Annotated in this window: 45 protein-coding genes (2 of these 45 only partly in view); 27 read left to right on the forward strand and 18 right to left on the reverse strand. The window is 73.1% G+C overall.

Going from position 1 to position 57,671, the window contains the following annotated elements; all coding sequences use genetic code 11:
• From ABEA43_RS37515 to ABEA43_RS37530, 4 genes are all read right to left on the reverse strand, one after another.
• A protein-coding gene (locus ABEA43_RS37515) for a cytochrome P450 (protein ID WP_345569503.1) crosses the window boundary here: on the reverse strand, positions 1-661 show its 5' portion. The gene continues 551 nt to the left of window position 1, outside the view; 661 of the gene's 1,212 nt are visible here — the first part of the coding sequence; the start codon lies at positions 659-661; its stop codon lies off the left edge, out of view.
• 52 nt (positions 662-713) lie between these two features.
• The gene (locus tag ABEA43_RS37520; protein ID WP_345569505.1) at positions 714-2,303 is read right to left on the reverse strand and encodes an FAD-dependent oxidoreductase; all 1,590 of its coding nucleotides are present in this window, start codon (positions 2,301-2,303) and stop codon (positions 714-716) included.
• A 153-nt stretch (positions 2,304-2,456) separates the two neighbouring features.
• Complete coding sequence (locus tag ABEA43_RS37525; protein WP_345569506.1) at positions 2,457-2,846, reverse strand: ATP-binding protein; 390 nt, start codon at positions 2,844-2,846, stop codon at positions 2,457-2,459.
• 88 nt (positions 2,847-2,934) lie between these two features.
• Positions 2,935-4,317: a sensor histidine kinase gene (locus ABEA43_RS37530; RefSeq protein ID WP_345569507.1), complete on the reverse strand. Its 1,383-nt coding sequence runs from the start codon at positions 4,315-4,317 to the stop codon at positions 2,935-2,937.
• Positions 4,318-4,687: 370 nt separating this feature from the next.
• Between ABEA43_RS37530 and ABEA43_RS37535 the strand changes: the two genes are divergently transcribed.
• The 4 genes from ABEA43_RS37535 to ABEA43_RS37550 are packed head-to-tail and all read left to right on the forward strand — an operon-like array spanning position 4,688 to position 8,723.
• Positions 4,688-7,408 carry a sensor histidine kinase gene (locus tag ABEA43_RS37535; protein WP_345569509.1) on the forward strand — a complete coding sequence of 907 codons (2,721 nt, stop codon included), beginning with the start codon at positions 4,688-4,690 and terminating at the stop codon, positions 7,406-7,408.
• Positions 7,389-7,814 carry a roadblock/LC7 domain-containing protein gene (locus tag ABEA43_RS37540; protein ID WP_345569511.1) on the forward strand — a complete coding sequence of 142 codons (426 nt, stop codon included), beginning with the start codon at positions 7,389-7,391 and terminating at the stop codon, positions 7,812-7,814. The genes ABEA43_RS37535 and ABEA43_RS37540 overlap by 20 nt, the downstream gene beginning before the upstream one ends.
• A complete protein-coding gene (locus tag ABEA43_RS37545) occupies positions 7,811-8,161 on the forward strand; it encodes a DUF742 domain-containing protein (protein WP_345569513.1) in 351 nt (116 codons plus the stop codon). Before ABEA43_RS37540 ends, ABEA43_RS37545 begins: the two co-directional genes overlap by 4 nt.
• Positions 8,142-8,723, forward strand: a complete 582-nt coding sequence (locus ABEA43_RS37550) for a GTP-binding protein (protein ID WP_345569515.1) — start codon at positions 8,142-8,144, stop codon at positions 8,721-8,723. Before ABEA43_RS37545 ends, ABEA43_RS37550 begins: the two co-directional genes overlap by 20 nt.
• Before the next feature lie 10 nt (positions 8,724-8,733).
• Here ABEA43_RS37550 and ABEA43_RS37555 read toward each other — a convergent pair whose 3' ends face one another.
• On the reverse strand, positions 8,734-9,534 hold the full coding sequence (locus ABEA43_RS37555; protein WP_345569517.1) for a helix-turn-helix transcriptional regulator: 801 nt from the start codon (positions 9,532-9,534) through the stop codon (positions 8,734-8,736).
• A 105-nt stretch (positions 9,535-9,639) separates the two neighbouring features.
• Between ABEA43_RS37555 and ABEA43_RS37560 the strand changes: the two genes are divergently transcribed.
• Positions 9,640-10,401: an SDR family oxidoreductase gene (locus ABEA43_RS37560; RefSeq protein ID WP_345569519.1), complete on the forward strand. Its 762-nt coding sequence runs from the start codon at positions 9,640-9,642 to the stop codon at positions 10,399-10,401.
• A 112-nt stretch (positions 10,402-10,513) separates the two neighbouring features.
• Here ABEA43_RS37560 and ABEA43_RS37565 read toward each other — a convergent pair whose 3' ends face one another.
• Positions 10,514-11,230, reverse strand: coding sequence for an SDR family oxidoreductase (locus ABEA43_RS37565; RefSeq protein ID WP_345569520.1), 717 nt, complete (start codon positions 11,228-11,230; stop codon positions 10,514-10,516).
• A 75-nt stretch (positions 11,231-11,305) separates the two neighbouring features.
• Between ABEA43_RS37565 and ABEA43_RS37570 the strand changes: the two genes are divergently transcribed.
• On the forward strand, positions 11,306-12,112 hold the full coding sequence (locus ABEA43_RS37570; RefSeq protein WP_345569522.1) for a helix-turn-helix transcriptional regulator: 807 nt from the start codon (positions 11,306-11,308) through the stop codon (positions 12,110-12,112).
• Here the strand turns inward: ABEA43_RS37570 and ABEA43_RS37575 are convergent.
• Positions 12,086-12,751 carry a serine hydrolase domain-containing protein gene (locus ABEA43_RS37575; protein ID WP_345569524.1) on the reverse strand — a complete coding sequence of 222 codons (666 nt, stop codon included), beginning with the start codon at positions 12,749-12,751 and terminating at the stop codon, positions 12,086-12,088. The two genes, ABEA43_RS37570 and ABEA43_RS37575, sit on opposite strands and share 27 nt — an antisense overlap.
• A 44-nt stretch (positions 12,752-12,795) precedes the next feature.
• Positions 12,796-14,160 (reverse strand): sensor histidine kinase, encoded by a 1,365-nt coding sequence (locus ABEA43_RS37580; RefSeq protein WP_345569526.1) that lies wholly within the window; start codon positions 14,158-14,160, stop codon positions 12,796-12,798.
• A gap of 188 nt (positions 14,161-14,348) precedes the next feature.
• Between ABEA43_RS37580 and ABEA43_RS37585 the strand changes: the two genes are divergently transcribed.
• From ABEA43_RS37585 to ABEA43_RS37650, 14 genes are all read left to right on the forward strand, one after another.
• Entirely contained in the window at positions 14,349-15,923 is a 1,575-nt protein-coding gene (locus tag ABEA43_RS37585; protein WP_345569527.1) for an OmpA family protein, read from the forward strand.
• 76 nt (positions 15,924-15,999) lie between these two features.
• A complete protein-coding gene (locus tag ABEA43_RS37590; RefSeq protein WP_345569528.1) occupies positions 16,000-16,512 on the forward strand; it encodes an RNA polymerase sigma factor in 513 nt (170 codons plus the stop codon).
• Complete coding sequence (locus tag ABEA43_RS37595) at positions 16,509-17,561, forward strand: CU044_5270 family protein (protein WP_345569530.1); 1,053 nt, start codon at positions 16,509-16,511, stop codon at positions 17,559-17,561. The genes ABEA43_RS37590 and ABEA43_RS37595 overlap by 4 nt, the downstream gene beginning before the upstream one ends.
• Before the next feature lie 16 nt (positions 17,562-17,577).
• Positions 17,578-17,727 carry a hypothetical protein gene (locus ABEA43_RS37600; RefSeq protein ID WP_345569532.1) on the forward strand — a complete coding sequence of 50 codons (150 nt, stop codon included), beginning with the start codon at positions 17,578-17,580 and terminating at the stop codon, positions 17,725-17,727.
• Positions 17,728-17,830: 103 nt separating this feature from the next.
• Complete coding sequence (locus tag ABEA43_RS37605; protein ID WP_345569534.1) at positions 17,831-19,147, forward strand: sensor histidine kinase; 1,317 nt, start codon at positions 17,831-17,833, stop codon at positions 19,145-19,147.
• Positions 19,111-19,764, forward strand: coding sequence for a response regulator transcription factor (locus tag ABEA43_RS37610; protein WP_345569536.1), 654 nt, complete (start codon positions 19,111-19,113; stop codon positions 19,762-19,764). Before ABEA43_RS37605 ends, ABEA43_RS37610 begins: the two co-directional genes overlap by 37 nt.
• A 68-nt stretch (positions 19,765-19,832) precedes the next feature.
• The gene (locus ABEA43_RS37615) at positions 19,833-20,651 is read left to right on the forward strand and encodes an SAM-dependent methyltransferase (RefSeq protein ID WP_345569538.1); all 819 of its coding nucleotides are present in this window, start codon (positions 19,833-19,835) and stop codon (positions 20,649-20,651) included.
• A gap of 135 nt (positions 20,652-20,786) precedes the next feature.
• A complete protein-coding gene (locus ABEA43_RS37620; RefSeq protein WP_345569540.1) occupies positions 20,787-21,950 on the forward strand; it encodes an FAD-dependent monooxygenase in 1,164 nt (387 codons plus the stop codon).
• Between the two features lie 192 nt (positions 21,951-22,142).
• Positions 22,143-23,630 carry a class I adenylate-forming enzyme family protein gene (locus tag ABEA43_RS37625; protein ID WP_345569542.1) on the forward strand — a complete coding sequence of 496 codons (1,488 nt, stop codon included), beginning with the start codon at positions 22,143-22,145 and terminating at the stop codon, positions 23,628-23,630.
• 49 nt (positions 23,631-23,679) lie between these two features.
• Entirely contained in the window at positions 23,680-29,961 is a 6,282-nt protein-coding gene (locus ABEA43_RS37630; protein WP_345569544.1) for an amino acid adenylation domain-containing protein, read from the forward strand.
• Complete coding sequence (locus ABEA43_RS37635; protein ID WP_345569546.1) at positions 29,958-35,873, forward strand: non-ribosomal peptide synthetase/MFS transporter; 5,916 nt, start codon at positions 29,958-29,960, stop codon at positions 35,871-35,873. The genes ABEA43_RS37630 and ABEA43_RS37635 overlap by 4 nt, the downstream gene beginning before the upstream one ends.
• Position 35,874: 1 nt before the next feature.
• A complete protein-coding gene (locus tag ABEA43_RS37640; protein ID WP_345569548.1) occupies positions 35,875-36,075 on the forward strand; it encodes an MbtH family protein in 201 nt (66 codons plus the stop codon).
• Entirely contained in the window at positions 36,075-36,350 is a 276-nt protein-coding gene (locus ABEA43_RS37645; protein ID WP_345569549.1) for a phosphopantetheine-binding protein, read from the forward strand. The genes ABEA43_RS37640 and ABEA43_RS37645 overlap by 1 nt, the downstream gene beginning before the upstream one ends.
• Positions 36,347-37,675 (forward strand): condensation domain-containing protein, encoded by a 1,329-nt coding sequence (locus ABEA43_RS37650; protein ID WP_345569550.1) that lies wholly within the window; start codon positions 36,347-36,349, stop codon positions 37,673-37,675. The genes ABEA43_RS37645 and ABEA43_RS37650 overlap by 4 nt, the downstream gene beginning before the upstream one ends.
• A gap of 9 nt (positions 37,676-37,684) precedes the next feature.
• Here ABEA43_RS37650 and ABEA43_RS37655 read toward each other — a convergent pair whose 3' ends face one another.
• Entirely contained in the window at positions 37,685-38,185 is a 501-nt protein-coding gene (locus tag ABEA43_RS37655) for a hypothetical protein (protein WP_345569552.1), read from the reverse strand.
• A 149-nt stretch (positions 38,186-38,334) separates the two neighbouring features.
• Here ABEA43_RS37655 and ABEA43_RS37660 point away from each other — a divergent pair, with 149 nt between their 5' ends.
• Positions 38,335-39,984 carry a RecQ family ATP-dependent DNA helicase gene (locus ABEA43_RS37660; protein ID WP_345569554.1) on the forward strand — a complete coding sequence of 550 codons (1,650 nt, stop codon included), beginning with the start codon at positions 38,335-38,337 and terminating at the stop codon, positions 39,982-39,984.
• 9 nt (positions 39,985-39,993) lie between these two features.
• On the opposite strand, the gene ABEA43_RS37665 is transcribed toward ABEA43_RS37660, so the two are convergent.
• On the reverse strand, positions 39,994-41,448 hold the full coding sequence (locus tag ABEA43_RS37665; protein ID WP_345569556.1) for a PucR family transcriptional regulator: 1,455 nt from the start codon (positions 41,446-41,448) through the stop codon (positions 39,994-39,996).
• Between the two features lie 103 nt (positions 41,449-41,551).
• Between ABEA43_RS37665 and ABEA43_RS37670 the strand changes: the two genes are divergently transcribed.
• From ABEA43_RS37670 to ABEA43_RS37685, 4 genes are all read left to right on the forward strand, one after another.
• Positions 41,552-42,451, forward strand: coding sequence for an ABC transporter substrate-binding protein (locus ABEA43_RS37670; RefSeq protein WP_345569558.1), 900 nt, complete (start codon positions 41,552-41,554; stop codon positions 42,449-42,451).
• A complete protein-coding gene (locus ABEA43_RS37675; protein ID WP_345569560.1) occupies positions 42,448-43,308 on the forward strand; it encodes an amino acid ABC transporter permease in 861 nt (286 codons plus the stop codon). Before ABEA43_RS37670 ends, ABEA43_RS37675 begins: the two co-directional genes overlap by 4 nt.
• Positions 43,305-44,081, forward strand: coding sequence for an amino acid ABC transporter ATP-binding protein (locus ABEA43_RS37680; RefSeq protein WP_345569562.1), 777 nt, complete (start codon positions 43,305-43,307; stop codon positions 44,079-44,081). The genes ABEA43_RS37675 and ABEA43_RS37680 overlap by 4 nt, the downstream gene beginning before the upstream one ends.
• A gap of 178 nt (positions 44,082-44,259) precedes the next feature.
• Positions 44,260-45,909, forward strand: coding sequence for a thiamine pyrophosphate-binding protein (locus tag ABEA43_RS37685; RefSeq protein ID WP_345569564.1), 1,650 nt, complete (start codon positions 44,260-44,262; stop codon positions 45,907-45,909).
• Between the two features lie 41 nt (positions 45,910-45,950).
• Here ABEA43_RS37685 and ABEA43_RS37690 read toward each other — a convergent pair whose 3' ends face one another.
• The gene (locus ABEA43_RS37690; protein WP_345569566.1) at positions 45,951-46,958 is read right to left on the reverse strand and encodes an SDR family NAD(P)-dependent oxidoreductase; all 1,008 of its coding nucleotides are present in this window, start codon (positions 46,956-46,958) and stop codon (positions 45,951-45,953) included.
• A gap of 149 nt (positions 46,959-47,107) precedes the next feature.
• On the opposite strand from ABEA43_RS37690, the gene ABEA43_RS37695 reads away from it, so the two are divergent.
• Together ABEA43_RS37695 and ABEA43_RS37700 are read left to right on the forward strand one after the other, a co-directional pair.
• The gene (locus ABEA43_RS37695; protein WP_345569568.1) at positions 47,108-49,894 is read left to right on the forward strand and encodes a helix-turn-helix transcriptional regulator; all 2,787 of its coding nucleotides are present in this window, start codon (positions 47,108-47,110) and stop codon (positions 49,892-49,894) included.
• An 84-nt stretch (positions 49,895-49,978) separates the two neighbouring features.
• Positions 49,979-51,730, forward strand: a complete 1,752-nt coding sequence (locus ABEA43_RS37700; protein WP_345569570.1) for a DJ-1/PfpI family protein — start codon at positions 49,979-49,981, stop codon at positions 51,728-51,730.
• A gap of 22 nt (positions 51,731-51,752) precedes the next feature.
• Here ABEA43_RS37700 and ABEA43_RS37705 read toward each other — a convergent pair whose 3' ends face one another.
• The 7 genes from ABEA43_RS37705 to ABEA43_RS37735 form a co-directional block, all read right to left on the reverse strand.
• Positions 51,753-52,217, reverse strand: coding sequence for a DUF3237 domain-containing protein (locus ABEA43_RS37705; protein ID WP_345569572.1), 465 nt, complete (start codon positions 52,215-52,217; stop codon positions 51,753-51,755).
• A gap of 77 nt (positions 52,218-52,294) precedes the next feature.
• Complete coding sequence (locus ABEA43_RS37710; protein WP_345569574.1) at positions 52,295-54,016, reverse strand: CocE/NonD family hydrolase; 1,722 nt, start codon at positions 54,014-54,016, stop codon at positions 52,295-52,297.
• The gene (locus ABEA43_RS37715) at positions 54,010-54,831 is read right to left on the reverse strand and encodes an ABC transporter ATP-binding protein (RefSeq protein ID WP_345569575.1); all 822 of its coding nucleotides are present in this window, start codon (positions 54,829-54,831) and stop codon (positions 54,010-54,012) included. The genes ABEA43_RS37710 and ABEA43_RS37715 overlap by 7 nt, the downstream gene beginning before the upstream one ends.
• Entirely contained in the window at positions 54,828-55,793 is a 966-nt protein-coding gene (locus ABEA43_RS37720; RefSeq protein WP_345569576.1) for an ABC transporter ATP-binding protein, read from the reverse strand. Before ABEA43_RS37720 ends, ABEA43_RS37715 begins: the two co-directional genes overlap by 4 nt.
• Positions 55,790-56,656 (reverse strand): ABC transporter permease, encoded by an 867-nt coding sequence (locus tag ABEA43_RS37725; RefSeq protein WP_345569578.1) that lies wholly within the window; start codon positions 56,654-56,656, stop codon positions 55,790-55,792. The genes ABEA43_RS37720 and ABEA43_RS37725 overlap by 4 nt, the downstream gene beginning before the upstream one ends.
• Positions 56,653-57,600 (reverse strand): ABC transporter permease, encoded by a 948-nt coding sequence (locus ABEA43_RS37730; protein ID WP_345569580.1) that lies wholly within the window; start codon positions 57,598-57,600, stop codon positions 56,653-56,655. The genes ABEA43_RS37725 and ABEA43_RS37730 overlap by 4 nt, the downstream gene beginning before the upstream one ends.
• Position 57,601: 1 nt before the next feature.
• A protein-coding gene (locus tag ABEA43_RS37735; protein ID WP_345569581.1) for an ABC transporter substrate-binding protein crosses the window boundary here: on the reverse strand, positions 57,602-57,671 show its 3' end. Its footprint extends 1,553 nt past the window's final position; only the last 70 of its 1,623 coding nucleotides appear in the window; its start codon lies beyond the right edge, outside the window — the gene reads right to left on this strand; it ends in the stop codon at positions 57,602-57,604.

Genomic DNA, 57,671 nt, shown 5'->3' on the forward strand with positions numbered 1-57,671 from the left:
CCCCGTCGGGGCCGTGATAGGTGATCAGCCCGGACAGCAGGTCTTCGCCCGGCTGCCCGCGCCGGACCTCGGCCAGCCCGGCGAGATAGCGCTCCAGCTCCAGCCCGGTGGCCTGGCGCAGCCGCTCGCGTTCCGCCCGGTCCTCCTCGCCCGGGCCGAGCGTCTCGATGATCTGGTCGGCCCAGGCGTGGAACTGCGGCTCGTCCTCCTGGGGCACGCCGAGCAACCGGCAGATCACCGCGACGGGCAGCGGGTAGGCGACCTCGTCGACGACGTCGGCCTGCCGCTTGCCCGCGATGCCGTCGATCAGCCCCGTGGTGATGGCGAGCATCTCCGGGCGCAGCCCGTCGATGAGGCCGGGCGAGTGAGGGGGCCCGAAGTGGTGCATGGTCAGGCGGCGCAGCCGGTCGTGCTCGGGCGGGTCCAGCCCGATGAACGACACCGTGCGCTCCTCCTGCGGCGGCGCGGTCGCGAGGTTGCGGCGGTCGGAGCTGACCCGCGGGTCGTGCAGCAGCGCGACGATCTCCCGGTACGTGCTCACCACGTACGTGCCGTCCTCCTGCCGCGCCACCGGCGTCTTGCGGAGCTCGTCGAAGAGCGGATACGGGTCGGCGCGGCGCGCGGGGTCGAGGATCTGCTCGAAGACGCTGGGTGAGGTCATGACCTTCGGCTCTCGTCGATGTCGATGTCGGTACGGGTGGCTGGCGCGGCGGTCAGTGCCGCAGGGAGGCGCGGCGTTCCGCCGGGTCGTGGCCGGTCACCACGACGGTCGCCCCCGCGGTGGCGACCAGGCGCTCAGGCACCCCAGCGGGTACGGGAGCCGCCTCCTCGCGCTGGTCGACGTGCCGGAAGGCGGGCGGGAACGGCTCGGCCCGCTCGATCAGGCGCTGGTAGAACTCCAGCCAGATGCCCTGGTCGAAGGTGACCGCCGCGGTGACGCGCCCCTGATAGCCGTAGACGGCGACGAACCGGTGCTCGGACGTCGAGCCCTGGGTGATCATGATCTCGTCGGCGAAGGTGGGCACCCCGACCGACTTGATGTTCACCCCGAACTGGCTCGACCAGAACACCGGCACCGACAGGTGCGGCCAGCGGTGCGCCTGGTCGCTGACCATGTTGTGGGCGGCGATCTCGGCCTGCGCGACGGCGTTCCCCCAGTGCTCCAGCGTCATGAACTGGTACTGGTAGAGCGGATGCGGGAAACGGGCGATGTCGCCGGCGACGAAGACGTCGTCGGTGACCAGGCCGTTGGTGTCCACCGCGCGGCAGCCGGCGTCGCAGGCCACCCCCCACACGCCGGCGGCCAGCCCGGAGTCGTGCAGCCACTCGACGTTGCGGATCGAGCCGAGCGCGACGACGGCCACCTCGGCCTCCACCGTGCTCCCGTCCGACAGCCGCGCGCAGCGCAGCCGTCCTTCCGCGTCGCCTTCCAGGTCCGTGACCGTCGTGTCGCACCGCAGGTCCACGCCGTGCTCGCGCTGCAGCCGCGCGGCCACGTCGCCGATCATCGAGCCGAGCGCGTTCACCAGCGGGGCCGGGCCGCGCTCGACGACCGTCACCTCCAGGCCCATCGCGCGGCAGACCGAGGCGATCTCGCAGCCGGTGAACCCGGCGCCGAGGATCAGCACCCGGCTCGGGCGGGCGGCCAGCGCCTCGCGCAGCCCGGCCGCGTCCTCCAGGGTGCGCAGCGTGTGGACGCCCTTCAGCCGGGCCGCGGCCTCGTCCGGCCAGGGCCGGGCGCGGGTGCCCGTGGCCAGCAGGACGCGGTCGAAGCCGATCTCGCGCCCGTCGGCCAGGCGGACCTGCTTGCCCGCCACGTCCAGGCCCGTGGCCGGGGTGCCGCACAGCCACTCGGCCTCGACCTCGCGCAGGCGCGGCAGGAAGGTGTGGCCGACCGGCACCTGCCCGGTGAGCACCTGCTTGGACAGGGGCGGCCGGTCGTACGGCTCGCGTACCTCGTCGCCGATCAGGGTCAGCGAGCCGGTGAAGCCCTCTCTCCTGAGCACGCCCGCGGCTCTGGCGCCGGCCAGCGAGGCGCCGACGATGACGATGCGCCCGTCCTTCATGAAGCCGGGGTTCGCCGCCGCCCGGGGCCGCTCGACGGGCTGCGGCATCGCCGTCCAGTCGGGGTGGATGGCCTGGACCGGGCAGGCCGCCGCCGCCCGCAGCACGTGCTCGCGCCGCTCGTCGCCCGGGTCCAGGTCGTACAGGAGGGCCTCGTCGTGCATGGTGAAGACGTCCGGAGCGAGGAACGCGCACTGCCCGTACCCCTGGCAGCGCGTCAGATCGACGACGACTTTCACGAACCCACTCCCCCGTTGAGCGCGACGCCGCGCCGGCGTGCCCCCGCACGCGTCCGGGCGCGGGCCCGGCCAGGGCAGACCTACCCCGTGCGGGCCGCCCGGTAAGCCGGGTCCGCCCCGATCATTCCCCTGTCTTTGCAGGCCGGAGGGCTGTCAGGGCGCCGAGAAGCCCATGAACAGGCGCAGCCTGGACCGGCCGTCCGGATGGTCGAGCTGGATGCGGTCGCACACGCGGCGGATCACGAAGAGCCCCATGCCGCGGGTGGGATGCGGCCCCGGCGTGCGGTGGAGGTGCTCGGAGCGCAGGACGCCGGCGTTGTCCACCACTTCCACGGTGATGCCAGGACCGTCGACGCAGGCGTTGAGCGTCCCGCCTTCGCCGCCGTGGTCCAGGACGTTGGTGACGGCTTCGTTGACGGCCAGGGCGAGCAGGTCCGCGCGGTCGGCCGGCATGCCGGCGGCGGTGGCGTAGTCGCGTACGAGATTGCGCGCCGCGGCCAGGTCCGCGCTGATGGAGATGCTTAATCCGAGCGAGTCGCCCAACGTGTCCTGTCCCGTCTTGTCTTCGTGCCGTCTCGCGCGTAGGCCCGTCCAGTATGTCGAGGGTCTTCCGAATGCGCCCCGAAAGGGGTCAGGATCCCGCGAACGGCTCCCTCTGAAGCGGCAGCCACAGCACGAACCGGGCCCCGGCGTCGGAGTCCTCCAGCGTCAGCGTGCCGCTGTGGGCCGCCGCGATCTCGCGGGCGATGGCCAGGCCGAGCCCGGTGCCGCCGGCGTCGCGGTTGCGCGAGGCGTCCAGGCGGGTGAAGCGCTGGAAGACGATCTCACGCTGGTCGGGAGCGATGCCGGCGCCGTCGTCGAGCACTTCCATCACGGCGTCGTCGCCCTCCTGCCGCACCGACACGACGATGCGCGTCTCGGCGTGCCGCTCGGCGTTGTCCAGCAGGTTCGTCAGCAGGCGGGCCAGCTGCAGCCGGTCGCCCGTGACGATCACGCCCGGCTCCAGGAAGGTGACGACCCGCTTGTCACGCGGTCTGGCGGTCTCGGCGGCGGCCAGCTCGCCCAGGTCCAGGTCCTCGTAGTCGCCGGTGGCGCCGGCGTCCAGCCTGGTCAGTTCGAGCAGGTCGGTGACGATGGCCTGCAGCCGGTCCAGGCTGCTCAGCACCTCGTTGCCCACCTCCTGCCAGTCGGTGTCCTCGGGGTGCAGCATGGCGTCCTCGACCTGGGTGCGCATGGCGGTGATCGGGCTGCGCAGATCGTGCGAGGCGTCGCCGGCGAACCTGCGCTGCTGCTCCATGGCGGCCACCTGCCGCTCCATCGCCGCCTCCAGCCGCTCCAGCGTCTCGTTCCCGGTCTCGGCCAATGTCCTGATCTCGTCGTCCAGGTTGTCCGGCACGGGGAGGCGCATCCCGCCCCCGCCCGCGGTGATCTCGCCCAGCCGCCTCGTGATGCTCTCGACGGGCGCCAGCGTCCGCGCCACGATCCGCGACACGCCGAACCAGGTCAGGACGACGAGCAGCGCCGTCACGCTGACCTGGAACACGACCACCTGCGGGCTGACGTACCAGGGCACCGACGCGGTGAAGCCGTAGATGACCCACACGCCCTCCGGCTGGTACGCGCGCAGAGCCACCACGATCTCGCACCGGCCGGGGAACCCGGGCAGGTCGCAGAGCTCCTCGACGTCGTTGGCCCGGTCCCGGGTGGGCATGTCCTCGGTGAGCCGGGGCTGGCCGGCCAGGTTCGGCGTGGAGGACTTCACGCGCCCGCCCGGGTCGACCACCTGGACGCCGTCGAGCTCGGGCACGCTCAACGTCTTGGGCAACCGGTTCCGCTTGACCAGGAGCAGCACGCGCAGGGTCTTGCTGGACACTTCATGCGCCCGGGCCTCGGTCGCCTGGCTCCTGATCCCGTACAGCACGAAGGCGCTGACGACGATGTTCAGCAGCAACATGGCGATGCCTGCGAACAGTGCCAGCCGCACCCGCAACGACCGGCCCGACCATATGCTCACGCGCCTTCCCCCGGCGGTCAGAACATCACAGTCATCGCGTTCGCCGCTAATCCCGGGAGATTCCTCGACAAATCCGGATTAACAGCGCCGGAAAGCCAGAATCCCATTCGGTACGACTGCCCGCAGAGTCCGGAAATCGTCACACTCCGTGAGACACCAACCGTTACGGTCACGAACCGTGTGCTGACAAAGAGTCAACCCGCCATTCGTGACGTTTCTTCGCATCTGCACCTTGAAGTACATCTGCCCCGTCGGCATAGTGGACGGACCACAGGCGTACCAGTCGCGGCAGGCATCGCGGAGGCCGGCCGGAACCAGATGCCACGACTGCCCAGAGGCGTATGGCCCACGCGCAGAATGGACACCATGCATGAGCTCGCCCCTGCCGATCCGCACCAAGTTACTCAGGATCCTCCTGCTTCCGCTGGTCTCCATGGTCGTTCTGTGGGGGTTCATCGCGTACTCCAGCGTGGACGAGATCGCCACGGTCTCCCAGACCCAGGACCGGTGGGAGGCCATCGGCTCGCCGGTGCTCCAGCTCATCGTGGAGTTGCAGCGGGAGCGGCAGCTCTCGGCTGAGGCGGTGCGGGGCACGGCGGCGTACGCGCCGCTTGGCGAGCAGCGGCGGATCACCGACAGCAAGGCCGAGCGGCTGCGGGAGGTCATCGGCTCCGTCGACGTCGAGTCGGCGGGCGCGGAGACCCCGGCCCAGGTGCGGGCGCTGGTGCAGGCCCTCGACGGGCTGCGCTCGCTGCGTGCCTCGGCCGACGGAGGCGTGCTGGCCCCGCCGCTGACGATCATCGAGGCGTACAACAACCTGATCGCCACCGCGAACCGGCAGTTCAACGACCGCGACGCGCTGAGCGACGTCTCGGCCTACCGCGCGGTGCGCGGCATGGCCGCCTACAGCTCCACGGCCGAGTACCTGGGCCGCGAGCACGCGGTGCTCACCAGCACGATCGTGCAGCGCAAGATGACCCCCACCGACCGGGGCGCGTTCGTCGCCGCGATGGCCAGCCGCCGGCTCGTCTTCGCCAACGCCGAGCGCGACATGGGACCCGAGCTGCGGGCGAACTACGACAATCTGGTCGCGAGCGCCCCATACAAGCGGCTGGTCGAGGTCGAGGACGAGCTGTTCGGCTGGGACACCAACGGCGCGCCGCCGGTCGAGCCCGCGCAGTGGAAGAGCGACGCCGAGACCCTGCTCACCGCGCTCAACCACGACACGCAGGAGGAGCTCGCCCGCGCCGCGGTGGCGGCCGAGGAGCAGAAGAGCGGGGCGTACTGGCGGATCGGGCTGGTCCTCGCACTGGGCCTGGCCGTGGTGGTGGCGTCGCTGGCGCTGTCGTACCGGTTCGGCCGCTCGCTCATCGACGAGCTGCGGCGGCTGCAGGCCTCGGCGGTGGAGCTGGCCGAGCAGCGGCTGCCCTGGCTGGTCGAACGGCTGCGCCGCGGCGAGGACGTCGACCCGGCCACCGAGGCTCCCGGTTTGGACCGTGCCGAGACCGCCGAGGTCGATCGCGTGGTGCACGCGTTCTCGGCCGTACGCCGCACCGCGGTCGAGGCCGCCGTGGGCCAGGCGACCCTGCGCAAGGGCGTCGGCCAGGTCTTCCTCAACCTGGCCCGCCGCAACCAGGCGCTGCTGCACCGCCAGCTCGCGCTGCTCGACACCATGGAGCGCCGGGTCGACGAGCCGGAGGTCCTGGAGGACCTGTTCAAGCTCGACCACCTGACCACCCGCATGCGGCGGCACGCCGAGAACCTGATCATCCTGTCCGACTCCGCGCCCGCCCGCCGGTGGCGCGACCCGGTGCCGCTGTTCGACGTCGTGCGCGCGGCGGTGCTGGAGGTCGAGGACTACACCCGGATCACCGTCGCGCCGATGCCGCACGCGCCGCTGCTGGTCGGCGCCACCGTCACCGACGTCATCCACCTCGTCGCCGAGCTGGTCGAGAACGCCGCGGTCTTCTCACCGCCCGACACGAGCGTGCACGTCCGCAGCGTGAACGCGGCCAACGGCTTCGCGCTCGAAGTGGAGGACCGGGGGCTGGGGCTGAGTCAGACCACCCTCGACGACCTGAACGCCCGGCTGGCCGAGCCGCCGGAGTTCGACCTGGCCGACAGCGACCGGCTCGGCCTGTTCGTGGTGTCCAGGCTGGCCGGGCGGCACGGCATCAAGATCATGCTGCGCCGCTCGCCGTACGACGGGACCACCGCGATCGTGCTGCTGCCCTCGGCCATGCTCGTCTACGCCGACGCGCCGGCCACCGGGCCCGCCGACCGTGGGGCGCCGCTCACCAGCCGGCCGCTGCGCGCGATCGGCACGGCCCCCGCCGGGCCCCGGCACGGTGGCGGCACCGTCGTGAACGGCCACAGCGTCCCGGCCGGCTTCGGCGACCCGCCTGTCCCTGATGGCGCCTTCGACGGCTCGCCGATCGCCGGCGGCCTGCCGGGCTTCGGCGACCCGGCCGTTCCCGGCGGGCTGCCTGATCCGGCTGTGCACGCTCAGGAGACCGAGAGCGTGGCCTGGTTCGAGGCCCGCCAGACGCCGAAGCCGAACCCGGCGACCGCGCCTCCGCCCGGAGCCGAGCCGGCACCCCGGCCTGAGCCGACGACCAGACCAGTGACCGGACCTGCAACCGGCCCGCTGACCGGCGACCCGGCGACCGGGCCTGTGACCGGGCCGCTGACCGTACCGGCGCAGGGGCCGGTGACCGGCTCTGTGACCGGGCCTGAGGCGGCGGGTGCGCCGGTTTCCAGGCCTGTCGGTGAGCCGGTGGCCGAGCCGGCTCGCCGTCCGGCCATGCCGCCGCGCCCAGCCGTCGAGTGGAGCGTCACCGTCCCGGCTCACGAGGCGGACGAGGATCTCGACGGTTTGCCGATGCGCGTACCGCAGGCCAGCATGGCCCCCCAGCTACGGACCTCCGGCCGCGCCGAGCGGCGCGCGGTCTCGGCGCGCTCGCCGGAAGAGCTCGCGCAGCTCATGTCGTCGATGCAACGCGGGTGGCAGCAAGGCCGCCAGACCGCGGAGCAGGGACAAGATTTGTGGAACCGAAAGGACGACCATCCCGATGTCCGACCCCAGAAATGAACTGAGCTGGCTGCTCGACGATCTCACCCAGCGCGTCCCGGGCATCAAGCACGCCATCGTGCTGTCCGCCGACGGCCTGGCCATGGGCGGCTCCAGGGAGCTGACCAGGGAGGACTCCGAACACCTGTCCGCCATCTCCGCCGGCAGCCACAGCCTCGCCATGGGCGCGGGACGGCACTTCGGCCTGGGCGGTGTACGACAGACGATCATCGAGATGGAGGGCGGCTTCCTGTTCGTCACCGCGGCCGGCCAGGGCGCCCGGCTGGCCGTGCTCGCCGCGGGCGACGCCGAGCTGGGCATGGTCACGTACGAGATGGCGCTCATGGTCAAGAGGGTCGGCGAGCACCTCTCCTCGCAGCCGAGGGGAGCGGCACCGGCACCCGCCTGGAACGGCGCGAGACCGTGACAGGCGAAGATCCCGGGCCGCTGATCCGGCTGTACGGGCTGACCGGCGGCCGGGCGCGCCCGCAGGGCGAGACGTTCGACCTGGTCGCCATCGTCACGACGGTCGACGGCGCGTACCAGCCCGCGGACCTGATCCCGGAACATCGCGCCGTGCTGTCGGCGTGCCGCAGGCCCACGCCGGTGGCGGACGTCGCGGCGCACCTCCGGCTGCCGCTCAACATCACCCGGGTGATCCTGGGTGACCTGCGGCGCGAGGGTCTGATCACCATCGAGCGCCCACGTCCCATCGCGCAGACGTTCGACGAACGCATCTACAGGGAAGTGCTGCATGGACTACGCAGCCTCTGAGCCGGGGACGACCGCGGTCGCCTCGGCCTTGGCCATCAAGATCCTCATCGCGGGCGGCTTCGGCGTCGGCAAGACGACCATGGTCGGCACCATCAGCGAGATCCGGCCGTTGCACACCGAGGAGCTGCTGAGCGACCGTGGCATCGGGGTGGACGACACCTCGGGCGTGGAGTCCAAGAGCACCACCACCGTGGCGCTGGATTTCGGCCGCATCACCTTCCGTGAGGGGCTGTGGCTGTACCTGTTCGGCACCCCTGGGCAGGACCGGTTCTGGTTCATGTGGGACGAGCTGGCGCTCGGCGCGCTCGGCGCCGTCGTCCTGGCCGACACCCGCCGCCTGCAGGACAGCTTTCCCGCGGTGGACTATTTCGAGCAGCGCGGCATCCCGTTCGTGGTCGCCGTGAACTGCTTCGACGGCGCCCGCCGCCACGACCCGGTCAAGGTGCGCAGGGCGCTCGGCCTCGGCGAGAACATCCCCATCGTGCTGTGCGACGTGCGCGACCGCGACTCCGTCAAGAGGGTGCTCACCACGCTGGTCACGTACGCGGTGGAGGGCGCCTGAGCGGCACCCGTCAGGCGGGCCGCAGCCCGGCGAGCTTGCGGCCGGTCTCCGACGCCGGATCGGCGGTGTACATGACGGCCAGGAGCTCGGGCTCGCCGGGGGACGACAGCGTCTCGTAGCCGAAGTCGAGCCGCCCGAACTCGGGATGGTCCATCAGCTTGACGCCGAAGGTCTTCTCGGCGACGTGGTGCTCCTCCCACAGGCGGCGGAATCCGGGGTCGGCGGACAGGTCGGCGATCAGGGCCGCCAGCAGGGGATCACCCGGGTGCCTGCCCGCGTACAGCCGCAGGTACGCGATCGTCTCGGCGGCCACGGCCGGCCACTCCCGGTAGAGAGTGCGGGCCTGGGGGTTCAGGAACGTCTGGCGGGCCATGTTGCGCTCGCCCGGCGGCATGGCGGTGAACCCGGAGATCCGGTCGCCGAGCGCGTTCCAGGCGAGCACGTCCATCCGCCGGCCGAGGATGAACGCCGGTACGTGCGCCGCCATGTCCAGCAGCAACCGCATCCCGGGCCGCACCTCGCCGGCGACGGGCTCCCCGCGGGCCGGGCGGAGCAGGTCGGTCAGGTGCGACCGCTCGATGACGTCCATCCGGAGCACCCGGGCGATCGCGTCCAGGACGGCGTCGGAGACGTTCTGCACGCGGGCCTGTTCGAGCCGGATGTAGTAGTCGACGCTCACGCCGGCGAGCAGCGCGACCTCCTCGCGCCGCAGCCCGGCCACGCGCCGCCGGCCACCGGCCGACAGCCCGGCCTCCTCGGGACGGATCCGAGCCCGGCGGGAACGCAGGAACTTGCCCAGGTCACCTTCCACGTCAGCAAGGGTAGTACTGCGGTTACCAGGAAAACGCATGCTCTGGGTAGCTTCGTCCGATTCGGCCACTGTTGTTCCCGTCGAACGAAACGAAGGGAACCCCTGATGAGCTACCAGAATCTCGCCGGACGCGTCGCGATCGTCACCGGAGCGGCCAGCGGCATGGGCGAGTCGACGGCGCGGCTGCTGGCGGCGGGCGGGGCGAAGGTCGCCCTGCTGGCCAGGCGCGCCGACCGGCTGGCCGCGCTGGCGAAGGAGATCACCGCCGCGGGCGGCACCGCGCTGGCCGTCACGGTGGACGTGACCAGCGACGACGACGTCGCCGCGGCCGTGGAGCTGATCCACGCCGAGCTGGGCCGGGTGGATCTGGTCGTCAACGCGGCGGGCGTGATGCTGCCCAACCCCCTGGACGACGGCCGGCTGGACGAGTGGACACGGATGATCGACACCAACGTGACGGGCGCGCTGCGGATCATCCGGGCGTTCACCGCGGACCTGCTCGCGGCGGCGGCCGAGGGGCGCACGGCCGACCTGGTGAACATCTCCTCCATCGGCGCGCACGCGGTCTTCCCCGCCTACGCCGTCTACGCCGCCACGAAGGCGGCGCTGACCCACCTGTCCGCGTCGCTGCGCGCGGAGTTCGGGCCCCGGGGCGTCCGCGTCACCAACATCGAGCCCGGCCTGACGGACACCGAGCTGGGCGGGCACGTCTCCAACGATGAGCTGAGCGCGCAGCTGGACGGGATGTACGAGGCGTTCACCGCCATGACGGCGGACGACATCGCCGACCTCATCGGCTACACGGTCAGCCGGGACAGGCGCGTCAACCTGCGCCAGGTCATCGTCCTGCCCACCGGCCAGGCATGACAGGCACGGCTTCACCGGGCGCACAGGCAGCACGAGCCGCGCGTGCAGGCAGCACAAGCCGGGCGCACAGGCGGCACGAGCCGGGCGTCGTGACAGGCGGCACGAGGGAGGGTCACCAGGGCACGGTGGTGCCGTCCCAGGAGAAGAAGCCGCCGGTCGGGCCGTCGTCCGGCAGGAGGGCGAGCCGCACCGCCCCGGCCGCGCCCTCCGCCGGGTCCTCCCCCGCCGCGGCGGCCCGCGCGTTGAGCCCGGTCGCCCGCAGGCCCGGCGCCAGGGCGTTCACCTTGAACCCGTCGGCGGCCAGCGCCTGGGCGTAGTAGAGCGTCAACGCGTTGAGCGCCGACTTGGACGAGCGGTAGGCGGCCCCCGCTCCGGCCGCGACGGCGAACTCGCGCTCCGGGTCCGCGCTCCAGGCCAGCGAGCCGGTGCCGCTGGAGACGTTCACGATGCGGGGTCTGGAGGAGCGGCGCAACGCCGGCAGGAACGCGTTGGTGACCGCGAGGACCCCGAACAGGTTCGTCTCGTACGTACGGCGGAAGCTGTCGACGTCGGCCTCCGGAGCCGGACGGCCGTCCACCATGATGCCGGCGTTGTTGACCAGGGTGTCCAGGCCATCGACCTGCCGCGCGGCCGCGGCGATGCCGGCCGCGTCGGTGACGTCGAGGACCAGCGGACGCGCGCCGCCCCCGATCTCCTCGACGGCCCGCTCGCCCCGCCCCGCGTCCCGGGAGCCGACGTAGACGGTCATGCCCTCGGCGGAGAGCCGGCGGGCGATCTCCAGGCCGATGCCCGTGTTCGCACCGGTGACCAGTGCTGTGTAATCCTTCATGACATCGACGATTCCGCAGCCGCACGGCTCCAGCCAGGGACAACCGATCCCTGGCAGCCGGGAAGGAGGCGCCCGATGGCGAGGGTGGATCTGGCCAGGTTCCTGCGGGCGCGGCGGGAGTCCCTGCGCCCCGCCGACGTCGGGCTGCCCGCCGACCGGCGCCGCCGCACGCCCGGTCTGCGCCGCGAAGAGGTCGCCGAGCTGGCGCACATGTCCGTCGACTACTACGCCCGCCTCGAACAGGCCCGCGGTCCCCGCCCGTCGCCGCGGATCCTCGACGCCCTCACCGGCGCGCTCAGGCTCGGCCCCAGCGAGCGCACCCACCTCTTCACCCTGGCCGGCGCCGGCCCCGCGCCGCCCGCCGACCCGGCGCACCGGGTCCGCCCGCACGTGGCGAGCCTGCTGGACCGCATCCCCGGCACGGCGGCCATCGTCACCGACGCCACCTACGACGTCATCGCCTGGAACCCGCTCGCCCGCGCGCTGCTGGGCGGCGGCTTCGGCGGGCAGCCGAACCTGGCCCGCCGCCGCTTCCTGGGCCTCGACGACATGTACGACAGCTCCAGCGCGGAGGAGTTCGGCCACATCGTGGTCGCCAGGCTGCGCCGCGCCGCCGCCCGCTACCCGCACGACGAGGCGCTCACCCGCCTGCTGGCCGAGCTGCGCGCCGGGAGCGAGGAGTTCGTCCAGATCTGGGAGGACAACCCCGTGCACGCCCCCGGCCACCGCACCAAGGTCGTCGACCACCCGGCGGCCGGCCGGCTGCGGCTGAACTGCGACGTGCTGACCGTGCCCGACGACGACCAGGAGGTCGTCTTCATCACCGCGGACCCGGGCACCTCCCACGCCCGCGCGCTACGCCACCTGGCCGCCGCCGGCTGACCTCGCCGGACGTACGGCGTGGTAGAGCCGCGCGGCGGCCACCGCCGTGCCCGCCGTCGCCGCCGACACCAGCCAGATCATGAACGTCGGATAGAGATAGACCACCTGGATCCACATGATGTCGCCACCCCGGGCGAGCACGCGGAAGATCGGGGCGATCGCCGCGCACAGGGCGAGCGGCCGCGCCCGGTCGTGCCGATCGACCAGCCGAGGGCGTACCCGGGGTTCTGCTTGGACGGCGTGCGCAGCTCCTTTGACGCTCCGGGGCGAGAGTACGCCGGTGTCCTGGGCGATCAGCCAGCGCGCCATGTCGCCGGCGCTGCTGAGGACTCCCCCTGAGCCGTTGCCGAACCCGGCCGGCTCGGGCAGGGCGATGGCCCGGCCGAGGACGTACAGGTGGCCGCGGGCGCTGCCGGGCAGGTCGCGGTCGGTGTCGATGGTCCTGCTGCGCCGCATGCCGAGCGGCGCGAACACGTTCGCGTCCAGGTAGGCCGCGAACGGCCGGCCGCTCACCACTTCGACGAGCCGCGCGGCGATCTGGTAGTTGGTGTTGTGGTAGCTGAAGGCGGCGCCCGGCTCGGCGGCGAGCTCCGGCAGGTACGCCCGCACCGCCATCCGTCCGAGGAGGCGATACGGCATGGAACGCCTCAAGGAAGCCGGAGCCTCGACGCAGGACCGGGGAACTACACGGGGGCCGTGTCGTCCAGCAGCGGCAGCCGCAGGACGAAGTCGGCGCCCAGGGGCGAGTCCTCGACGGTCAGGCTGCCGTGGTGCGCCTGGGCGATGGCGCGGGAGATCGCCAGGCCCAGGCCGCTGCCCTGAGGGTCGCGGCGGCGTGCCTCGACCAGGCGGGCGAAGGGCTCGAACACCCGCTCGCGATCCTCCTCCTCGATGCCGATGCCGTCGTCGCGCACGCTGACCACCGCGTGCCCCTCCGACCGCGCCACCCGTGCCTCCACCCGGCTGCGAGCGTGCCGCTGGGCGTTGAGCAGCAGGTTCACCAGCACCTCCGCGAGCTGCACGGGGTTGCCGCAGACCTCCACGTGCTCGTCGGCGTAGACCTGGATCGGCACCTTCGTGCACCGCAGCACGGCCTCCGCCCGTACCAGAGCGGTCAGGTTCACCCGCTCCGGCCGGTGCGGGGACGTGCGGACGCGGGCCAGCATCAGCATCTCGTCGATGATCAGCTGGCAGCGCTCCACCGTCCCGAGCGCGTCCCTGATGGCCAGCCGCGGATCCACCTCGGGATACAGGGCCGACTCCTCCAGCTGGGCGCGCAGGCCGGTCAGCGGCGTACGCAGCTCGTGCGACACCATCGAGGCGAAATGGCGCTGGTGCTCGACCGCTTCCTGCAGGCGGGACAGCGTCTCGTTCGCGGTTCTGGCCAGCCGGGCGATCGCGTCCCTGCCGGGCGGCTCCGGCACGCGCAGCCCGAGATCCGTCACCGTGACCCTGGCGATCCGCCGCCGCATCTGCTCCACGGGCCGCAGCGCCTGCCCGATCAGCAGCCAGGCCGTCATCACCAGCAGCGCGCTGCCCGTCAGCACGCCCGCGGCCAGGTACAGCTCCAGGCGGTGCGTGCCCAGGATCGCCGGCTGGTCCCGCCCCGCGTAGACGACGTGCGACTCACCGCCCCACAGCAGTTGTTCCTCCTGCGGCGAGGGCCTGGTGGCGGTGAGCATGACGCATCCCGACCCGGAGCACTCGGTGAAGTCCTGGATCCGGTCGTCGGACTGGGGCCAGTGCTCGCTCAGCGCCGGGCGTCCGGCGGCCGCCCTGCTGGCCGAGACCACTTTCCCGGTCGGGTCGACGAGCTGCAGCAGGTCGACCTCGGACGTGGTGACGGGCGGCGGCGGCGTGGCCGTGTCCATCGACCCGATCCAATCGGTGGTCGCGCGCCGCGTGTCCGCGAAGACGCTGTGCTCGATGTTGCTGCGGATCACCATGTCCGCGGCCACGGCGATCGCGCTGAGGGCGATCAGCGACAGGACGCCGGTCGCCACCACCAGGATCGCCTGCACGGAAAGCCGATAGGAAGGAAATGACACGCGATACCCCTCTGGCCACCTCCTATCACTTCCCGCACCGATCGACGCGAATTACCCGCGGATGGTCAAAGCCCCTTGACCACGCCGAGGCATGGTCAAGGGGGGTCGGGCGGTCAGGCCGCGTCGCAGTGCACGACTCCATATACGGCAAATACGTCGAAATTACGCGACAGGTCGGAATTTGCGGCATGATCTCGCAGGTGCGTACCCGGATCGCTTCCTCCTTGATCGTCCTGGCCACGGCCACCGCCTGCGGTCTGCCCCAGCAGGCCGCGCCATCGACAGCCGCGCCACCGCCGACCGGCACCGCACCGGCCACCACTCCCCCGACCGCTTCCCCGGCCACTCCCGGTGCGCCGGGTCAGGACACCCGGCCGGCGCTGGCGCAGACGGTCAGCACGATGACGGAGAGCCTCAAGGTCGAGGTCGTCGGCCTGAACCGGATCAAGGGCAAGCACCTGGTCGCCCAGCTCAGGCTGACCAACACCGGCGACGGCAAGCACCTGCCGTGGACCGGCGAGATGGGCGACAACACCCGGCCGCTCGGCCAGATCCGCTGGGCCTCCGGCATCGGCGTGCTCGACGCGCAGGCGCGCTCCTGGATCCTGCCGTACCAGCCGGCCGACTTCCCATGCCTGTGCAGCGACCAGGACCGCGACGGGCTCGGCTACTTCATCGACGCCGGTGAGTCGATCACCGTGTACGCGGTCCTGCCCGCCCCCTCGGGCAACCCCGCGACCACCACCGTCGTCACCCCCGTGGGCCCGCCGATGCCGGACGTCCCGATCAGCGACGATCCGCCGGTGACCCTGCCCGGCATGACGATCCCCGACCCGGACGCCGAGCCCGTCACCACCGTCACCCGCCGGCTGGTCACCCCGTCGGAGTCGCCGGACAACGCGGAGGAGACCGCCGACGACGGTACGGACCTGCGGATCAGCCTCTCCTCGGACGTGCTGTTCGCGGTGGACAAGGCCACCCTCACGGCCAAGGCCCGCGCCGTGCTCGCGCGTACCGCCAAGCTCGTCGACGCCTCGCCCGGCTCCCGCGTACAGGTGGACGGGCACGCGGACTCCTCGGGCACCGACGCCATCAACGACCCGCTGTCCACCCGCCGCGCCCAGGCCGTGCGCAAGGCGCTGACCGCCCTGATCACCCGGCAGGGCGTGCGGCTCCAGGCCAAGGGGTACGGCTCCCACCGCCCCCTCTACGGCAACGACACCGACGAGGGCAAGCGGCGCAACCGCCGCGTCACCGTCACCTTCGCCAAGCCTCAGGAGCAGGCGAGCCCGGCCACCTCCGTACCGTCCGCGACCCAGGGGGACGGCGAGCTGACCGGCACCGGCAAGGCGGCGGGCCAGCCGATCGCCATGCGGGTCACCGGCCTGCGGCGGCTGCCGGGCGGGCTCGGCCTGCTGACCTACCGGGTCAAGAACGAGGGCGACGCCGAAGCCTGGTTCAACGAGCTGCACCAGGCACGGGACTGGATGTCGTTCAAGTATCAGGCCGCCTCCAACATCACCTTGACCGACGCGGCCACCCGCCGCCGATACCTGCCCGGCCGCCTCCAGGTGCCCGCGGACGACGGCGACACCGACTCCTACTGCGCCTGCACGGACGTGTCGGGCGTGCGGCTGAGCACCGAGAAGTTCGGTCCGGGCCAGGAGCGGGAGTTCTGGAGCCTGTTCGCGCTGCCCGATGCGGCCTCCACGCTCCAGGTGAAGATCGCGACGTTCCGCGAGCTGCGGGTGCCCGTCCAGTAGGCCGCGAAAACAGCCGGGAAGGAGCGCGTCCGGGCGGGCAAGAGCAGATGTGCCCTTCTCATTCCGGAGTTCTTGAGTGATCACCGCCCCAGACGCGTTCACGGCGGTCTTCGACGCCCACTACGCGGAGATCCGCCGCTATCTCGGCCGCCGGGTCGGCCTCGACGTGGCCGAGGACCTCGCGGCCGAGACCTTCCTGATCGCCTTCAGGCGGCGTGAACTGTTCGACGCCTCGTCCGGCGAGGTCAGGCCGTGGCTGTACGGCATCGCCACGAACCTCATCAGGCGGCACCGGCGGGCCGAGCTGCGCCACTATCGCGCGCTGGCCAGGACCGGGCCGCCGCCCGACGACGACGGGCACGACCAGCGGGTGGTGGACCGGCTCACCGCCGGGGTCACGGTCGGCCGGCTGGCCGGGCTGCTGGCCGGCCTCTCGACCGGCGAGCGGGACGTGGTGCTGCTCGTCGCGTACGGCGGGCTGAGCTACGCGGAGGTGGCCGGCGCGCTGAACGTCGCGGAAGGCACCGTCGCCTCACGGCTGAGCCGGGCCAGGACGAAAATGCGCGAGGCGCTGGGAGTGGACGCATGACGAGGGAATTCGAGTTCATCGACCGCGTGATGCCGGACGTGCCACCGCTCACGCCGGAGCAGCTCGCCGCGACGCGCGCCCGGCTCGCCGGAGCCGCCCGCGCCAAGCCCCCGGCGGCATCGGGCCGGCGCGTGATGATTCTGGCCGCGGCGGCCGTCGCGCTGGTGATCGGCGCGATCGCGCTCCTGCTGCCCCAGGCCGCACGGCCGCCCGCCGCCGCCACGCCCCAGCAGGTGCTCACCGAGGCGGCCGGCAGGCTGGCGGCCCGGCCGGCCGGCACGGGCCGCTACTGGCGGCTGGAGACCGAGGAACTGCTCAGGACGAAGGGCGAGGACGGCTACCTCGTCGAGGAACGCGGTCTCGACGTGCTGGCTTTCGGCCAGGACAACGACGTGTACAGCTGGTACGAGGCCGTCTCCGCCGTGCCGTACGGCGCGAAGAACACCGAGACCTGGCGGCGGGCGGGCTCCCCCAAGCTGTGCCCCGCCCGCGGCTGCGACAAGAACCCGCGCTCTTACCCGCGCCACACCCTCGCCGAGGCCCTGATCTTCGGAACGGACGCGAGAGCGACCAACAGGAAGGCCAATTGGGCGCCGACGCCGGCCGAGCTGCTCGCGCTGCCCCAGGAGGCGGGCGCGCTCAAGGCCGCGCTCTCGAAGAGGTATCCGGCCGGCAGCTCGGTGAGCCGCGCGGACTGGATGCTGCGCGCCGGCACCCGGCTGGTCCGGGACGTCCCGGCCACCTCGGGCACGCGCGCGGCGGCCTACCTCATGCTGGCCACGCTCCCCGGCGTCAGCGTGATCGACCAGGTGCGCGACCCGGAAGGCCGGCTCGGGGTGGCCCTCCAGCTGCCTGCCTCAGGCGGCGACCGGACCCAGCTCGTCATCGACAGGCAGAGCGGTGACCTGCTCGCGGTCCAGCACGTCGGGCCCGTCCCGGGGCTGGGCGCGGGCGTGCCGTGGATGGCCTCGATCATCAAGCAGGCGGGGTGGAGCGACACCCGCCCGGCTCCGCCGCCGGGCTGCAAGGGCTGCGTGGGCACGTACTGACTTAGGATTCCCTGTCATGACGAGCACCAGCACCTCCACCTGCACCACCCGAGCCGGAAGCCCGAGCTTGGGGGCCGGCGTCCTGGAGGAGGCCGCGCGGCCGGACTGCCCGCCGTGGATCCTGCCCACGCTCCGGCGTCTGGCGGCGGCTCACGTACGGGGCTGATCGCGCCGGGAGGCGTTCCATCGGCCTGAGGTGGCATTTTGCCCCCTGCCGGGGTGGGGCCGGCCCCACCGTCCCGGCGGCGCGGAGCGGGCAGACTGCTGTCATGAACAGAACGCGCCGTGCGCCGGAGCCGCCCGCCGGGCCTCCAGCGGGGCGGCCGGTTCGCCACGTGCTCGCCGCGCGGGCCGTCCTCCGGGTGCTCGAACCTGCGGCGGGGCTGGTGCTGAACGCCGTCACGGGCGTGGTGGCGGCGGTGCTGCTCGTTCTGGCAGGGGTGTGCGCGGCGCTGGTCCCCGTACGCGGGCTCGGGCGGCGGCCGCTGGCCCGCGTTCTTGGCGCGGTCCACGCGCTGGCCGCCTTCCACGGGGCGTGGGCGGCGTACACCCTCGGCCGGGACCCCGGCGAACCACCCCGCTGGGTCGCGGGCGGCGGGCCACGCCGGTGGGTCGCGGGCGGCGGGCCGGGCCGGGCGTTCGTGGGTGGTGAGGGGTCGGGGCGTGCGCTGGGGTGGCTGGCCGTGCACGCCGTCGCCGGGCCCGCGTGCCTGATCGCCGTCGGGACGTTGCTGTCGGCCGTGCGCCTGATCTGGCGGTTGCGCGTGGTGGAGAACACCCGGCCGCTGACGCTGGCGCTCTCACTGTCGGTCCTCGCCATCGTGGCCGTCGCGCTGGCGGTCGGCGTACTGCTGCACTGGTCGCAGGCTCGCCTGGCCGAGCGGCTGCTGCGGCCCGCACCCGGGCTGGACGCCCGGGTCAGGGAGCTGACCGAGTCCAGGGCCGCGGTCGTGCACGCGCAGGCGGCCGAGCTGCGCAGGATCGAGCGCGACCTGCACGACGGCGCGCAGGCCAGGCTGATCTCCGTACGCATGAGCCTCGGGCTGGCCAGGACCGTCACCGACCCCGAGCAGCTGCGCGGGCTGGTCAGGGAGGCGTGGGAGTCGGCCGGTCAGGCGCTCACGAACCTGCGCGACCTGGTCAACGGGATCCATCCCCCGGTGCTGGCCGACCGCGGGCTCGGCGGCGCGATCCAGGCCGCCGCGCTGCTCTGCCCCATCCCCGTGGACCTCGACATCGACCTGCCCGAACGCCCCGAGGCGCCCGTCGAGTCCGCGCTCTACTTCTCGGCCGCCGAGGCGCTGACCAACGTGACCAAGCACAGCGGCGCCACCCGCGCATGGGTGCGGCTGCGCCGCTCGGCCGGTGTGCTCCGGCTCGTCGTGGGCGACAACGGGCAGGGAGGCGCCACCCCGGCACCCGGCCGCAATCCTTCGGAGGGCGCTGGGAGCGGGCTTGACGGGATCCGGCGCCGGCTGTCGGCGTTCGACGGAGAGCTGATCGTCACAAGTCCCCCCGGGGGCCCCACCGAACTCACCATGGAGATACCGTGCGCGTCGTCATCGCCGAAGATCTCGCCCTCCTGAGGGACGGGCTCGTCCGCCTGCTGACCGCGCACGGCTTCGAGGTGGCCGAGGCGGTCGACAACGGCCCGATGCTGCTGAACGCCCTCATCCGGCACCGCCCCGACGTGGCCGTGATCGACGTGCGCCTGCCCCCGACCCTCACCGACGAAGGGCTGCGCATGGCGCTGGAGGCCCGCAGGAGGCACCCCGGCCTGCCCGTGCTGATCCTCTCCCAGTACGTCGAGCAGCTCTACGCCCGCGAGCTGCTGTCCGACCGGGCGGGCGCGGTCGGCTACCTGCTGAAGGACCGGATCGGCGACGTGGAGCAGTTCGTCGAGGCGGTCCGCCGGGTCGCGGCCGGCGGCACGGCCATGGACGCCGAGGTGATCTCCCAGCTCCTCACCCGCCGCACCCGCGACGAGCCGCTCGGCCGGCTCACCCCCAAGGAGCGCGAGGTGCTCGCGATGATGGCCGAGGGCCTGTCCAACGCCGCGATCGCCGCCCGGCTGCTCGTCACCGACAAGGCGATCGGCAAACACACGAACAACATCTTCGCCAAGCTCGGGCTGCCGCCCTCCGACGACCACAACCGGCGGGTGCTGGCCGTGCTGGCCTATCTTGAGGCCGAGCCCGGCTGACCGGCCAGCGAAGATCACAAAAGGCCCCTTTCCTCGTATGATCCGATAAAAGCGAGGAAGGCAGGCCAATGGCGGATGAGCAGGCTCCTCAAGGCGTAGACCCCACGATTCCCAGCGTCGCGCGGATGTACGACTACTACCTCGGCGGAACGGACAATTTCCACGCCGACCGTGAGGCGGCCGAGCAGATCGTCCGGCTCGCCAGGGAGAACGGGTCGGACGTGCGGGAGATGGCCCTGGCCAACCGCGGTTTCCTCATCCGCGCCGTGCAGCACATCGCCGAATCGGGCGTGCGGCAGTTCCTCGACGTCGGCGCCGGCCTGCCCACCCAGGACAACGTGCACCAGGTGGCCGGGCGGGTCGCGCCCGGTTCCGAGGTCGTGTACGTCGACAACGACCCCATCGTGCTCGCCCATGCCAGATCCCTGCTCGCCGGCGACCCCCTCACCCACGTGGCCGAAGGCGACCTGCACCGGCCGGACGCCATCCTGGAGGCCGCGGCCGCCCACCTCGACCTCGGACGGCCGGTCGCGATCATCGCGGCCGCCGTGCTGCACTTCTTCCACGACGACGCCGAGGTGGCCGCGATCGTCTCCACCCTCCGCGACGCCCTGGTGCCCGGCGGCCACCTGGTGATCTCGCACAGCTACATCGAGCCCGCCGCCGGCCAGGCGGACAAGATGGACGAGGCGCGTGGCGTCTACCAGCGCTCCGCCTCCGGCTCGATCGCGTGGCGGGACCGGGAGACCATCGCGGGCTACTTCACCGGGCTGGAGCTGCTCGATCCCGGGGTCGTGCCCGTACAGGACTGGCGCAACGACGACCCGTACCGGCCGTCCGGCCTGGCCAAGGGCGGCGTCCTGGCCGCGGTCGGCCGCCTGCGCTGAGCGGCCGCCCCGGGCAACCTGCCCAATACTTGGTCATTTCCTGACCCCGGTGCCCCGCCGGGCAACTCTGCCCGCCGTACACCATCCGATACTCTATGTGACAGATTGGATACCTTAAGTCACATAGGAGGTCGCGTGAAGGTCGCCTGCGTCGGCGGCGGGCCCGCCAACCTGTACTTCGCGATCATGATGAAGCGGGTGAACCCGTCCCATGACATCACCATCTACGAGCGGAACCCGGCCGGTTCGACGTACGGCTGGGGCGTGACCTTCTGGGACGAGCTGCTCAGCAACCTGCACGGCGCGGACCCCGAGTCCGCGCGCGCCATCAGCGAGCGCGCGGTGAGCTGGAACAGCTGGGTCACCGACATCCGCGACCGCACGACGGTGACGGTCCACCACGGGGACGCGAGCTTCGGCATCGGCCGGCGCGAGCTGCTCGGCATCCTCTCCCAGCGGGCGAGCGACCTCGGCGTGCGGGTGGAGTTCGAGCGCGAGATCGCCGACGAGGAAGAGGTGGCCGACGCCGACCTGGTCCTCGCCGGCGACGGGATCAACAGCGCGCTGCGCGAACGGCACGCCGACCACTTCCGCCCCAAGGTCGCGGTCGGGCGGAACCACTACATCTGGCTCGGCACCACCAAGGTCTTCGACGCGTTCGTCTTCTCGTTCGTGGAGACGCCGCACGGCTGGATCTGGTGCTACGGCTACAAGTACGGCCAGGACAACAGCACCTGCGTCGTCGAGTGCGCCCCCGAGACCTGGACCGGGCTCGGGCTCCACGAGGCGAACGAGGCCGACGGCCTGGCCGTGCTGGAGAAGCTCTTCGCCGACATCCTGGACGGGCACCCGCTGATCGGCCGGTCGCAGGCCGACGGCAGCGCGCAGTGGCTGAACTTCCGCACCCTGACCAACCGGACGTGGCACCGCGACAACCTCGTCCTCATCGGGGATGCCGCGCACACGACCCACTACTCCGTCGGCGCGGGCACCGCGCTCGCGCTCGGGGACGCCGCCTTCCTCGTCCACGCGCTGCACGAGGGCTCGCCGCTGCAGCCGGCCCTCGCCCTATACGAGCGCGAGCGCAAGTCCGCGATCCGCGCCGCCCAGAAGGCGGCCCACTACAGCGCCCGCTGGTACGAGAACCTGCCGCGCTACATGGACCTGCCGGCGGAGCAGATCGTCGCGCTGCTCGGCGACCGGCACTCCCCGGTGCTCCCGCACGTGCCGCCGAAGCTGTACTTCCGGGCCAGCCAGCTCCTCGACCGGCTCTACTCGCTGCCGGGGTTCCGCCGCTGACCGCCGGAGTCCCCGGCCATCAGTTCCGAAAGTTTCGATAACTTTTAAAAAATTTCACTGTTGCATCCGGCCTTCCGTTGCCTATTCTTCCGATACAAGAGCGTTCTGCGGCAACTCAACTGCGGGCGGACCCTGTGGGCTGCCCGTCACGGGGTGAGGCATGCGGTCGAAATATTTCGGAATGTTGGCGTGGTGAGCGGAGACCTTCGGCTCACGCTCCCCGATCTGCTCGCGCGCCGGGCCGGGGAGCAGCCCACGCGGGCCGCGCTCGTGGTGGCGGGCGTGGGCGAGCTCTCGTTCGGCGATTGGGACAGGCGGGCGAACGCGGTCGCGCACGCGCTGCTCGCCCGCGGCCTGCCGTCCGGTGCGCGGGTCGGGCTGCTGTTCGGCGAGCGTGACTGGATCGACTTCGCGGTCGCCTGGTGCGGCGTCATGCGGGCCGGCGGTGTGACCGTACCGCTGTCGGACCGGCTGGCTCCCGCCGAGGTGGCGCACGCGCTGACGGACTGCTCCGTGACCGCGGTCCTGCACGGCGCCGGCGTCGAACCGCCTGACGCGGGCGAATGGCGGGCGACGCCGGCCGGGCTGGACCCCGGCGACGACGGCCCGGTGGGCCACGCCACCCCCGAGCGGCTGGCGCAGATCATCTACACCTCCGGCACGACCGGCCGGGCCAAGGGCGTCGGCGCCACCCACGCGAACCTCGCCCACGGCGTCTCCGCCGGTCCGCGGCGTCGCAAGCTCGCGCACTCGCAGCACTTCCTGCACGCCTTCCCGATCGGCAGCAACGCCGGTCAGACCATGCTCGTCAACGCCCTGGACGCCTGCCCGGCCGCGCTGACCCTGCCGCTTTTCACGCCGGGCCGCTTCGCCCGGCTGATCGAGTCGTACGGTGCGGGGACGGTGTTCGTGGTGCCCGCCATGGCGATCGAGCTGCTCAACGCGCGGGTCCACGAAAGGTACGACCTGTCGTGCGTCCGGCTCCTGGGCTCGACCGCGGCCAGCCTGCCGCCTTCCGTGGCGACGGGCCTGGCCGAGGCGTTCCCGAAGGCGGCGATCGTCAACTACTACACCTCCACCGAGGCGGCGCCCGCGCAGACCGTGATGATCGTGGATCCCGACCGGCCCGCGTCGGTGGGGCGCCCGTCGGCCGGCGGAGACCTCAAGATCGTCACGGCGGACGGCGGACCGGCCGCGGCCGGCGAGCAGGGCGAGGTCTGGCTGCGCTGCCCCGCCGGGACCCGGGCCTACTACCGGGACCGGCAGCTGAGCGACACCGTCTTCCGTGACGGCTGGGTGCGCATGGGGGACGTCGGCTACCTCGATCGGGACGGCTACCTCTACCTGGTGGACCGGGAGAGCGACGTCATCAAGTCGGGCGCGTACAAGGTGTCCACGCTCCAGGTGGAGGCGGCGCTGTACGAGCATCCGGCGGTCGCGGAGGCCGCGGTGGTCGGCCTGCCGCATCCGGTGCTCGGCCGGGTGGCCGGCGCCGCCGTCGTGACCCGGTATCCGGTGGCCGCCGCCGATCTGCGTACGTTCCTGCTGGACCGGCTGGCCGGGCACGAGCTGCCGGGCCGGCTGGTGTTCCTGCCCGAGCTGCCGAAGAACCACCTGGGGAAGGTGGTCAAGCCGCGGCTCCTCGACCTGCTCGAACGCCCCGATGCGGGCGCCGTGTGAGAACCCCTGGCGACTTCGGCGGCCAGCGGATGGAACAGGAAGAACGAACATGAACCACCGCCAGGAAAACACTCCCGCTTCGTTCGCCCAGCAGGGCATGTGGATCAGCGAGCGCATGGGCGCCGGCCTGGCGTACCACATGCCGCTCGCCCTGTGGCTCGACGGCGACCTCGACGTGGACGCGCTGCTCAGGGCATGCGCCGGGGTGATCGCCCGGCATCCGGTGCTCTCCACGGCCGTCGCCGAGCACGCCGGCGGCCTCCGTCTCGTCCCGGGCGCACCGCCGCCCGTGACCCTGGCCCGCCCGTCCCCCGACGCCCTCGACCGCCTGTTACGGGATGAAAGCGCCCGGGGTTTCGACCTGGAGCGGGGGCCGCTGGCCAGGTTCACGCTGGCGCAGGCGGGGCCGGGGCGGCACGTGCTGCTGTTCGTCGCCCATCATCTGGTCTTCGATGGCATGTCCAAGGACATCCTGGTACGCGACCTCGCGGACCTCTACGCCGCCACCCGATCCACCCCCGGCTCCGCACCCCATGTCCCCGCCGATCCCGCGCCGTTACCGTTCGCCGCGGCCGTCGAGGCCGAGCGCGAGCGGGTGCTGGACGCCCTGCCCGCCGCCCGGGAATTCTGGGAGCGGCGCTGGGCGGAGCCCGCCGAGATCGTGCTGCCCGGCCAGCGGCGCACCGCCACGCGGTACGGGCCGGGCGAGGAGATCGACGCCGGCCTCGACCACGATCTGGCCGCGCACGCCGCCGAGGTGGCACGGGCGGCCGGCGCGACGACGTTCGAGGCGCTGCTGGCCGCCGTGCACGCGCTGCTGTTCAGGTACGGCGCCGAGAACGTGACGGTCGCGATCGACGTGACCACCCGCGGGCCGGCGACCCGCGGCCAGATCGGGCCGTTCGTCAACGAGCTGCCCACGCTGTCGAGGCCCGCGGCCGGGCAGGCGTTCCGCGAGCTGGTGCGAGCCGTCAGGAACGAGGTGCGCGAGGTGTACCGGTTCCGGGAGGTGCCGCTCGCGCGGGCGCTCGGGCTGCCGCCGCGCGGCGCCGCCGTGCCCGTGTCGGTCAGCTACCGCAAACGGGAGGGGACCGAGCCGTGCTTCCCCGGCCTGGACCTCTCCGTCGATCGGATGATGTTCGGCGGGGGTGTGCGCAACGCCCTGCACCTGCAGTTCGTCGACGGGCCCGACGGGCTGGCCATGAGGCTGCGCTTCGATCCCGCGGCCGTCGGCCGGGACACGGTGGCCCGGTTCGCCGACGGCCTGCGCGCCCTGCTGCGCCGCGCCGCCGACGATCCCGGCGTCCGCCTGGCCGAGCCGGACATCGTGTCCCCGGCCGAACGGCATCGCCTGCTCGTCGAGTGGAACGACACCGCGGTCGCCTACCCCACGTCCGCCACGCTGCCCAGCCTGTTCGCCGGCCAGGTACGCGCCCGGCCGGACGCCCCCGCCGTGACGTTCGACGGCCGCTCGCAGAGCTATGCGGAGCTGGACGCCGCGGCCGACCTGCTCGCCCGCCGGCTGCTCCAGGCCGGGGTCCGGCGCGGGGACCTGGTGGCCGTGCACCTGCGGCGCTCCGCCACGTTGCCGGCCTGCCTCCTGGCCGTCCACCGGGCCGGCGCCGCCTACCTGCCGCTCGACCCGGACCATCCGGCGGAACGGCTCGCCATGATCATGGCGGACGCCCGCCCTCGGCTCCTGCTGTCCGACACCGCCCCGCCCGACGCCCTCCCAGGCCCGCACCTGCTGCTGCACGAGCACCCGGACCTGAGTGCGGAGGCGGTGCCGGTGACCTTGACGTTGCCGGACGAGGTCGCTTACGTGATCTACACCTCGGGCTCGACCGGGCGGCCCAAGGGCGTCGAGGTGACCCATGGCAACCTGGCCAACCTGCTGCAGGCGATGCGCGACCGGCTGGGGGCCGGGTCTGACGACGTCTGGCTCGCCCTCACCTCCCCCGCGTTCGACATCTCCGCCCTGGAGCTCTTCCTGCCGCTGATCACCGGCGGCCGGGTGGTCGTCGCTCCGCACGACGCCGTACGGAGGCCTGAGGCGCTGGCCCGGCTGGTCGCGGCGCAGGGCGTGACGCACGTGCAGGCCACCCCGTCGGTGTGGCGGCTGCTGCTGCCGGGCGGCATCGGCGGAGTGACCGCTCTGGCGGGCGGCGAGGCCCTGCCCGCCTCGCTCGCGGCGGAGTTACGTGCGCGGTGCGAGCGCGTCGTCAACGTGTACGGCCCGACCGAGACGACCGTCTGGAGCACGTTCGCCGAGGTCGGGGAGAGTGTCACGATCGGCCGTCCGCTCGCGAACACCCAGGTCTACCTGCTCGACGCGACGCTGCGGCCGGTGCCGGTCGGCGTCGCGGGCGAGCTGTGCATCGGCGGCGCCGGCGTGGCGCGCGGCTATCGGGGCAGGCCGGCGCGTACGGCCGGGCAGTTCGTCCCCGACCCGTACGGACCTCCCGGGGCGCGGCTGTACCGCACCGGGGACCTGGCCCGCCACCGGGCCGACGGCGAGATCGAGTTCCTGGGCCGCCGGGACGGGCAGGTCAAGCTGCTGGGTCACCGGGTCGAGCTCGGTGAGATCGAGTCCCGCCTGCTGGAGCATCCCCAGGTCGGCCAGGCCGCGGTGCGGATCTCGGCGACCGCCGACGGTGATCGGCGGCTGGTGGCGTACGTCGTCCCGGCGCCGGGCGCCGCGCTCGACCCCAGCCAGTTGACCGGTTATCTGGCCAGGACGCTGCCGCTGGCGATGCTCCCCAGCGCATACGTCACTCTGGACGCCCTCCCCCTGACCCCCGTCGGCAAGCTCGACCGCGCTGCGCTCCCGGAACCCACGGGAAACGCTCCTGCGCGGGACACCGATGAGGCGGCAGGGCTGGCCGAGGTGGTCCGGCTGATCTGGCGGGAGGTGCTGGAGCTGGACGAGATCGGCCCCGACGACGACCTGTTCGACCTGGGCGGTCACTCGCTCACGATCACCCAGATCACGGCCCGCATCAGGGACCGCGTCGGCATCGAGGTGTCGCTGGACGCGTTCTTCGACGACCCCACCATCGGCGGGGTCGTCGAGGAGATCGTCCGGCTCCGGGCGGAACGGTCCTCGGCCGGCGAAGACGGCGGCGGCGAGGCGGGATCGGGGACGGCGGTGCGGCCGCGGCCGGCCGGGATGACGCCGCCGTTGTCGTTCGCGCAGGAACGGCTGTGGTTCCTGCAGCAGCTCGACCCGGACGACGCCTCGTACAACATGTATCTCGTGCTGCGGCTGCGCGGCGCGCTCGACACGGTCGCGCTCCTGGCCGCCCTGGACGCCGTGGTGGCGCGGCACGAGAGCCTGCGCACGTCGTTCGACGACGCCGACGGCGAGCCGGTCACGGTCGTCCATCCGCCGGGGCCCGTCCCCGTCGAGCGCATCGATCTGACCGCCTCGGCCGAGCCGGAGGAGCTGGCCCGATGGCTGGTCGCCGACCGCACCAACGCGCCGTTCGACCTGGCGGCGGCCCCGCCGCTGCGGGTCGGCCTGCTCGGGCTCGGCCACGACGACCATGTGCTGTGCTTCGTGCTGCACCACATCATCGCCGACGGTTCGTCGCTCGGTGTCCTGTTCGACGACGTGTTCGCCCTCTACCAGGCTCGCGTCGAGGGCCGCCCACCCGGCCTGGTGCCGCTGCCCGTGCAGTACGGCGACGTCGCGTTGTGGCAGCGGGAACGGGAGTCCGGCACGGCGGGCGAGGAGTCGCTGGCGTACTGGCGGCGGCAGCTCGCCGAGCCCCCCATGCCGGCGCTGCCCGCCGACAAGCCCGGAGGAGCCCGGCCAGAGGGCGCGTTCCACTCCTTCCGGATCCCGCAGGAGGTCGTCACCCGGCTGGAACGGCTGGCGCAGGAGCACGGCGCGTCCCTCTTCATGGTGCTGGTCGCGGCGTACCAGGTGCTGCTGGCCCGGCACACCGGTCAGACGGACGTCCTGGTGGGCACGCCGTGGGCGGCCCGCGACCGGGTGGAGCTGGAGCCGGTCATCGGCTACCTCACCGACACCCTGGTCCTGCGCGGCGACCTCGCGGGCGATCCGGCCTTCGGCGATCTGCTCGGCGTCACCCGCCGCACGGTGCTGGACGCGCACGCGCACCGTACGGTGCCGTTCGAGCGGCTCATCGGCGAGCTCGGCGTGCCGCGCGACCTCCATCGCAATCCGCTGCTGGCCACCATGATCATCCTGCACAGCCAGGCCGGGGACGGCACCCCGCCGGAGCGGATGGGTGATCTGGGCGTGTCGCTGTTCGACGGCGGGTATCGGCAGGCCAAGTTCGACCTGGCTCTGGAGACGTGGCGTAACGAGGAAGGGCTGCTCGCCGTCCTCGGTTACGACTCCGCCCTCTTCCGGCCGGCCACGATCGAGGGGCTGGCGGAGCGGTTCGGCGTGCTGTTGCGGGGGATCGCCGATGCCCCGGGCACGCGGATCTCCCGGCTGCCGATGCTGACCGGGAGCGACCTGGCGGATGCGACCGGCCCGGCCGCCGTGGCCGAGCTCGATGCCGGTGAGATGGTGCCCGCGCTGTTCGAGCGAGCGGTGGCCCTCGCGCCGGACGCCACGGCGCTGATCTCCGGCGATGAGCAGGTGAGTTACGCCGAGCTCGACGCCAGGGTCGCCCGGCTCGCGGCGGCGTTGCGGCGGCGCGGGGTGGCCGACGGGTGCGTGGTCGGTGTGTGCGCGGGGCGGTCGGCCGAGGCGGTGGTGGCGCTGCTCGCCGTGTGGCGGGCCGGAGGCGCGTACCTGCCGCTCGATCCCGGCCATCCGGACGAACGGCTCGCCTTCCTGATCGCGGACAGCGGCGCGCGCCTGGTCGTGACCGACGCGGAGCTCGCCCATCGGCTGCCGCAGGAGACCGTCGCGCTCATCCCGTCCGCCGGGTCGGGCAGCGGCGATCCGCGCTGGCTCGGCGGGTGGGCGGCCGTGCGGCCCGGCGACCCGGCGTACGTCGTCTACACCTCCGGCTCGACGGGCCGGCCGAAGGGGGTGCTGGTCGAGCACGGGAGCCTGGCCCTGCGGGTGCGCTGGATGCGGCACGCGTACGGCCTGCGGCCCGCCGACCGCGTCGTCCAGTTCGCCTCGCTCAGTTTCGACGCGCACGCGGAGGAGCTGTACCCGGCGTTGACGGCCGGCGCGTCCGTGCTGCTGCTGCCCGGTGGGGCGGCGACTCTGCCGGACGCGCTGCGCACCCCGGCCGGCCGCCGGGTGAGCGTGCTGGACCTGCCGACCGCGTACTGGCACCGGCTCACCGAGGCGCTCGGCGACGTGAGCTGGCCGGAGCCGCTGCGGCTGATGATCATCGGTGGCGAGCAGGCGCACGCCTCTGCGGTCGCCAGGTGGCGGGCCAGGTTCGGGGACGAGGTCACGCTGGTCAACACGTACGGGCCGACGGAGGCGACGATCATCGCCACGGCGGCCACCCTCGGCGCGGCGGACACCACCCACCGCCCGCCCATCGGCCGGCCGATCGACGGCACCACCGCCCACGTGCTCGGCCGCCACGGCGAGCCGGTCCCGCCCGGCTCCCCGGGCGAGCTGTTCCTGGGCGGGCCCGGCCTGGCGCACGGCTACCTGGGCCGCCCGGCGCTCACCGCCCATCGGTTCACGCCCGACCCGCACGGGCCGCCGGGGTCGCGGCTGTACCGGACCGGGGACCGGGTGCGGCGGCGTCCCGACGGCGTGCTGGAGTTCCTGGGCCGTTTCGACGGTCAGGTGAAGGTGCGCGGCTTCCGCGTCGAGCCGGGTGAGGTGGAGGCGGCGCTGCTGGCGCATCCGGGGGTGCGCCAGGCGGTGGTGACCGCGGATCCGGAACGGCTGACGGCGTACGTGGTCGGCTCCGCCGAGCCCGGCGAGCTGCGCCGGCGCCTGGCCGCGACGCTGCCCGCGCATCTGGTGCCCACCGGATGGGTACGGCTGGACGCGCTGCCGCTCACGATCACCGGCAAGGTGGACCTGGCCGCGCTGCCGGCGCCGGAGCCTGTGCCGTCCGCCGCGTTCGTGCCGCTCAGCACCGACGCCGAGACGCTGGTGGCCGGGATCTGGGCGCAGGTGCTCGGCCTGGACGCCGGGCGCATCGGGGCGCTGGACGACTTCTTCGCCCTCGGCGGGCACTCGCTGCTCGCGACCAGGGTGGCGGCGCTGCTGCGGAACTCCCTGGAGGTGGAGGTGCCGGTCCGCACCGTGTTCGACCATCCGTCCGTCACCGGGCTGGCGGCCGCGGTCGAGACCTTGCTGATCGAGGAGCTGTCGAGCCTCTCCGACGCGGAGGCGGCCCGCCTGCTGGACACGGAGGTCCCCCGTTGACCGACTCGGACGCGCTGACAGGCCCTCGCACCCCGTCCACCCACAACGCCCCGGCCACCCGCGACGCCCCGACCGGCTCAGACGCAGCGACCAGCCTGGGTGCCGTGACCAGCTCGGACGTCGCGACCGGCTCGGACGGGTTGTCGGCGGCGAAGCAGGCGTTGCTGGCGCGGCGGCTGAAACGCGGGGCTGCGGCGGCGGGGGCGACGGACGCGGCGGCGGCGGGGATGCGGCGGACCATTCCGGTCCGGCCCGCCGGTGAGGCGCCGCCGCTGTCGCACGCCCAGGAGCGGCTGTGGTTCCTGGAGCAGTTCGCGCCGGGCACCACCCAGCTCACGATCCCGCTCAGGCTGCGGCTGCGGGGCCCGCTGGACGCGGAAGCGCTGGCCACCGCACTCGACGCCGTCGTGGCCGGGCACGACGCGCTGCGCATGCGCTTCCCCGCAACCTGGGACGGCCGCCCCCGGATCGAGCTCAGCGAGCACGACGAGCCCAGCCAGCTCAGCCAGCTCAGCCAGCTCAGCCAGCTCAGCGAGCCCGGCACGCCCGGCGAGTCCGGCGAGTCCGGCGACCTCCGCGTGCACGACAAGCCTCGCGAACTCCGCGAACCCGGCGGGCGCGGCGGGCGTGGCGGGCGTGGCGGTGAGGGGGCGCTGCCGCTGATCGTCCGGGAGGCGCCGGACGAGGCGGCCGCCAGGGTGATGGCGGAGGAGTTCCTGGCGGTGCCGTTCGACCTGGCCACAGGGCCCCTGGCGCGGGCGCTGCTGGTCCGGCTGGCCGGCGACGACCACGTCCTGGTGATCGGGGTGCACCACATCGCGGCCGACGGCTGGTCGGCCGGCCTGCTGCTGCGCGAGGTCTTCGCCCGCTACGAGGGCGGCGCGCCGCCGTCCCCCGAGGTGGGGTACGCCGACTACGCGGCCTGGCAGCGCGCCCTGCCGCCGTCGCACCGCGACCTGGAGTTCTGGCGGGAGCGGCTGGCCGGGCTGGAGCCGCTGGACCTGCCGGCGGACCGGCCGCGCCCGCCCGAGCGCACCTACGCCGGCGCGGCGTGCGCGTTCCCCCTGTCGCCCGAGGTGGCCGCCGGGCTGGCGCGGCTGGGTCGCGAGCACCGGGCCACGCCGTACATGACGATGCTGGCCGGGTTCGCCGCGCTGCTCGGCCGGTACGCGGGCGCGTCCGACGTGGCCGTGGGATCGCCGGTGGCCGGCCGCCACGTGCCCGAGCTGGACGGCGTGATCGGCTGCTTCGTGAACATGCTGACCATGCGGGTGGACCTGTCGGGCGACCCGACGTTCGCCGAGTTGCTCGAACGCGTGCGCGCCGTCGCCCTGGACGCCTTCGCCCACCAGGACCTGCCCTTCGAGCAGCTCGTCTCCGAGCTGGACCTGCCGCGTGAGGTGTCCAGGTCCCCGCTGTTCGGTGTCATCCTCTCGATGCAGACCTACAACGCCGGCGTCGAGCCGCCGGCCGGGCTGAGCGTGGCCGACTTCCCCGTGGACGCCTGGGCCACCAGGTACGACCTGGAGCTCTACGCCGGCGGCGACGCGGGCGGGATGTTCGTCTACAACACCGACCTGTTCGACCCGGGCACGATCGAACGGCTGGCCGCTCACCTGGCCGCCCTGCTGGAGCGGGTGGCCGCCCGCCCCGGCCTGCGGCTGTCGGAGATCGACCTGCTCACCGAGGACGAACGGCGCCTGGTCCTCCACACCTGGAACGACACCGCGACGGAGTATCCAGGCCCGGCCACCCTGCACGGCCGCGTCGAGGCGCAGGCGGCGCGCACGCCGGACGCGGTCGCGGTGCGCTTCGAGGGGCGTTCGCTGTCGTACCGGGAGCTGACCGCGCGGGCGGATCGCGTCGCGCGCACGCTGCGCGGCCTCGGCGTGGGCGCCGGGTCGGTGGTCGCGGTCTGCGCCGAGCGGTCGCTGGAGCTGCTGCCGGGCCTGCTGGGCGTGCTCAAGGCGGGGGCGGCGTACCTGCCGATCGATCCTGGCTATCCGGCCGAGCGGGTGGCGTTCATGCTGTCGGACGCCGCGCCGGCCGCACTCCTCACCCAGGAACGGATCCGGCCCGCGCTGCCGCACACCTCCGCGACGATCCTCGACCTAGAAGATCTGGAAGATCTGGAAGACCTGGCCGACCCGGCCGTCTGGACCGGCGGCCCCGGGCCCCTCCCCGACGTGCGGCCGGACGACGTCGCCTACGTCATCTACACCTCGGGCTCCACCGGTCGGCCCAAGGGCGTGCCGAACACCCACGGCGCCATCGCCAACCGCCTCGACTGGATGCAGGAGCGCTTCCCGCTGGAGGCGGGCGACGTGGTGGCGCAGAAGACGCCGCTGAGCTTCGACGTGTCGGTGTGGGAGCTGTTCTGGCCGCTGCGCTGCGGCGCGACGCTGGTGCTCGCGACGCCCGGGGGCCACAAGGACGCGGCGTACCTGCGGGATTTGATCGTCTCCGAGGGCGTGACCACGGCGCATTTCGTGCCGTCGATGCTGGCGGCGTTCCTCGGGGAGGACGGTGCGGCGGGCTGCCGCTCGCTGCGCAGGGTGATCTGCTCGGGTGAGGAGCTGCCCGCCGACCTGGCGCGGCGCTGCGTCGCGGCGCTGCCCGCCGCCGAGTTGCACAACCTGTACGGCCCCACCGAGGCCGCCGTCGACGTGTCCGCCTGGCACTGCCGTCCCGGCACGCTCGCCTCGGCCGCCAGGGTGCCGATCGGCACGCCGATCGCGAACACCTCCCTGTACGTCCTCGACGCCGCCCTGTCGCCGGCCCCGATCGGGGTGCCCGGTGAGCTGTTCATCGGCGGCGCCGGGCCGGCCCGTGGCTACCTGAACCGGCCCGGCCTCACCGCCGACCGGTTCGTCCCCGACCCGTTCGGCCCGCCGGGGTCCCGCCTGTACCGGACCGGCGACCTGGCCAGGTGGCGGCCCGACGGCGCGCTGGAGTTCCTCGGCCGCCTGGACGCCCAGGTCAAGCTGCGCGGGATGCGGATCGAGCCGGGCGAGATCGAGGCGGCGCTGCGCGCGCTGCCCGCCGTCCGCGACGCGGCCGTCATCGTCCGCGCGGACCGCCCGGGCGACCCGCGCCTGGTGGCGTACCTCACGCCAAGCCCCGGACCGGACCCCTCGAACGGCGGGCCGTGGACAGGAGCAGAGCCGCTGCCAGGGCCTGCGTCCGGGGTCGGGTCCGGGTCCGGGTCCGGGTCCGGGGTCGGGGTCGGGGCCAGGACCGATGCTGGACTCGTGGCCGGGATCGATCATGGTGCCGTCCGGGCCGCGCTGAAGCGGGTGCTGCCCGACCACCTGGTGCCGAGCGCCTACGTCACGCTGGCCGCGCTGCCGCTCAACCCCAGCGGCAAGCTGGACCGCCGGGCCCTGCCCGCGCCGGTCGCCGGACGGGACGCCGGGGTCGAGCTCGTCGCGCCCGCCACCCCCACGGAGCAGGCCCTCGCCGCGATCTGGGGCGAGCTGCTGGGCATCGAGACGATCGGCGTCGATGACGACTTCTTCGACCTCGGCGGGCATTCGCTGCTCGCCACCCAGGTGGTGGCCCGCCTGCGCAGGCAGACCGGGGCCGGGGTCAGCGTGATGGAGGTCTTCCAGCACCGCACCGTCCGCGAGCTGGCGGCGCTCGCCGACACCCCCGCCGACCGGCGCGGCCCGCGCACGCTGCTGCACCGGCTGACCCGCGCACGCGCCAGGACGCCGGAGCTGAGCCCGGAACTGAGCCCGGAGCTGAGCCCGGAGCTGAGCTACGTGTGCGTGCCCTACGGTGGCGGCAGCGCGGTCGTCTACCAGCCGCTCGCCGACGCCCTGCCGGACGGGCACGCGCTCTGGTCGGTCGCGATCCCCGGCCACGACGTGGGCGTGGAAGAGGACCAGCTGCCCTTCGACGAGCTCGCCACCGGCTGCGTACGCGAGATCCTGGACCAGGTGGACGGCCCGATCGTCCTGTACGGGCACTGCGGCGTCGGCTCGGCCCTGGCCGTGGACATCGCCCGCCGCCTGGAGGCCGCCGGCCGGGATCTTGTGGCCGTGTACATCGGCGGGATCTTCCCCTTCGCCCGCCCGCGCGGCCCGCTGCTGTCGCGGATCGCCCGGCTCGCCGACGTCGAGCGCCTGCGCAGCGACCAGCGCTACGTCAACTGGCTGATCTCGCTCGGCCTGGACATGGGCGAGATCGATCCCGTCCAGGCCCGCCGGATCGTACGGAACATGCGCCGCGACTCCCGGGAGGCGGAGGCGTACTACACGCGCCTGTTCGAGACCGGCACGGAGCGGCTGCGGGCTCCGGTGATCAGCGTGGTGGGCACCGAGGACCCGGCGACGGACTACTACCAGGAGCGCTTCCGCGAGTGGCACTTCCTGACCTCGGTGTCGGCCGTGGTCGTGCTCGCGGAGGCCGGCCATTTCTTCCTGAAGTACCGGGCCGAGGAGCTGGCCGAGATCGTCACCACCGCGCACCGGACGCTGGACGAGCCCGTACGGGCACGGGCGCCCGGCGCCACCTGGTGGCGGCACGACGTGTCGCGCGCCACCACAGCGCCCGCGCCGGCCGGGGTGCGGCCGGGCATTCCGCGCTTCCTCGCCGTCGCGATGAGCCAGCTCGTGTCCGTCACGGGGTCGGCGCTCACCGAGTTCGCCGTCCCGCTGTGGGTCTACACCACGACGGGGTCGGTGGCGCAGTTCGCGCTGATGGCCGTGGTCGGCCTGGTGCCGGGGCTGCTGACCGCGCCCGTCGCGGGGGCGATCGTCGACAGGACGAGCCGGCGGCGGGTGATGCTGGCGGGGGACGCGGCGGCGTTCTCGATCCAGCTCGCGTTCGGGGTGCTGCTGTGGACCGGGAACCTGTCGGCGGGGATGATCTACCCGTTGCTGGCCTGTCTCTCCGTCGCGCTCACCTTCCAGCGGATCGCGTACTTCTCCGCCGTCCCCCAGCTCGTGCCCAAGCCGTATCTCGGGCATGCCGCCGGGCTCATGCAACTGGGCACGGGGACCGCGCAGCTCCTGGTGCCGATCTTCGCCGTCGGCCTGCTCGCGGGCATCGGGCTCGGCGGCATTCTCGCCCTGGACGTCGCCAGCTACGCGGTCGCGATCGTCGTGCTGCTGGCGGTGCGCTTCCCCCGCACGATGCCGTGGCGGCGCAGGGAGTCGATGCGGGCGGAGATCCTGGGCGGGCTGCGTTACTCGCTCGGCCATCGCGGGTTCGTCGGCATGCTGCTGTTCTTCGTCGTGCTGAACGTGTTCCTCGCCCCGCTGCTGCTGATGTTCGCGCCGCTGGTGCTCTCGTTCGCCGGGCTCGCGGACGTGGGCCGGATCTCGTTCCTGGCCGGCGTCGGCACGTTCGCCGGCGCGCTGGTGATGGTCGTCTGGGGTGGGCCCCGCCGCCTGCGGATGCGTGGCGTGCTGCTGTGCGCCCTCGCCCTGGGCGGTTTCTGCCTGGTCACCGGGCTGCGCGCCGACCTGGCCGTGATCGCCGCCGGCGCGTGCGGCATGACGGCCTGGGTCACCGTGCTGAACGGGATCTACGCCACGATCGTGCAGGTCAAGGTGCCGCAGCGGTTCCACGGCCGGGTGTTCGCCATGAACACCCTCATCGCCTGGTCCACGCTGCCCATCGGCTTCGGCCTCGTCGCCCCGTACGGCGCGGCGCTGCTCGACCCGCTGCTGCTCCCGGACGGCCCGCTCGCGGCCACGGCCGGCGCGCTCATCGGCACCGGACCGGGTCGCGGCATCGGGCTCATGTACGTGCTCTTCGGCCTCGCCATCGCGGCGCTCGCGCTGATCGCGATGCGCGTCCCCGCGCTGGCCCGCTTCGACCGGGACGTGCCCGACGCGGTCGCGGACGACCTGGTCGGCGTACGGGCCCTGCGCGCGCCCACCCCTACCGCAGAGGAGAGCTGACATGGAGAGACACCAGGTGGTCGTCAACGACGAGGAGCAGTACTCGCTGTGGCCGCTCGACCGGCGGCCCCCGGCCGGATGGCGGCCCGAGGGGTTCACGGGCGGGCGGGAGGAGTGCCTGAGCCACATCGACCAGGTATGGACGGACATGCGGCCGCGCAGCGTACGTCTACGTCAAGACGCCGCAGGGGAGGCGGGGTGATGAGCGAGACCGAGCGGCTGCGCCGGGTGCTGGCCGAGATGATCGCCGACGTGTCCGAGGGCCGGGTCAGCGCCGAGGAGGCGCTCGCGGGCCGCCACTCCCTGTCGGCGCTCGGCCTCACCTCGCTGGCCCGGATCCGGCTCATCGACCTGATCGAGGACACGTTCGACATCGACGTGGACCTGAACGGCGACCTGTCCTCCGCCGAGCACGTCGCCCCGCTCGCCGCCGCCGTCTCCGGCCTGCTCGCGACCGGACCCGGGCGGCCCCGATGACTGCCACCGGGACGCGGGCGGCCGCGACGGTGGCGTTCAACGGGGTACGGGCCGGCTCGGGAGCGCTGACCTGGGGGCAGCGGCTGATGTGGCGGGCCGTCCATCTGATGGGCGACAGCCAATCCTTCCTCAACTGCCCATGGGTGCTCCCGGTCTACGGCAAACGTGATCTCGCCACGGTGCTGGACGCGCTGGGCGTCCTGCTCGAACGCCACGAGAGCCTGCGCACCACCTTCGCCGGCACGCCGGACGGCCCGGTGCAACGGGTGGCGAGCGGCGGCGAGCTGGCCGTGACGGTGGTGGCGGCGGAGGAGGAGCGGGGGTTGCAGGCCGCGGAGCGGATCGCCGGCGAGCTGGCCAGGACGGTCTTCGACCACGGCGTGGACCTGCCGCTGCGGTGCGCCGTCGTGACCAAGGACGGCCGGCCGCGGGCGCTGGCGTTCGCCTTCTCGCATCTGGCCGTGGACTTCCAGGCGCTGAGCCTGCTCTCGGCGGAGTGGCGCGCGCTGCTCAGAGGAGACCCGTTGCCGCCTGCCGGATGGCAGCCGCTGGACCAGGCGGAGCTGGAGCGCGAGGAGTCGTTCCTGGCCCGCTCGTCCAGGTCGATCAGGTACTGGCGCTCGGTGCTCGAAGAGGTGCCGCTGGAGGTGTTCGACCATCCGCCGGGCGAGGCGGAGGAGCCGCGTTTCATCGAGGTCGGCATGGAGTCGGTGGCGCTCGCCGCCGCGGCCGAGCGGCTGGCCGCCCGGTGGACGATCAGCACCACCAGCGTGCTGCTCGCCGCCTGCGCCACGGTGCTGGCCGGGGTGAGCGGGCGGGGCAGGGCGGTCATGCAGCTCGTGCACAGCAACCGGCGCGATCCGCGTACCCGTGGCATGGTCGGCACGGTGGGGCAGGACGGCCTGTTCCAGCTGGACGTGAACCCGGACGGCTTCGCCGCGACGTGCGCGGACGCGCACCGCAACGCCCTCGCCGCCTACCGCAACGCGCACTACGACCCCTTCGCGATGCAGGCCATGCGGGAGGAGGTCGGCCGCCGCCGCGGCAGGGAGCCGGACCTGGACGCGTTCTTCAACGACCGGCGGGGAACCGGCGACTGGCCGAACCTGCCCGAGTACGGGGATCTGGCCGCGCTCACCGGACGGACCCGGACGTACGTCACGGACGCCTGGCCGGGGGTGCGGTTCAAGGTGTTCTTCACCGTGGGCACGGCCACCGGCACCGGAGCACTCAGCCTCATCGTGGACACCGCCTACCTCGGGCGGGACACGGCGCGGGCGATGCTGCTCGGCGTCGAGGACCTGCTGGTCCGCAACGCCCGCTGAGTTCCGGGCTCAGTCGAAGAACTGCGCCATCCTGAACCGGCGGACCAGCAGCGGCACGGCGTACCGGCTGATCACTTTGATCTTGCGGATGCGGGTCTTCTGGTTCATCGTGACCACCACGCACTTCATCAGGACCTGGTGCGGGCCGGGGAGCGCGAAGTAGGAGATGGAGACGCTGCGGCGGGCCAGGCCCCGGTCGGACAGCGACTCGCCCACCTCCCGGTACAGCCGCGTCGAGCCCTTGAGGTTGAACGCGGTGGAGCCGATGATCACGTGGTTCGCGGCCTCGGGGCAGTGCGCGAACAGCCGGACGTCGTTGTTCTGGCGCGGCCGGCCGGGCAGGATCCGGAGCGAGGTACGGTTCTTCCATTCGTCCGGGATGGGATCGCCGGCGAGCGTCCTGACGCCCGCCGGCGCGCCCGTCGCCGCCGCGGGGCCGGTCAGGCCCGTGGCCGCCGTCGCCGTGGCGCTCAGGGTCACGACGAGCGCGGCCGCCGTTCCGATTCGCATTCCCGTGACGGGACGCACGTGCTCCTCCTGTTGGACGGATGATCTCATTATGTCGATCACGTCTCGGGTCGCCCCGCGCCACGCCGACGAGCGCATGGGGCGGGCGAAGGTGGGTAATGTGCGCCCACCGTATGAAGGGTGGATGGCGCATGGGATTACGGACGGCACTGAGGGCTCGGTTCGGGCGGCAGGGGCGGCGGCTGCGGGCCGCGGCCAAGCAGCGCTTCGGCTGGCACAAGCTGCGGCCCGGCCAGCAGGAGGCGATGGAGCACCTGCTCGCGGGGCGCGACGTGCTGCTCGTCATGCCGACGGGCGGCGGCAAGTCGGCCGTCTACCAGGTGCCCGCGCAATTGCTCGACGGGCCCACGATCGTCGTCTCGCCGCTCATCGCGTTGCAGCGCGACCAAGTCATGGGCCTGCGCAAGGCGGACGCGGGCGGCGCCGTGGCGGTGAACTCGACCTCCTCCGTCGCGGCCGGGCTTGAGCAGGTGACGGCCGGGGAGGCGGAGTTCGTGTTCCTGTCCCCCGAGCAGCTCGCCAAGACCGACGTCGTCGAACGGCTCGCGAAGGCCGGGCCGTCGCTGATCGCGATCGACGAGGCTCACTGCGTCTCGTCGTGGGGGCACGACTTCCGCCCCGACTACCAGCGGCTCGGCAAGGTCATCAAGCGGCTCGGGCACCCGCCGGTGGTCGCGATGACCGCCACCGCGGCGCCGAACGTGCGCGAGGAGATCGTCCGCTCGCTCGGGCTGACCGATCCGGTGGAGATCGTCAGGGGGTTCGACCGGCCGAACATCTCGCTGGAGGTCCGGCGGTTCGTCCGCGAGGAGGACAAGAGCCAGGCCCTGATCGAGTACGCCGCCACCGCCGGCGGCCTCGGCCTGGTGTACGTCGCCACCCGCAAGGAGACCGAGGAGTACGCGGCGGCACTGGCCGGCCGGGGGCGCAGGGCGGGGGCGTACCACGGGGGGCTGCGGACTTCTGAGCGGACCCGCGTACAGGAGTTGTTCACCGCGGGCGAGGTGGACACGGTCGTGGCGACGTCGGCGTTCGGGATGGGCATCGACCGGCCGGACGTGCGCTACGTGCTGCACGCCGCGCCGCCGGAGTCGCCCGACGCGTACTACCAGGAGATCGGCAGGGCGGGCCGGGACGGCGCGCCCGCCGAGGCCGTGCTGTTCTACCGGCAGGAGGACCTGGGGCTGCGCCGGTTCTTCGTCGGCGGCCGGGCCGACGGCGAGGCACTGCTGCGCGTGGCCACGCTGGCCCGCGAGCACGCCGGCACGGTCCCGGCGGGCGAGCTGGCCGCGCTGCTCAAGGTACGCCCGTCGTACCTGACCAGGCTCGTCAACCTGCTGGAGCAGGCGGGCGCGCTCACCGTCACCGACACCGGCGACCTGCGCTACACCGCGCGCAAGATGACGCCGGAACAGGCCGCCGCGCGGGCGGTCGAGCTGGACGAGGCGCGGCACCGGGTGGACGACTCGCGGATCGACATGATGCGCGGCTACGCCGAGACCAGGGGCTGCCGCCGCCGGTTCCTGCTGGAGTACTTCGGCGAGCCGTACCCGGGGACGTGCGGCTCGTGCGACACCTGCGGCGACGGCGAGCCGTCCCGGACGGCGCCCACGGGCGGGCCGTACGTGGTGCAGGCGAAGGTGACGCACAAGATGTGGGGCGAGGGGACGGTCATGAGCCGCGAGCCGGACCGGATCACCGTGCTGTTCGACTCGGTCGGCTACAAGACCCTGTCGCTGGGCGCCGTGGAGGACGTGCTGCGCCCGGCTTCGTCCAGCTGACGGCCCGGCTCAGTCCAGGAGACCGAGCTGACGGCCGGCCCGCAGCGCCAGCCAGACCTCGGCGAACGCGGCCGTGGACGACAGGTCGCGGCCCGTCAGCTCGGCGAACCTGCGCAGCCGGTAGGCCAGCGTGTTGGGATGGATGTGCAGCGCGGCCGCGGCGTCCTCGGTGCGCCGGTCGCGCTCCATCCACGTCCGCACGGACGTCAGGAGCTGGGAGCCGTGCGCGGAGTCGTAGGCGAGCACGGCGCCGAGCACGTTCTCGACCAGCGCGGTGAGCGCCCACGGGTCGTCGGGCAGCCACCGGCCGGTGGTGTCGTCACCGTAGTGGATCAGCGCCTGGCCGGACTCGGACGCCGTCGAGGCCGCCCAGACCGCTTCCCGCTTGGGGATCTGCATGGACTCCCCCGGCGGGAACGGCCGGCTCATGCCCGCCGCGACGCCGGGCAGCGCGGCGACCGCCGCGCCGAGACCGGGCGCGCCGAGCACGTAGCGGTCGTCGCCCCTGCGCAGCATGAGGTGCGGCTGGTCGTCGAGGGCGCGGTGGATGGCCTCGTCGGGCACGTTCCTGAGCACGAGGAGGACCAGCCCGGCGTCGCCCGGCAGGCCCATCCTGACCAGGCGCCGCCGGGCCGTGGCCGGGTCGAGGACGTCCTGGAGCAGCTCCGACAGCGTCTCCGCGCCCTGGCGGCGCAGCGTCTCGCGCTCGTGGCGGGCCCTGGCCACCTGGAGGGCGGCCACCGTGGCGATGTGCTGCACCACGGCCAGCCCGGCGGGCCTGGCGCCCTGGCGCTCGAACGCGACGAGATAGCCCGCGGGACCGCCCGGCGCGGGCACCGGCAGCACGAAACCGCCGGGAATGGTGGGCGGCGCCTCCGGCTCGGACGGGAGCACGGCCAGATCGGGCACCGGCACGCCGGGCAGCAGCGGCCGTCCCTGCGGGGTGCAGAGGAAGACCTCGTAGCCGGACAGCCGTTCGAGGCGTTTGAACAGCGTGGCGCTGTCGAGGTCCTCGGCCGCCAGCCAGCGCAGCGCGCCGAACACCTGGAGCTGCGCGCCGAGCCGCTGGCTGGCGTCCTCCTGCACGGCCGCGGCCACCTCCTGGGCGATCGCGATGAACGGCACGGCCAGCGGCACTTCGAGCACGGGCATGCCCCGCTCCTCCGCGGCCTGGATGAAGGCGTCGTGCAGCGGCGGCACGTGCAGCTGCGCCGACAGGGCGAGCGCGGACACGCCCGCGTCGTCCAGCCGTTCGAGGTAGGCGCGCTGCTTGGCGGCCTGGCGCGGCACGGCGATGCCCGTCGTCATGATGACCTCCGCGCCGAGCAGCCAGGGCGTGGGATCGTCGAGCTCGCTGACGTGCGCCCACGACACCGACCGGCCCAGCCCCGCCTCGCCTGCCAGCAGGCGTAGCTGGAGGGCGGGCGAGCGCAGCAGGTCTTCCACCGACACTTTTGTGGTCACCCACAAAGGATATGGCGCGTCTTCATGGCTGCCCCGATTGAAGGTCCGCGGCACGGCCCCCACACTCAATGCCAACCACCTGTACGGGAAGGCACGGGCACCCATGAGAAGAGCACTTGCCACCACCCTCCTCGGCACCCTCCTCGGCGGGGCGGCGCTGGCCGGTTGCGCCGCGCCCGAGGAGACCACGACGGCCCCCACGGCCCAGATCACCGCGGGCGCGAAGGACGAGGCGATCGCCAAGCTGCTCCCCGCGGACATCCGGCAGGCCGGCAAGGTGCGCGTGGCCTCCGGCGTCTCCTTCCCGCCCATGGAGTTCTTCGACACCGACAACAAGACCGTGCTCGGCTTCGACGCGGACCTGGGCAAGGCCCTCGGTGAGGTGCTGGGCGTCGAGTTCGCCTTCGAGAACGTCAACTTCGACGGCATCATCGGCGGGCTCAACGCGGGCCGCTACGACCTCGGCCTGACCAGCATGCTCGACAAGAAGGAACGCCAGGAGCAGGTGGACTTCGTCGACTACCTCAAGTCCGGGTCGGCGCTCATGGTGGCCAAGGGCAACCCGGAGGGCGTCAAGGAGGTTCTCGACATGTGCGGCAGGAAGGTCGCCGTCGAGAAGGCCGCGACCGGCGACCTGCTCGTGGACGACGTCACGAAGAAGTGCGCCGCCGCCGGGAAGCCCGCCGTGGAGAAGGTGCCCTTCCCCGACCAGGCGAGCGCCGTGCAGGCCCTGCAGTCCAAGCGGGCCGACCTGGTCGCCGCGCTGGACCTGACCCTGGCCTACAGCGTGAAGCAGGCGCCGGAGCAGTTCGAGGTGGCGGTGAGCGCGATCGACCCGCTGCCCGTCGGCATCCCCGTGCCCAAGAGCAAGCCGCAGCTGCGTGATGCCGTACAGGCCGCGTTGAAGAAGCTCATCGCGACCGGCACCTACGACGAGCTGCTGGCCAAGTGGAACCTGCAGGCGCAGGCGTTCAAGGACGCCGCGATCAACGCCGGCGCATGACCGGCCTCCAGGAGCACGCGACCGAGCCGATCGTGCCGCTGCGCCGCCCCGGCCGCTGGGTGGCCGCGGCGGTGCTCGCGGTGCTGGCCGCGATGGCGGCGAACTTCGTGCTCACCACTCCCGCGCTCCGGCTCGACCTGGTGGCGGGTTACCTCTTCGAGAAGTCGATCATGCGGGGGCTGCTGCTCACGGTCGAGCTGACCGCGCTCGCCATGCTGGCCGGCGTCGTGCTGGGCACCGCGCTGGCGATCATGCGGCTCTCGGAGAACCCGCTGCTGCGCTGGGTCGCCGCCGCCTACGTCTGGCTCTTCCGCGGCACGCCCATCCTGGTGCAGCTGCTGTTCTGGTTCTTCCTGGGCGCGGTGATGCCGCGGCTCAGCCTCGGGGTGCCTTTCGGCCCCGAGTTCTTCTCCACTCCGGTGAACGTGCTGATCACGCCGTTCACGGCGGCCGTGCTCGGTCTGGGGCTGAACGAGGCCGCGTACATGGCCGAGATCGTCAGGGCCGGCATCGGCTCGGTGGACCGCGGGCAGCGGGAGGCCGCCGAGGCGCTCGGCATGCGGCCCGCCCTCGTCTACCGGCGGGTCATCCTGCCCCAGGCGGGCCGCGTGATCGTGCCCCCGACCGCCAACGAGACGATCTCGATGCTCAAGCTCACCTCCCTGGTGCTGGTCATCGGCCTGCCTGACCTGCTGACCAGCGCCCAGCTCATCTACGGCCGCAACTTCCAGCAGATCCCGCTGCTGATCGTCGCCAGCCTCTGGTACCTCGTGCTGACCACGCTGCTCACCGTCGCCCAGTCGCGGCTCGAACGGCGGCTCGGCCGTTCTGACGTCCATACGGGAGGTCACGCATGACTCCGGGTACGAGCGAGCCGCTGCTGACCGCGCGGGGCGTGCGCAAGAGCTTCGGTCCCGTCGAGGTGCTCAAGGGCATCGACCTCACCGTCCATCCAGGCCAGGTGGTGTGCCTGCTCGGTCCGTCGGGGTCGGGCAAGTCGACGTTCCTGCGCTGCGTCAACCACCTCGAACGACTCGACGCCGGCGAGATCTGGGTCGACGGCCATCTGGTCGGCTATCGCCGCTCGGGCGGCAAGAAGTACGAGATGCGCCCCCGGGAGGTGGCCGACCAGCGGCGGGACATCGGCATGGTGTTCCAGCGCTTCAACCTCTTCCCGCACCGTACGGCCCTGGAGAACGTCATGGAGGCCCCCAGGCACGTGCTCGGCCTGCCGCGCGAGTCCGCCCGGCAGGCGGCGCTCGACCTGCTGCGGCGGGTGGGCCTGGAGGAGCGGGCGGAAGACTACCCGGGCCGGCTCTCGGGCGGCCAGCAGCAGCGGGTCGCGATCGCCAGGGCGCTGGCCATGAAGCCCAAGCTGATGCTGTTCGACGAGCCGACCAGCGCGCTCGATCCGGAGCTCGTCGGGGAGGTGCTCGATGTGATGAAGGATCTGGCGGGGGCGGGTATGACGATGATCGTGGTGACGCACGAGATCGGGTTCGCCCGGGAGGTGGCCGACCAGGTCGTCTTCATGGACGACGGGCTGGTCGTGGAGGCTGGGGTGGCGGCCGAGCTGATCGCCAACCCCCGCCACCAGCGGACCCGCGCCTTCCTGTCCAAAGTCCTGTAGCCACGACCGAAGCCGCCGTCACCGCGCCCAGCCCTGCACCTCGTCCTTATCGAGGGCCTCAGCCTTGCCGAGAGAGGAGCCGCACCATGCCACATTCCGGCACCACCGGGATCTCGCACTCCCGCGGACGCAATGAACTCCATCGACACCACCACGGACCTACCTTGGCCGGCCGGTCATGAGGACCGGGGGTGACCTGGTCGTCGAGACGCTGGCCGCGCTCGGCGCCACCACCGTGTTCGGCGAGCCCGGGCAGCACGCACTCGGCCTGTTCGACGCGCTGAGCAGGTCGGGCCTGCGCTACGTGGGCTGCCGTACCGAACTGGGCGTGGCGTTCGCCGCCGACGGCCACGCGCGCGCGACCGGCGCGGTCACGCCCTTCCTGGTCTCCACGGGACCGGGCGCGCTGGGCACCCTGCCCGCTCTCATGGAGTCCCGCCTGGCCTCCGTCCCGGTGCTGGGCATCAGCAGCCAGATCCCGGCCGACGGGCTGGGCGGACGGCGCAAGGGCTACCTGCACGAGCTCCCCGACCAGGCCGCGTCCTTCAGCGGCGTCGTGAAGTCGGTCCGCGTGGTGCGATCCGCCGGTCAGATCGTGCCGGCGCTGGCCGAGGCCTGGAAGATCGCGCTCACCGCACCCGCCGGCCCGGTCATGGTGGAGATCCCGCAGGACGTGCTCCTCGCCGAGACCGCACTCCCGGTGGCCGCCCGGCTGGAGGTTACGCCAAGGCCACTCCTCCCCCGCGCCGAGCTGATCGCCGCCGCCGCGGACCTACTGACACAGGCGAGCACCCCCGTGATCCTGGCCGGCGGCGGAGTGACCCGCGCCGGCGCCCAGACAGCTCTCCTGGCACTGGCCGAGGAGCTGAACGCGCCGGTCGCCACCACATTCGGCGCCAAGGGCGCTTTCCCCTGGGAGCATCCCCTGTCGCTGCAGTCGTGGCTGGAGGACCGGCACATGACAGCATTCCTGGAGGACGCCGACGTGCTGCTGGTCGTCGGCTCGGGGCTGGGCGAGCTGTCCAGCAACTACCACACGATGCGGCCACGCGGACATGTCATCCAGATCGAGGCCGACCTGGGCAAACTGGAGTCCAACCACCCAGCCCTGGCCATCCACGCGGACGCCCGCGCAGCCCTGGAAGCCCTGGCAACAGCGGCGAAGGGGGCAACACGCCCCTTCCACCGAGCCGACATCACAGACTCTCCCGGCCGGGATGCTGGGGCGGCGCGGGCGGCGGTCCGAGAGGTGCTTGCGCGGGTCGCGGAGCGGCTCGACGACCAGGGGCTCGTGCTCGAACGGGCGGTGCTCGCGGCTGTGGACCGTGCGCTGCCGGAAGACGCGCCGAGCTTCTGGGACATGACGATCCTCGCCTATTGGGCCTGGTCGGCGTGGCCGCGCCCGATGGAGTCGGCGCAGGGCGCGGGCGGGCTCGGCTACGCGCTCCCCGCAGCGCTCGGGGCCGCCGCCGCCACCGGCGGGCCGGTGCTCGCCGTCTCCGGTGACGGGGGCGCGATGTACGGCCTGGCCGAGCTGGCCACGCTGGCCCAGCACCGCCTCGACGTGACCTGGCTGATCGTGGACGACGGCGGCTACGGCATCCTGCGCGAGTACATGACGGACGCGTTCGGCGCCGCCACGGGGACCGAGCTGGCCAGGCCGGACTTCGTCGCCCTCGCGGCCTCGTTCGGTGTGACTGCCTGCCGTACGGACCCGGAGTGCCTGTCGGACGACCTCGCACGGGCCCTGCGAACGCCGGGGCCGAGCGTCGTCGTGCTGCCCGCTACCCTGCGGATGTTCGCCCCCACTCACCTGACGCCGTCCTAACCCCCGTGCTCCGCATACTGACGGCGGCTCCCGGCGGCGGCCTAAGTTCGGATGTTCGGGCAGCGCAGCTGACACCGTGGCCCGCCGTACCCCGCGCCCGGACATCCGTCTGTGGGCCACGGTGGACGTCCTTCAGCAGTCCAGAGTGGACGTCCGCCCGCAATGTGCAGCGTCTCCCCGGTGCCGAGGAAGGCGTCGTCCGACAACAGCCGCAGGACGGCGGCTGCGACGTCCTCCACGCTGCCGTACGGCCCGGCGGCCACAGCGTTCAGCCGGACCCCTGAGCCGGCGAAGTCTGACGCCGCCATGCGGGTCACCTCGATCACCGCCGCTTGCGCATCGGTAACCTGCGCACAGGCGACGCACCGCTCGGCGCAACGCGACTCGGCTCTACGCGCGTCCCCAGCCAGCGCGTCAACGGCCTGCGCCTGGACGTGCGACGCCTGGGCGGACAGCCCGAAGGCGGACGGCCTACAGGCGGGCGGTATCTGGGCTCGCGCATCGTAACCGGGCGACGCCTGGCCGGACGCCCCGCGAACGAGCGGCCCGTAGGCGGGTGATGCCAGGTTGATGACGCAGGTGCCGGGCTGCATGGCCGGGATCTCGTACCGCATCGCCAAGGACAGCTCGCTCGCATGGGCGTCGTTGATCGCGGCGTCGAGCCGGCCGAAGGCGCCGAGCGTCTGCTCCACCAGCCGCCGTACCGACACCGCGCTGGTGAGGTCCGTGGGGACGGCCACCACGTGGCCCCCCGCCGCGCGAAGATCCGCGGCCAGCGCCTCCAGGGCCGGCCCGCCCCGGACGGCGACGACCACGTTGACGCCTGCCCGGCACAGTGCGCGAGTCACCCCGACGCCCCCGCCCCAACCACAGGCCCGGCTCAGGGCACAGGTCGCCCCGACGCCCCCGTCCCGATCACCAGCCCTGACCTCGCCCCAACCCTCGCTCTGATCCCGGTCCCGGCCTCCGGCCTGGGCCTCGGTGCGGCGCTCGTGGAGGCAGGTGGTGGTGACGATGGCGGTGCGGCCGCTCAACGATCCGCGCGTCATGCTGACCTCTCCCTCCGGGTCGCTCGCCGGTTGCCGGTTACCCGATCGACGCTAGGAGCGGTGTCGCGCGGGCCGCATCAGTGAAGTCGCCGGTCTTGCCGGGGCGCGACCTCGTTGTCATGGGTTCCGGTGCTTTCTATGCTCGGCGTGTGCTGGGGAGAGACGGCGAGATCGAGCAGCTTGAGTCGTTACTGCGGCATGCCGCCGAGGGGCGCGGCGGCGGGGTCGTCCTGCACGGTGAGCCGGGGATCGGCAAGACCGCGCTGCTGTCGTACGCCGAGGAGCACGCCACCGGCTTCCTCGTGCTCCGCGCGGTCGGCGTCGCGCCGGAGGCCGATCTCGCCTACGCGGCGCTGCACCAGCTCCTCCTCCCTGCGCTCGGCTCGATCGGCGACCTGCCGGGGCCGCAGGCGCAGGCGCTGCACGTCCTGTTCGGGCGGGCTCACGGTACGGCGCCCGATCCGTTCATGGTGGCGCTGTCGGCGCTGTCGCTGCTGTCGTTGCTGGCCGAGGAACGGCCGGTGCTGTGCGTCGTCGACGACGCGCACTGGGCGGACCAGCCGACGCTCAAGACCCTGGCGTTCGTGGCCCGCCGGCTGGGCGACGAGCCCATCGCTCTGGCGCTGGCGGCCCGCGCCGACGAGGGGCACGCGACCGATCTGCCCGACCTGCGGCGTATCCCGCTCATGGGGCTCGGTAAGGAGGCGGCCACGGCGCTGCTCGACGAGCGGGCCGGTACGAAGGCCGGCGAGAGGACCGGTGACGGGCGGCTGAGTGAGGGGGAGCGGCAGCAGCTGCTGGCCGCCACCGGCGGGAACCCCCTGGCCCTGCTCGAACTCGCCGGCAAGGAGATCCCGCCGGACGGCACGCGCGAGCCGCCCGCCATGACGGACGAGCTGCAGCGGTCGTTCCTGGCCAAGATCGGCGCCCGGCACGCGGAATCGCTGCCGCTGCTGCAGCTGATCGCCGCCGACGGCTCGGGCAGCGTCGGGACCATCGAGAAGGCGGCCGCGGCCCTCCAGGTCGCCACCGGCCCGCTGCACCGCGCCGAGCTCGACGAGCTGCTGACCTACGACGGGACCCGGCTGGTGTTCCGGCATCCGCTGATCCGCTCCGCGATCTACCACAGCGCCACGGCCGACCGGCGGGCCGCGATCCACCGCGCGCTGGCCACCGCGCTGGACGCCCCGGCCGACCAGCACCGGCGGGCCTGGCACCTCGGGCAGGCGGCCGTCGGCCATGACGAGCAGGCCGCCGAGCAGCTCGAACGCTCGGCGGAGCAGGCGGCGCTGCGTGGCGGCCCGGCCGCGGCCATGGCGGCGCTGTCCCGGGCGGCCGAGCTGACCGCGGACGGCCCGCGCAGGGGACGCCGGCTGTGGGCCGCCGCGCTCGCCGCCGTGCAAGGAGGGTTCACCACCACGGCGGGGAAGCTGCTCGACCGGGCCGAGCGGGAGCCCCATCTGGCGGAGTCGGATCGGATCGCGCTGGCCGCGGTACGGGCCACCGTGGCCGAGTTCGCCGGCTCGCCCGAGGACGCGATGGACCTCATCCGGCCGTGGATCCCGCGTGCGCTGCGGATCGACCGTCACCTGTTCACCCCGACCGTCGCGATGTACGGCGACCTCGGCTTCCGTACCAACCGGCCGTGGGCCTGGTCCGAGCTCGCCGGCTGGCTCGACGAGGCCGCGCTGTCGCCCGACGACCCGCAGGACGCGGTGCTGCGGCTGCTGCACGCCGCCAGCCTGGCCCGTACCGGCCGCGATCCGGGGTGGACGGCGCGCGACGCCCTGGGGCCGTGGGCACGCGACCTCCCGGGGATGGGTGCGAGCGACGGGTCCGGGTGGCCGGCCGATCCGGTCACGATGACGCTGGCCGGCGGGATCGCTCGCGGGCTCGGTGCGTACGAGCTGAGCAGGCGCCTGTACCGCGACGCCGGCCGGCGGGCGCGCACCACCGGATCGCTCGGCGCGCTCGCCTGGAACCTCGAGTACCAGGCCGCGGACGAGATCGCCCGCGGCCGGCTCGGCATCGCCGAGTCGCACGCCGAGGAGGGCTGCCAGTTCGCCGCCGAGGCGGGCCAGCCGAACACGGCCTGCCGCAACCGGGGGCTGCTGGCCCTGTGCGCGGCCCTGCGCGGCCGGCCGGAAGCCGCCGGGCTGGCCGCCGGCGTGCTGGCCGAGGCGAGCGAGCGCGGGCTGGCCGACGCGACCGCGTACGCCAGGCGCGCGCTCGGCCTCATCGACCTGGTCGCGGGCCGGCACGGCGAGGCCGCCCGGCATTTCGCGGCGGTCGGCGACTGGGCCGCGGACACCCCTCCCGACCTGGCCATGGCCGTCGTTCCCGACCTCGTCGAAGCGCTGGTCAGGGCCGGTGAGCCCGATCGGGCCGCGGCGGCCACGGCCCGCTACGCCCGCTGGACCGAGCACACCGCCGCGCCGGAGCTGGGCGCGCTCACGGCTCGCTGCCGGGCCCTGACCTGCGCCGACGGCGGCGCCGCAGACCACTACGCGGAGAGCCTGCGCCTGCACGCCGAGTCCGATTCCCCGCTGGAGCGCGCCAGGACCGAGCTGCTGCTCGGCGAGCAGTTGCGCCGTGACAGGCGGCGCTCCCAGGCCCAGCGGCACCTGCGCGGCGCGGCCGAGGACTTCCGCCGCGTCGGCGCGCTCGCCTGGGCCGATCGCGCGCTGGGCGAGCTGCGGGCCACCGGGGAGTCGGGGCAGCGCGTCCCCGAGGCGGGCACGTTGAGCACGCTCACCCCGCAGGAGCTGCGCATCACGCTGGCCGTCGGCGAGGGGCTGAGCAACAGGGAGATCGCCGCGCAGCTGTTCCTCAGCCCGCGCACCGTGGACTACCACCTGCGCAAGGTCTTCCAGAAGGCCGGCATCACCTCGCGGGCCGAGCTCATGCGCATGGTCCTCGCCGACGCCCCGGCCTGAGGACCGGCGAGTTCACTGATTCGGCGGGCGGCTCGCCCTTCCTACCGTTGGCGGCATCACGTCGTTCACGTCTAGGAGCCCGAAATGACGATCCCCCGTACGAGCAGGGCCCGCCTGGCCGGCCGATTCCTCTGGCACTACGCCGAGATGGTCGTCGCGATGCTGCTCGGCATGCTGCTGCTCGGCATGCTGTGGGACGCGGTCCTGCCGGAGATCACCAGGATCGACGTCAGCACCCTGCTGATGGCCGCCGACATGACCATCGGCATGGCCGTCTGGATGCGCGTACGCCGCCACGGCCGGCCCGGCATCGCCGAGATGAGCGTGGCGATGTTCGCGCCGTTCCTCATCCTGCTCGTCCCCTACTGGCTCGGCGTGTTACCAGGTCACCTGGTGATGTCGATCGGGCACGTGCTGATGTTCGTCTTCATGGCGCTGGCGATGCTGCGGCGCCCGGCGGAGTACACGCATCCGCTCCCCAGGCTGCGCGTCCGGCCGAAGTGGGCCTGGCGGACCGGCGTCGTGCTGATCGCGCTGCTGATCCCGGGGGCGGTCGCCGCGGTGAACACGATCGGCAAGTTCGGCGGCCTGTACGAGGCCCGCGCGGACGCCGTGAGCGCCGTCCCCGCGTCGAGGACCCACGATCCGGCCAAGCCCACGGTCGCACTGCTGACCAGCGAGAGCGGCACCAACGTGGCCGACCTCCTCGGTCCGTACGAGGTGCTGGCGGGCACCGGCCTGGTGAACACCTACATCGTCTCCCCCGGCGCCCGGCTCATCCCCTTGACCGGCGGCCTGGACCTGGTGCCGGACCTGACCTTCGACGAGCTGGGGCGGCTGCTGGCCGAGCGGCGCGACACCCTCGACGCCGTGGTGATCCCCGCGCTGCAGAAGCCGGACCCCGCCGAGCTCGGCGCGATCACCGGCTGGCTGCGGCAGCAGTCGGCGGCCGGCGCGCTGACCGTGAGCGTCTGCGCCGGAGCCCGTACGTTCGCGGCCAGCGGCCTGCTGGACGGCAGGACCGCGACCTCCCACTGGCTGCGGCTGTCCGGGCTGCGCGCGGACTACGGCAAGGTCAGCTGGGTGGCCGGCCGGCGGTACGTCGACGACGGGAACATGATCACCACCGCCGGCGTGCTGTCCGGGGTCGACGGCGGGCTGCGGATCATCGAGCGGCTGATCGGCACGGACGCGGCGAGCGCGGCCGCGGCCCGGGTCCACTGGCGTCACTACTCCCCCGGCGGCTCCACCAAGATCCCCGAGAACGCCCTGGAGCCCGGTGACGCGGTCGTCGGCCTCAACGCCTCCTACCAGCCCGGCCCTTCCGCCATCGGCGTACAGGTCAGCGAGGGCGTCGGGGAGATAGAGCTGGCCTCGGCGTTCATCTCCTACACCGAGCACGCCATGGTCGGCAGGACCGTCGCGGTCGGCGACGGGACGGTCCGCTCCAGGCACGGTCTGACGTTCGTCCCCCGCTCGACGCTCGCGGCGGCTGCGGAGGACCTCGGCCGGCTGCTCGTGCCCGGCCTGGAGGCGGCGCAGCGGCGCAGCCTGGGCACCGGGCCGAGCGCGGCCACCGGGGGGCTCCGGCCCGAATACCTCCACACCAGCGCGGAGTTCGCCTTCGATCCGGTGCTGCGGGACATCGCCCGTACGTACGACGTGCGGACCGCGCAGTGGACGGCGAAGACGCTGGAGTACCCGGTGTTCGACGTCAAGCTGACCGGGAGCGCCTGGCCGTGGCCGGCGACCGTCATCCCCGTGGTGCTGGCGCTGCTGGGCGGCGGCGCCGCGGTCATCGGTGGCATCGTGTTCCGCCGGCTGCGGTCCTCGTAGCGGGGTCCTCGTAGCGGGGGTGTCAGGCCAGCGCGTACATGCGGATGGCGACGGCGTCGCCGTCCGCTTCGCGCGCGAGGCCGACGAAGACCGTCTCGGCCAGCCATCGGTGGGCCGGCGCGTCGGTACGGAACACCGGGGAGGTCCGGTAGTACACCCCTGGCCTCGTCACCTGGAGGGCGCCGTCGTCCTGGCCGGGGCATTCGGTGCCCTCGTGGTAGTAGCCCCGGTTGACGATGTCGATGACCGCGCCGTCCTCCGCCTGGATGAGGTAGCGGGCGTCGAGCTCGCAGACCCGGCCGCGGGTGTTCGACCAGTCGCCGCCGCCGGGCAGGACGATCCCGCGCAACGACGGCCCCTCGACCGTGCCGCCGACGATCGGGGTGAACTCGGTCTTCTCGCCGTCCCCGTGCCCGACGTGCAGGGTTGGGGCCAGCTCGGCACGGATCTCGAACGCGAAGGACAGGACGGGAGCGAAGGGGGACATACAGGACTCCTCGGCAAGGGCTCGAAGGTGAGGCAGGCGGCCAGGCGGGGCTCAGGGACGGGCGTCAGGGCGGGCTCTCAGGGACGGGCTCTCAGGGACGGGCGGAGCTGGTCCGGTTGCCGGCTGCCGATGCGCAGGCACGACGGCCGCGCGCCCCCCACGACGATCTCCCTGACGACCGGCGCGCCGGGCAGGGCGGACCACGGGTCGGCCCCGGCCGGGCACTCGGCGATGTAGTCGGGAAAGTCGCTGCTCATCACGTCGAGCGCCAGGCGATGCCCCGCGCGCAACCGGTAGGCGACGCTCTGCAGGTCCACCACCACCTCCTCGCCCGACACCGGCCCGTCGAGCCGCACCTGGCCCTTGGCCACGAGGAACGCGCCCCCGCCCGGCGGCAGGTCCAGCAGCCGCGCGTGCAGGTGGGCGCCCGCGGGAGCCGACGGACGCAGCACGAGGGTGACGGTCCCGACCAGATCGGCGTCCTCGCCGGTGGCGGAGGCGGTGAACCGGAGCACGTCCGTACGCCCCGCGGCAGCGCTCACGTCCGCTCGGTCGAACAGGGCGGCGAAGGGGTTCGCGCCGGTCGAGGGAACCAGGTCGGACGGATCGTGGGTCCACCGCAGCCGGTCCTCCCGCTCCGGCCGCGCCCGCGTGAGCGAGGCGTCCGGGGACAGGTGGTACTCCAGGTCGGCCGCGGCCCGGGGCGGCCAGGTGTCGCTTTCGTGCCATTCGCCGTGGCAGACCTCGTAGCGTACGCGCGGCAGCGCGGCCAGATCGCCGGTACGGCCGAGCACGGCGTCGAAGAACTCGATCGCGGGATCGAGGTAGCGGGGCAGCAGCCGGTCGAGGGCGGCGGGAGAGGCGGCGTGGTCGTCGCCGGGAGCGACGGGGGCGTGACCCAGCCAGTAGTTCTCGTGGTCGATGGCCTCCAGCCGCAGGTGCAGGTGCCCGGCCCAGGCGGGGGTCCGCGCCAGGGCGCGGACGTCGTGCCAGGACCAGACCGCGCAGTTGTCGAACCAGCCGATCGTGTACAGGGCCGGGACGGGCCGGCTTTCGAGCAGCGCCTTCAGCGGCGGAGGCACGAACCGCGACCCGCCGCCGCCGGACCCACCGTCCAGCCTGCCCTCGAAGCCGCCGGGCCCGCCGCCGAACTCGGCGTCGAAGTTGGCCGAGCGCCTGCCGAGCCGCTCGAAGAAGTCCTCGAACGCCGCCCGCAGCGGCCGCCGGCTCCAGTCGGGCCCCCATTCGTACCGGCCGGCGTCCACGTAATGGGAGGCCAGGTACATCTTGCGGGCCGTCTGCTCGACGTCCCTGGTGCCGTCGTCGTGCGCCAGCGTCATCGACAGCTGCGAGCCCGTCAGGCGCGGCGAGATCGCCCTGAGCGCGGGATGGCCGCCGATAACCGCGGCGATGGCGGTGTAGCCATAGTAGGAGTCACCCCACATGACGACGTCGCCGTCACACCACGGCCGCTCGGTGAGCCACTGGATCGTGTCGTAGCCGTCGTCCGCCTCGTGGACGGCGAACTCCGGCGTTCCCTCCGACCGGAACTTGCCCCGGACGTCCTGGACGACGACGTGGTATCCGTGGGCCAGGAAGTATCGGCTGATCTGCGGCATGAAGCAGTACGTGCCGTTCTTGTCGTACGGGAGCCGTACCAGCACGACGGCCTGACGGGACGACGGCGGGCCGGCGAGATAGACGTCGGCGGCCAGCCGGATCCCGTCCCGCATGGGGATCATGACCTGCGTGGCGTCGTGCGGCACGCCGGCCGCTCCGGTCTGCTTGATGGTCAGCACGTCATGTCTCCGTGGTGTGTGAGCCGGTCGAGCGCGCGGCGGTCCTGCGCGACCCGGTCGAGGTCCCAGCCCGGCGAGGGGATCGAGTCGAGCAGCAGGCGGGTGTAGGGATGCTGGGGGCTGCGCAGGATCTGCTCGGTCTCGCCGCGCTCGACGACGCGGCCGTGCCGCATCACGATGGCCGTGTCCGTCATGTAGCGGACGACGGCCAGGTCGTGGCTGACGAAGACGTACGAGATGCCGGTGTCCCTGCGCAGCTCGTCGAGCAGGGTGAGGATCTGGGCCTGGATCGAGACGTCGAGCGCGGCGACCGCCTCGTCCAGCACCAGGACGCGAGGAGCGATGCCGAGGGCGCGGGCGATCGCGGCCCGCTGCCGCTGCCCGCCGGACAGGTCGCGGGGCAGCGACTCCCCCGCCCGGCCGCTGAGCCCGACCTGGTCGAGCAGCTCGGCGACGCGGGCCCGGTGCTGCTTGCGGGAGCCGGGCGCGTGCAGCCGCAGGGGCTCGGCGATGGACTGGGCGACGCTCTGGCGGGGGTCGAAGGAGCCGTACGGGTCCTGGAAGATCATTTGGAGCCTGCGTGCCTTCCAGAGGCGGGATCGGCCCTCGGTGCTCTCGCCGTCGAGGGTGAAGGCGCCGGAGGTGGGCCGTTCGAGCCCGGCGAGGATGCGCGCCGTGGTCGTCTTGCCGGATCCGGACTCGCCGACGATCCCCAGCGAGGCGCCCGGCATCAGCTCGAAGCTCACCCCGTCCACGGCGGTGACCTGCCCGAACCGCTTGACGAGCGACGTCACACGAAGCACGGGCGCGCTCACGACGCCACCTCACGGGGATCCCCTGGACGGAGGCACGCGACGAGCGACGTGCCGTGCGGGCGGTACGCGGGCACGGCGGCGGCGCAGTCGTCGCCGGCCAGCGGGCAGCGGTCGCGGAAGGAGCAGCCGGACGGCGCCTCGGCGAGCGAGCGCGGCCGTCCCCTGATGGCCTTGATCTCGGCCCGGTCCCCGCGCACGGACGGGCTCGCGTCGAGCAACGCCCTCGTGTACGGATGCGCGGGCGCATCGGCGAACTCCTCCACGATCCGGCCGGCGTACATGACGTAGATGCGGTCGCAGATGGCGGCGGCGAGGTCGAGGTCGTGGGTCACGAACAGCAGGCCGGTGCCCCGTGCCCGCTGCAGGCTCCTGAGCAGGGCGATCACCTCGGCCTGGGTGGTGACGTCGAGCGCGGTGGTGGGCTCGTCGGCGAGAAGCAGGTCGGGCTCGGTGGACAGCGCCCCGGCGATCATGACGCGCTGCAGCATGCCGCCGGAGAACTCGTGCGGGAAGCGCCGCAACGCACCCGCCGGGTCGTGGAGGCCGACCTGTTCGAGCAGGCCGAGCGCGCGGGCGGCGGCGGCGCGGCCGGGCATGCCACGCGCTCGCAGCCCTTCTGTCAGGTAGTCGCCGATGCGGCGGACCGGGTTGATCGACGCCCGCGGGTCCTGGAAGATCATCGAAACGCGGGTGCGCCGCAGGTCGCGCAGCGCTTTGGGGCCGGCGGTGAGCACGTCCACACCGGAGACCGTGACCGCTCCCGTCGTGTGCGCGCCGCGCGGCAGCATGCCGAGCGCGGCCCTGGCCGTCAGCGACTTGCCCGAGCCGGACTCGCCGACGAGGCCGACGGTCTCCCCGCGCCCCACCCGTACGGTGACGCCGGCGAGCAGGGGGAGGTCGCCGACGGCGAGGCCCAGCAGGGAGATGCCGAGCGCGTCCCGTTGCGCGGTGGCCGTCTTCATGCTCCCTCGCCCCGCTTCCCGCCGATGGCGGCCCCGAGGTGCTCGCCCAGCACGTTGACGGCGACGACGGTCAGCAGGACCGCGAGGCCGGGCACCAGCCCGCTCCACGGCTCTCCCTGCAGGATGGCGGTGCGCGCCTGGCTGATCATCGCTCCCCAGTCGGCGTCCGGAGGGCGTACGCCGAGCCCCAGAAACGACAGGGACGCCAGGTCCACCAGCGCGTAGCCGAAGGACAGCGCGCTCTGGGCGATGAGGATCGGCGTGATGTTCGGCAGCAGGTGGCGCAGCGTCACCCACCACTCGGAGAAGCCCATGACGCGGTAGCTCTCCACGTACGGCCGCGCCCCCTCCTGCACGGCGACGCTGCGGACGACCCGGCCGATGAAGGGCGTGTAGCTGACGGCCAGCGCGCAGACGGGCGCGACCAGCCCCGGCCCGGACACCGCCACGACCAGCATCGCCAGCAGCAGGCTCGGGAAGGCGAAGACGATGTCCATGCCGCGCGAGAGCACGGCGTCGGCCCAGCCGCCCGCGCGCGCTGCCAGCAGGCCGATCGCGGTCCCGAGCAGGCCGGAGAGCAGCACCACGCCGAGAGGCGCCAGCAGCGACAGCCGGGCACCGTACATGAGCCTGGACAGCACGTCGCGGCCGGTCGAGTCGGTGCCGAGCCAGTGTCCCTGCGTGCCGGGCGGCGCCAGGGAGTCGAGCAGGCTGGTGGCGTCCGGCGAGTGCGGCGCGAGCACGGGGGCCAGCAGCCCCGTGACCGCGACGAGGAGCAGGAACGCGACCGCGAGCGTACGGCCGAGCGGGCGACGCCGCCGCCGCACGGAACGGGCCCGCAGCGCGGGAACGGTCAGGGTCATCGGCCGGCCCTTCCCGCCGTCACGCGTGGGTCGATGACCGGCAGCGCCAGGTCCACCAGCGTGTTGACGACGACGAACAGCAGCACCGCGATGAGCGCGATGCCCTGCACGACGGGGAAGTCGCGCCGCGACACGGAGCTGACCAGCAGAGAGCCGACGCCGTCCAGGCCGAACGCGGTCTCGACCACGGCCGTGCCGACGAACAGGCCCGCGACCAGCAGGCCGACGACGGTCACGAGGGGGGCGAGCGCGTTGCGTACCACGTGCCTGCGGATCACGACTGCGGCGCTCACCCCGCGGCTGCGCGCCACCTCCACGTGCTCGCGGCCCAGCTCCTCCGCGAACGCGGCGTTGCCGACCCGGGCGAGCACGCCGAAGGCGGCGATCGCCATGGCGATCGCGGGCAGGGTCAGGTGCCACAGCCGGTCGGCCAGGCCGCTGCCCGCGCCGGTCGCGGGGAACCAGCCGAGTCCGGCCGCGAACGCCGACAGCAGCACGATGGCCGCCACGAACGAGGGCGTCGCGGTGGTGACGGCCGCCGCGACGCTCGCGAGCCGGTTGACCAGGCCGCCCTTGACCGCGGAGGCCAGCGCGACCGCCGTCCCGAGCAGGGTCGCCAGGACCGCCGAGTACGCGATGAGCAGGCCGGACACGCCGAGCCGGGCGGCGATGAGCGAGGTGACGCCGCTCTGGTAGTTCAGCGACGTGCCGAGGTCCAGGCGGAGCGCGTCGCCGATCCACGCGAGATAACCCTGCGCGAACCCCTGGTCGAGACCGTACTCGTGGCGCAGGGCCGCGATCTGGTCCGGGGTGAGGCGCCGGCCGCCGGTCACCGCCAGCACCGGGTCGCCGGGGACCAGCCGGAGCGAGCCGTAGATGAGGATCGAGCCGACCAGGACGGTGATGATCGCGCCGAGTGCGCGTCTGCCGAGCCAGGCGGCCATGTCACGCGCCGCCCAGCGCGACCGCCCACGGCGTGTTGAGATAGCTCTGCCGGGGCACCAGGCCGGCCAGG

Source organism: Nonomuraea rosea, from assembly GCF_039539705.1.
GTDB classification, from domain to species: domain Bacteria; phylum Actinomycetota; class Actinomycetes; order Streptosporangiales; family Streptosporangiaceae; genus Nonomuraea; species Nonomuraea rosea.

Excerpts from the sequence above, each read along its gene's own strand:
- ABEA43_RS37725 (WP_345569578.1), bottom strand. The coding sequence starts at position 56,656 with ATGACCCTGACCGTTCCCGCGCTGCGGGCCCGTTCCGTGCGGCGGCGG.
- ABEA43_RS37685 (WP_345569564.1), top strand. The coding sequence starts at position 44,260 with ATGAGGACCGGGGGTGACCTGGTCGTCGAGACGCTGGCCGCGCTCGGC.
- ABEA43_RS37560 (WP_345569519.1), top strand. The coding sequence starts at position 9,640 with ATGAGCTACCAGAATCTCGCCGGACGCGTCGCGATCGTCACCGGAGCG.
- ABEA43_RS37600 (WP_345569532.1), top strand. The coding sequence starts at position 17,578 with ATGACGAGCACCAGCACCTCCACCTGCACCACCCGAGCCGGAAGCCCG.
- ABEA43_RS37730 (WP_345569580.1), bottom strand. The coding sequence starts at position 57,600 with ATGGCCGCCTGGCTCGGCAGACGCGCACTCGGCGCGATCATCACCGTC.
- ABEA43_RS37670 (WP_345569558.1), top strand. The coding sequence starts at position 41,552 with ATGAGAAGAGCACTTGCCACCACCCTCCTCGGCACCCTCCTCGGCGGG.
- ABEA43_RS37640 (WP_345569548.1), top strand. The coding sequence starts at position 35,875 with ATGGAGAGACACCAGGTGGTCGTCAACGACGAGGAGCAGTACTCGCTG.
- ABEA43_RS37700 (WP_345569570.1), top strand. The coding sequence starts at position 49,979 with ATGACGATCCCCCGTACGAGCAGGGCCCGCCTGGCCGGCCGATTCCTC.
- ABEA43_RS37585 (WP_345569527.1), top strand. The coding sequence starts at position 14,349 with ATGATCTCGCAGGTGCGTACCCGGATCGCTTCCTCCTTGATCGTCCTG.
- ABEA43_RS37655 (WP_345569552.1), bottom strand. The coding sequence starts at position 38,185 with ATGCGAATCGGAACGGCGGCCGCGCTCGTCGTGACCCTGAGCGCCACG.
- ABEA43_RS37605 (WP_345569534.1), top strand. The coding sequence starts at position 17,831 with ATGAACAGAACGCGCCGTGCGCCGGAGCCGCCCGCCGGGCCTCCAGCG.
- ABEA43_RS37575 (WP_345569524.1), bottom strand. The coding sequence starts at position 12,751 with ATGCCGTATCGCCTCCTCGGACGGATGGCGGTGCGGGCGTACCTGCCG.
- ABEA43_RS37705 (WP_345569572.1), bottom strand. The coding sequence starts at position 52,217 with ATGTCCCCCTTCGCTCCCGTCCTGTCCTTCGCGTTCGAGATCCGTGCC.
- ABEA43_RS37690 (WP_345569566.1), bottom strand. The coding sequence starts at position 46,958 with ATGACGCGCGGATCGTTGAGCGGCCGCACCGCCATCGTCACCACCACC.
- ABEA43_RS37615 (WP_345569538.1), top strand. The coding sequence starts at position 19,833 with ATGGCGGATGAGCAGGCTCCTCAAGGCGTAGACCCCACGATTCCCAGC.
- ABEA43_RS37680 (WP_345569562.1), top strand. The coding sequence starts at position 43,305 with ATGACTCCGGGTACGAGCGAGCCGCTGCTGACCGCGCGGGGCGTGCGC.
- ABEA43_RS37630 (WP_345569544.1), top strand. The coding sequence starts at position 23,680 with ATGAACCACCGCCAGGAAAACACTCCCGCTTCGTTCGCCCAGCAGGGC.
- ABEA43_RS37540 (WP_345569511.1), top strand. The coding sequence starts at position 7,389 with ATGTCCGACCCCAGAAATGAACTGAGCTGGCTGCTCGACGATCTCACC.
- ABEA43_RS37650 (WP_345569550.1), top strand. The coding sequence starts at position 36,347 with ATGACTGCCACCGGGACGCGGGCGGCCGCGACGGTGGCGTTCAACGGG.
- ABEA43_RS37675 (WP_345569560.1), top strand. The coding sequence starts at position 42,448 with ATGACCGGCCTCCAGGAGCACGCGACCGAGCCGATCGTGCCGCTGCGC.
- ABEA43_RS37550 (WP_345569515.1), top strand. The coding sequence starts at position 8,142 with ATGGACTACGCAGCCTCTGAGCCGGGGACGACCGCGGTCGCCTCGGCC.
- ABEA43_RS37535 (WP_345569509.1), top strand. The coding sequence starts at position 4,688 with ATGAGCTCGCCCCTGCCGATCCGCACCAAGTTACTCAGGATCCTCCTG.
- ABEA43_RS37720 (WP_345569576.1), bottom strand. The coding sequence starts at position 55,793 with ATGAAGACGGCCACCGCGCAACGGGACGCGCTCGGCATCTCCCTGCTG.
- ABEA43_RS37565 (WP_345569520.1), bottom strand. The coding sequence starts at position 11,230 with ATGAAGGATTACACAGCACTGGTCACCGGTGCGAACACGGGCATCGGC.
- ABEA43_RS37570 (WP_345569522.1), top strand. The coding sequence starts at position 11,306 with ATGGCGAGGGTGGATCTGGCCAGGTTCCTGCGGGCGCGGCGGGAGTCC.
- ABEA43_RS37660 (WP_345569554.1), top strand. The coding sequence starts at position 38,335 with ATGGGATTACGGACGGCACTGAGGGCTCGGTTCGGGCGGCAGGGGCGG.
- ABEA43_RS37645 (WP_345569549.1), top strand. The coding sequence starts at position 36,075 with ATGAGCGAGACCGAGCGGCTGCGCCGGGTGCTGGCCGAGATGATCGCC.
- ABEA43_RS37595 (WP_345569530.1), top strand. The coding sequence starts at position 16,509 with ATGACGAGGGAATTCGAGTTCATCGACCGCGTGATGCCGGACGTGCCA.